Raw genomic sequence first — 44,820 nt, 5'->3', positions numbered from 1 at the left:
CAAGAGCCTTGGCTGGAAGACCCCGGCCGAGGTCTTCGCCGAACAGCTAAGCTCGCTGGAACAGCCCGGTGTTGCAACAACCGATTGAACTCGCCGAGTACACCGCCACCGACTACGCCAAAGCCTGCAAGCGTCTCGGCGTCCCGCAGTCGATGGGTCGGGTCGGCTGCGCCCTGGACAACGCCGCCGCCGAGGCGTTCAACTCCACCATCAAGGTCGAGTACATCCACCGGCAGCGCTTCCGGACCCGAGCCGAGGCCCGCATCAAGATCGCCACCTGGATCGTCGGCTTCTACAACGTCCGCCGACGCCACAGCGCCTGCGACGGCATGTCACCGGTCGACTACGAACACTTCATCGCCGAAGCCCGCCGGGCCCAGGCAGCTTAAACAACCCTCCACACTTCCAGGGGATTGACAGTGTGTGAGCCATCCGTCACAACCGGCAGTGATCGTGCCGTCGTCCACCGAACGAACACAGGCCGAGATGATCGCGACAGGAGTGAACACGACAGCCCTTCATTCCGTTGTGATGGTGAGGGCCCAGCACAGAGTAGACCACCCGATGGGAGATTGCGCGTGCCAGAAGAACGTTTTCAGCAAGTAGAGTCCAGATTTTATCAAGTAGAGGACAGATTTTATCTAGAGGTAACAGACTATCTCAAAAGGATACAACTGATGGGGAGGATGCTTCGAGAAACACCCGAAGTGACTGAAATGCCGAGGTATCAGTTTTGGGTAAGACGTCATAAAGACCTGCAGAGTATCGCCGAGCTCCGCCGGGATGAGCTTGATGCCCATCCATTAAAAGGAGCTAGAATTCTGCGCGACGAAGCCGAAAACAGGCGTGCATATGCGGTGCTGAGCGGTCGAAGGCAACGTTTGGAACAGCAATTGGAAGGCATTTCAGAGGCTAATGACCAGATGGCCGCAGAAGCCTCTGGTCTGGCCGCGAGGCGGGCAGGCCTAGAGAGGGCGGGTGGCGTTATGCAACTACTTCGCCGCGCCGAGGCGAAGAGGCTTGATTCAGAGGAAGCAGATCTTCGCAGCCGGCAGAGCGATCTCTTTAGAGAGCTTCGTCAATGCCGCGACGAGGCAGAGGAATGCACGGGTGATATCCTAATAAATCGAACTGAGGCAGACGAGCTATCGAGGCGACGCCGTGAGTTTGACAGAAGGTTTCTAAGCCTGGGTCTCTGGCCCAGTTATGACATCACTTCAACCTTGATGAAATTCAAGCAGGCGCACTTTGATTTCATGATGCCCAATGGATTTTCCCGCGACTGGAATGACTGCAGGGAAGCCCTCGTGCAACCCTATTACAATAATCACGATACCGTTGGGCGCGACGGCCAATCCACTGTCCGCATACTCGACGAATTGCTTTCGCGAGATGCGCTGCCGAACGGAGTTCCAGCGTATGCCCTCGCGCGGCCCCCGTCGTACGATTCCCTTTCACACACCTCCGGAACTCTCCGAACGACCGGCCAGATGACTACCCTGAGCGGGCAGCCATCGACCTCTCAAATTTCTCCTCCGCAAAGGAATACCCGCCCGGACCTTTCGCTGGCCGCGGCGGTGGCCACCTCTCGCCAACATGGCTCAGCCCAGTCGGGTACTCAAGCCTCCTGGCAACTCGCACCTCCTCCCGCCTATTCGGAACAACAACTACGTTCCCGGCCCCAGCGTCGAGGACAATGAGGTGATCTCAGCAAGGAATGGCGCCTAATTTGGTACGACACGGGCAAATGCCTGCGTATCGGACAGTGAGCCTTTTTCATCCGGAACCGAGGCGACGGGCTCGGCAGTACCTGTCCGGGCTGGTCGCCGGCCTCGATCGCAAGAACGGCTGGACCCTCGCCGAGCAGGCCGGTGACCTGTCACCGGACGGAATGCAGCGGCTGCTGCGGTGGGCCGACTGGGACATTGACGCCGTCCGCGACGAGGTCCGGGATGGCACGGCCTGGCCGATCCTCGCGGCGCGGCCGGTGGCGCGCTTCATCAGGGAGGCGCACGAGTCCGGCCGGGCCGAGGTCTTGGGATCTAGCGGTCCTCGCAACGCCCAGATCTTCTGGGAGTTGCGCGGACCGTGTCCGTTTCCGCTGAGCTCAAGGCAAAGTTCTTCGAGATCTTTGATCGCGATGGCAGTGTCGCCGCTGCTGCTCGCGAAGCCGGTAACAACCAGAACACCGCGTACGGGTGGGCTCGTCGAGCAGGGCGCCGCTCAATACCCACGTCGCGGCGTCATCCCCGCAGGGATGAGGCGCTGGATCAATGTCGCCAGGTCATGTCGGCGATGCTAGACAAACCTCCCGGCTCCGGCCAGCGCTTTCGGCGTGGCGGACGACGCGACGCGGGGCGGGGGCCGACCGGCCCCCGCCCCGCTGGTGCTGCCGCGTGTCAGCGCCGGTTCGGGTCGACCGGCGGGATGACCGTGGTGGCCTCGCTGTCGTCGCTGGCGCGCTGGCCGGGCACCGCGCCACCGGCACCGGTGCCCACCACCTGCGTCGTGTCGGAGTCTCCACCGCCCCGGGTGACGAACTGGGTCGTGTCGGCGTCCCCACCCCCCGGGGCGACGACCTGCGTCGTGTCGGAGTCCCCACGGCCACGGCTGACGAACTGGGTCGTGTCGGCGTCCGGGTTGCTTCCGCTGACGACCTGGGTGGCGTCCGGGTCGCCCGATGCACCCGCCACCGGGGCCGCGTCCAGGTCGGCCGGTCGGGTCACGATCTGGGTGGCCTCCGGATCGGACGGCCGGGTGACGATCTGGGTGGCCTCCGGGTCGGTGGCGGTCGCGGGCGGCCTGGGCAGCCCCGCGTCCGACCCGGTGGTGGCGGCCGACGCGCGGGCCAGGTCAGCCTCGGCCGACGCGCGGGCCAGCTCGGCCTCGGCGTCGCGGCGGCTGGCCCGGTACGCCTGGGCGTGCGCCGCGATCAGCTGCGACTCCTGCTCGGCGCGGGTCAGCCACGCGTCCCAGCGATTCTGCATCGGACGGATCAGGCCACCGCCGACACCGACGACGAGGATGCCGCCGATCGTGGCCAGCACGGCGATCAGCACGGGAGTGGTGACCGCGGTGGCCACGCCGATCTGGTTCAGCGCGGCGATGACGCCGAGGCCGAGGATGAACACCGAGGCGATGTTGGCCAGCACCCGGCCGTACGACAGCCCACCGAGCGCGCCGCCGATGATGTCCTTGACCGCGTTGGCGATGGCGGCGGCCACCACGACGATGACGATGGCGACGAAGGCACGGGGCAGCCACGAGATCACCGCGCCGAGCAGGTCGGAGATCGGATTCGGTCCCCAGATTCCGAAGGCGAGCTGAAGGGTGAACAGCAGCACCGCGTAGTAGACGAGCTTCGCGACGATGTCGCTGGCGTCGTACCGGGATCGGCTCAACGCGCGGCGGACGCCGCCGCGCTCGACGGCGCGGTCGAAGCCGACCCGCTCCAGGACCTTCTCCACGATCTTCAACACGGCCTTGGCGATCAGCCAACCGGCCACCAGGATCGCCACGAAGGCGACGGCCTTGGGCAGGAAGAGCATCACCGAACGGAGGGCGTCACCCACCGCGTCGCTGACGTTGTCACTCATATGGTCATTCCTCTACGGGGCAGCCGAGACGGTCGGGACCGACCTACCCGCACCGGCTCGCGGGGAAACGCCCACCGGCCCGGATCGACCCGCCCGGCGGCGCTCCCCGTGCCATCACCTGACCGCGTCGGCACCGGCCGCGGCCGGACGCCGTCTCGACGTCGCGAACAGGCTCACCGCCACGATGAGGGGCCAGGTCGCCTGTGCGCCCGCCGCGATCCGTTCGGCGAGCCCCACCAGGTTGCCGCTCTGCAACGCGGCCCCGAACCACGCGACGAGGGCGAGTAACGTCAGCCCGGCAATGATCGTGAACGGTCGTCGTACGGTCCACGGCGCGTCCGGGGAGCCGCCCACCGCGAAGAACGGCCAGGCGGCCAACGCGATGAAGGCGACGCCCGCGGACACCCCGTGAGCTGTCGGGTCCGCCGGCAGCGGAAACACGGCGACCATGATGGTCCCGACGCCACCGATGGCGAGCAGCAGTCGTCCGACCCGCGCGACCTCGGTCAGGCCGAATGCCGTGCACAGGTAGGCGAGCCCGGTGCCGACGAGCGCGGTGGTCATCACGCCCCGGTCACGGGCGTCCAGCGCGGCCAGCTGACTGATCGTGTCGTGCAGGGGGTCGAAGCCGGGGGGCTGCAGCGACTCGGCGACGGTCCAGCCGCCGATGAGCAGGATCGGCGCCGCCGCGGCGGAGATGAGCGCAACTGGTCGCAACAGGTGCTCCGAGAGTTCAGACGGACGATCAGTGTGGGCTGACTTTGACAACCGGCTCCCGGCCGTCGACCTGGTCGAACCAGGACGCCGCACGCAGCGTCTCGATGATTCGTTGCTGCCGTTCGGCGTCCTGGCGGTCGAGGAAGAGCACACCGTCGAGGTGGTCGGTCTCATGCTGGATGCACCGCGAGAGCATGCCCGAACCGACGATCTGCACCGGGTCGCCATGGAGGTTGAAGCCGGTGGCAACCACGTTCATCCGCCGCTTCGTGTCGAGGTAGACGCCGGGAATGGAGAGGCAGCCTTCGGGGCCGTCCTGCTCGTCCTCGTCCGGGAAGGTGATCTGCGGGTTGACCAGGTGGTCGAGATCCCCGTCGGAGAGCTTGGGATGGAGGGCGAAGACCCGCAGCCCGACACCGATCTGCGGGGCGGCCAGGCCGGCGCCTCCGCTGTCGCCCAGTGTCTGCTGCAGGTCCTTGACGAGGCGTCGCAGCTCCGCGTCGAACGTCTCGACCGGCGTGGCCGGCTGACGCAGGACGGGATCCCCGACGAGTCTGATCGGAAGAACTGTCACACCCTTTTCATCGCACGATGATCGCGTTCGTTCAACCGAAGGCCGCGATCCTTGCCAACCGCCCGCGCAGGCCGCGACGACGACCTCGTCGCGGATCCGCCGAAGCTGGTCCGGCCGGGCCGACGACGGGGAAAACTCTCCGTGCAGACGCTGTCCAGTTGCGCGCCCTACGCTGCCCGAGTCGGTCCGGTCAGACGATGGGAAGAGATGGTGGTTCGCCCACGACCCGGCGATGACGACGCGCGCATTCGCTTTCAACACCTGGTCTCGACGCAGGGGCCGCCGCTGATGCGATTCGCGCTCACGCTGAGCGGTGGGAACCACTCGCGAGCCGAGGACATCGTCCAGGAGACAATGGTGCGGGCGTGGCGCGGGGTCAGCACTCTTCCGGCCGACGACGTCGACCTGCGCCGCTGGCTGTTCACGGCGGCCCGCCGATCATCGATCGACGAATATCGCCGCCAGCAGGCGCGCCCACTGGCGACCGAGGAACTCGACCCCGACACGGCCGCCACGCACGATGACGTGTCCGCCACGGTTGTCGCGAACGACGCGCTTCGCGACGCCGCACGCCGCCTGAGCGCACATCACCGCGACGTTCTGCACCAGGTGTTCTACCTGCACAGGTCAGTCGACGAGGTGGCCGACGAACTGAGCGTCCCGGTGGGGACCGTCCGCTCCAGGCTGCACTACGCGCTCCGCTCCATCCGGCGCGCCCTCGCCAACTGAGTCGGGCATGGCGGTGACACTAGCGCGCGGGGGAGTCTTGGCAATATTCTCCGGAGTGCGTGCGGCCACTGGAGCTACTTTTCATCCCCCGCCGTCGGCCGCAGGAGGAGATGTGATGCACGTCGACCACTCCGAAGTGGACCGCCGGACACTGCTGCGAGCCGGTCTCGGCGCCGCCACGGTCGCCGTCGTCGGGAGCGAGCTGGCCTTCCCCGCCACGGCACAGGCCGCCCCCGGCACCGACCTGGACTGGATCATCAGCTGCGACGAGTGGGCCGCCCGTCCACCGAAGGACCCGCTGTCGGTCAGCGCCATCCCCACCAACAAGATCATCGTGCACCACATGGCGTTCCCGAACGTCACCGACTACTCCCGTGAGCAGGCGGTCAAGCTGGCCCACGACTGCCAGGACCTGCACATCGACGGCAACGGCTGGTCGGACACCGGCCAGCACTTCACGGTCAGCCGTGGCGGCTACGTGCTGGAGGGCCGCCGGGGCAGCCTGGAACGCCTCGAAGCCGGCGACCGGCAAATGATCTCGGCGCACTGTCCGGGCGAGAACGGTCGGGCCATCGGCATCGAGAACGAGGGCACCTACGTCACCGAGACGCCGCCGAAGGCGCTGACCGACTCGCTGGTCACGCTCTGCGTCGCGATCTGCCGCCAGTACGGGCTGCACGCGCACGACATCTTCGGCCACTGGGACTTCCGTACCACCGACTGCCCGGGCGCCGCCTTCTACCGGGAGTTCCCGGCACTGCGCCGGCGGGTGTACGCCGCCCTCGGCACCAAGCTGGGTGACGTGCCGGCGCGCCGCTGGCCGGACCTGTGGCGCTTCGTCAACTCGCCGTCGGTCCGGGTCGTGCAGCACCTGCTCATCCACCGCGGCTACGCGGTGACGGTCAGTGGCACGTTCGACGCCGCGACCGTCGCGGCCGTGCAGGACTGGCAGGCCCGCAACGGCATCCCGGTGGACGTGGACGCCACGCTCACCACCCCGACCTGGGAGACCCTGGCACCGGAGCTGGACCAGCACGCCACCGGCGCGCCGGTCACCGCGGTGCAGGAGATCCTCGCCACCAAGGGGTACGCGGTCGCCGTCACCGGGGCGTACGACCACGCCACCCGGGCGGCGGTGCAGGACCTCCAGGCCCTGCACGGTCTGCCCCGCGACGGCAAGCTCAGCACGAGCACGTGGTGCGCGATCGTCGGCGGAACGGTCCGCCAGACGTTCAAGCATCGGTGAGTCCGTGGTGGCGGTGCGGGGCGTACCCGCACCGCCACCAGCCAGCTCACCGGTTTGATCCGCCGCATCGGCGGAAAGAGTCCCGGGCATGACATGGGCCCGTCGAGCCGTACCCGCCGTCGCCGCCGCCGTGGCGGCGCTCGCCGCGCGGGACCTCATCCAGCGCGACCACGCGCTGCTGCGCAACTTCCCGGTGCTCGGTCGCGCCCGGTACCTGCTGGAGGCCATCGGGCCGGAACTTCGGCAGTACATCGTGGCCGGCAACAACGAGGAGCGTCCGTTCACCCGCGACCAACGGCGCTGGGTGTACGCGTCGGCGAAGCAGGAGAACAACTACTTCGGCTTCGGCACGGACAACGACATCGAGTACACCGCCGGGTACCCGATCATCAAGCACCGCACCTTCGGCCGGGCCGTGCCGCCGTCGTCACCGACGGCCGGGCACGACGTCCGGCTGCCGTGCGCGAAGGTGCTCGGCGCGGCCCGGGGGCGAGCCCACGCGTTCCGACCGGAGTCGGTGGTCAACGTCTCCGGGATGAGCTTCGGCTCGCTCTCCGGCAACGCCATCACCGCGCTCAACAAGGGGGCGGCGCTCGCCGGCTGCCTGCAGAACACCGGCGAGGGTGGGCTGTCGCCGTACCACCGCAACGGCGGTGAACTGATCTTCCAGCTCGGCACGGCGTACTTCGGCTGCCGCGACGAGCAGGGCCGATTCAGCCTGGACCGACTGAAGGACCTGGTCGCCGACGCCCCCGTGCGGGCGTTGGAGATCAAGCTCAGTCAGGGTGCCAAACCCAGTCTCGGCGGGCTGCTGCCCGGCGCGAAGGTGTCCGCCGAGATCGCCGCGACCCGGGGCATCCCGGCCGGGCAGGACTGCGTCAGCCCGTCGCGGCACGCCGAGTTCTCCGACTGCGACAGCCTGCTCGACTGGGTGGAGTTGCTGGCGGCCGAGACGGGCCTGCCGGTCGGTATCAAGTCGGCGGTCGGCGACCTCGGTTTCTGGCAGGAGCTGGCCACCCTGATGCGCGACACCGGCCGGGGCGTCGACTTCGTGACGGTCGACGGCGGCGAGGGCGGCACCGGCGCCGCACCGCTGATCTTCACCGACTCGGTGTCACTCCCGTTCCAGCAGGGCTTCTCCCGGGTGTACAAGGTCTTCGCCGAGCACGACCTGCACGAGCAGGTGGTCTTCGTCGGCGCCGGCAAGCTGGGCCTGCCGGACAACGCCATCGTGGCGTTCGCGCTCGGCTGCGACATGGTCAACGTTGGTCGGGAGGCGATGCTGTCGATCGGCTGCATCCAAGCACAGAAGTGCCACACCGACACCTGCCCCACCGGGGTCGCGACGCAGAACGCCTGGCTGGCCCGGGGCCTGGACCCGACGCTGAAGTCGGTCCGGGCGGCCAACTACCTGGGCACGCTGCGCCGGGACCTGACGAAGGTCGCCGAGGCGTGCGGCGTCGAACACCCCGGCCTGATCGGCACCGACGCTGTGGAGATCCTGGACGGCCGCACCGGCTCCACCCCACTGCAAGAGGTGTACGGCTACCGGCCGGGATGGGGTCTGCCCTCGCCCGCCGACCAGGCGGAGATCATCCGGCTGATGACCCCGGAGGTGCCCCGGGGCGGCAGCGCGCCACCCTCGGCGACCGCCGTCGGCTGAGGTCACGGCCACGCCGACCACGGGCGCGGCGATGGTGGCGCGGGGTCGTGAGATGCGGGGTCGCGCGTCGGCCGCAGGGGCCGGCGCCGTGAGGTCCGCCATGAGCGTGATGCCTGTGAGGCATATTGATGACTCACAGGCATCAGCCATTCCCGCGCGATGTCCGCTGAACGCCGCCCGCCGGGCACAGCGGCATGCGCGTAAAACCCGTGGAGCCGGCGGCACACCACACCTATGGTGGCGCGGTGCTGATCAGACGCGAGACAACCGCCGACGTCGACGCCGTCCGCGCGGTCCATGCCGCCGCCTTCGCCAAGGCCGACGGCGGTACTGGCGTACCCGTCGAGGCCACCGTCGAGGCCACCGTCGAGGCCGCACTGGTCGACGCGCTGCGCGCCGACGAGGGCTGGCTGCCCGCGTACTCCCTGGTGGCGACCGATACGGACGGCCAGGTGGTGGGGCACGTGGTGGCCACCCGCGGCCGGGTGGCCGGTGAGCCGGTGGCGTTGGGCCTGGGACCGCTCGGCGTGCTGCCCGGATGGCAGCGGCGCGGGGTCGGCACCGCGTTGATGCACGCGGTGCTCGGCGCGGCCGACGCCCGTGACGAGCCGCTCGTCGTGCTGCTCGGGCACCCCGACTACTACCCGCGCTTCGGGTTCCGGCCCGCCGTCGAGCTGGGCGTCACCCCGCCGCAGCCGTGGGGGCCGCAGTACTTCATGGCCCGGCCGCTGACCGCGTGGCGCGAGTCGATCCGGGGCGAGTTCCGCTACGCCGCGCCGTTCGACGATCTGTGATGCCACCGGCATCCGCGATCAACGCGAGGCGGCGGGCGAGACGGGCGGCGGCCTCGCGCAGCTCCGGAGGCTCCAGCACCTCCACCTCGTAACTCAGGCGGGCGACGTGCGCGGCGAGCCATTCCAGGCTGTCGCCGCCCACGACCAGCACACACCACCCGTCGCGGTCGTTCTCGACACGACCCACCTGGGGCGGCACCACCGCCCGCACCTCGTCGGGTTGGGCGCGAACCCGCACCCGGGCGAGATGCCGGTACGGCGCCTCGGTGACCGACCGCTGCACGAAGGCGACGGGATCGGGATGCTCGCGGGTGCGGAAGCGCCAGCTCGTGGCCTCCGCCGCACGCATCCGGTCCAGGCGGAACGTGCGCCAGTCGTCGCGGTCGACGTCCCAGGCCATCAGATACCAGCGACGACCGGTCGTCACCATCCGGACCGGCTCGACCGTCCGCTCGCGCTCCCCGTCACGTCCGGTGTAGCGGAACCGGACCCGGACGGCGTCACGGCAGGCCCAGGCGAGCATCACCAGCAGCTCCGCGTCGATCTCGACCACCGGGCCGATGAGCGTGTCGGTGGAGCCGTGCACGGCCCGCACCTCGGCGCGCAGTCGTGCCGGCATCACCTGGTCGAGCTTGGCGAGGGCCCGCAGGGCGGCCTCCCCCGCCCCGGCGACCGTGCCCCCGGAGGCCAGCCGGAGCGACACCGCCGTGGCGATCGCCTCCTCGTCGTCGAGGAGCAGGGGCGGCAGCCGGGTGCCCGCGCCGAGCTGATAGCCGCCGCCGACGCCGGACACGGCGTGCACGGGGTAGCCGAGCGCCCGCAGTCGCTGCACGTCACGGCGGACGCAGCGGTCGGTGACCCGCAGCTCGGCGGCGAGTTCGACGGCCGTCCACGACGGCCGCCGCTGCAACAGCGCCAACAACCGCAGCACCCGCTCGGTCGTCGCCTCGACAGTCACGCGCCGATCGTTGCACAGATCGAGGAACGCTCCTGTCCGCTATTCGCGAGAGGCTGGGATCATGACCGACCAGATCAGGAAGCAGGGAGCTGCCATGGCCCGCGACGTGCAGATCACCGTCGACTGTGCCGACCCGGCCGGGTTGGCGCCGTTCTGGGCCGAGGCCCTCGGCTATCAGGTGCAGGGCCCGCCCGGGGACTTCGCGTCGTGGGAGCAGGCACTGAACGCGATGGGCGTGCCGCCCGAGCGCCACAATGACGCCTCGGCGGTGGTCGACCCCGAGGGCTCGGGGCCACGGCTGTTCTTCCAGCGCGTGCCGGAGGGCAAGCGGGTCAAGAACCGCGTCCACCTGGACGTGCGGGCCGCTCCCGGGCTCGCCGGCGAGGAGCGGATGGCGGCGCTCGAGGCGGAGGCCGAACGGCTCGTCTCGCACGGCGCCACCCGGCTCAGCCGCCACGAGCCCGCTCCCCCGCTCGGCGCCGGTCACCTCGTCATGGCCGACCCCGAGGGCAACGAGTTCTGCCTCGACTGAGCCGACGCTCGGCCGCGTTCGCCCAGCTCACTGCCGCGACACCCGGATGCCATGCGAACATGTGTACGTGTCGTCCGGGGCCAGCATCCTGCACGCCGACCTGGACGCCTTCTACGCGTCGGTCGAACAGCGCGACGACCCACGTCTGCGGGGGCGGCCGGTGATCGTCGGCGGCGGGGTGGTGCTCGCCGCCAGTTACGAGGCGAAGGCGCGGGGGGTCCGCAGCGCGATGGGCGGCCAGCAGGCACGCCGGCTGTGCCCGGACGCGATCGTGGTGCCGCCCCGGATGTCGGCGTACACGGCGGCGAGCCGCGCGGTGTTCGAGATCTTCCGACGCACCACCCCGCTGGTCGAAGGGCTCTCCATCGACGAGGCGTTCCTGGACGTGGGTGGTCTGCGTCGGCTGGTCGGGCCACCGGCCGCCATCGCCGACCGGCTGCGTCGGGAGGTCCGCGAGCAGGTCCACCTACCGATCACGGTGGGCGTGGCCCGCACGAAGTTCCTGGCGAAGGTCGCCAGCGGTGTGGCGAAGCCGGACGGGCTGCTGGTGGTCGCCCCCGACGGCGAGCTGGCGTTCCTGCATCCGCTGCCGGTCGAGCGGCTGTGGGGCGTCGGCCCGATCACCGCCGCGAAGCTGCGCGAACGCCGCATCCGTACCGTCGGCGATGTGGCCCGGCTCGGCGAGGCGGCGCTGGTTTCGCTGCTCGGCGCGGGCGCCGGCCGGCACCTGCACGCCCTGGCACACAACCGCGACCCACGGCCGGTGCAGGTGGGCCGCCGGCGCGGTTCGATGGGCGCGCAGCACGCGCTGAGCCGTGACCCGCACGACCCGGCGGAGCTGGACGCGATCCTCGCCGGCCTGGTCGACCGGGTCACCCGACGGATGCGGGCCGCCGGCCGGGCCGGACGCACGGTGGTGCTGCGACTGCGCTTCGGTGACTACACCCGGGCCACCCGCTCACACACCGTGGGCAAGGCGACCACCGACACCGCCCCGGTGCTCGCCGCGGCACGGGCACTGCTGCGCACGGCCCAACCGGAGATCGACCGCCGCGGGGTCACCCTCATCGGCGTCTCGGTGGGCAACCTGGACGACAACCCGGTCCAACCGGAACTTCCCTTCCACCCGGATCCGGGGGCCGAACTGGACGCCGCCGTGGACGCGGTCCGCGACCGGTTCGGATCGGCGGCGCTCACCCGGGCGGTGCTGCTCGGCCGCGACCCGGGTGTCGAGATGCCGCTATTGCCGGACTAAACACCCCGCATCCCTGCGACCAGAGACACATCACAGCAGGTCGGCGGTTTAGCCGGTGGCGCACGGGTGACCCTTGAGGGGAACAGCCTGACGAGGGGGGCCCACGATGTCCGACGACACCAGCAACCGACCGAGCCGTAGCGTCGAGCGTCCGCACGACGTGACCGACCCTCTGCTCTGGCAGCTCGCGGTCGACGTGCTGAGCGCCCACGAGCCGGACGACGAGGGTCACTGCCGCAATCTGCAGTGCGCCGGCCAGGGTTGGCCGTGCGCGGCCCGCACCGGTGCCGAGCAGTCGCTGCGGCTGGCCCGCAGCACGCCCACGTCGGTCGAGCTGACCGTCGAGGAGGACAGCGGCCCGGTCGGCACCGGCTGGCCCGGGGAGGCCGTGGTGCCGGCCCCGCGCTGGGGCTGGAACGCCGGCCCGGCGGCGTCGCAGCGAGGACCGAAGGCATCCGCCTCGGCGGCGTGACGGTGACCCGTGCCCGGCCGGCGGGGCCCGACTGATCGGGCGGCCCGCCGGCCGGAGGCGCACGTCATCTACAGGGTGCGGGCCAGCCGATCGGCGAGCGTCCGGGTGAAGCGGGCCGGGTCGGTCAGCTCGCCACCCTCGGCGAGCACCGCCAGGCCGTACAGCAGCTCGGCGGTCTCGGTCAGGGTCTGGCCCGAATCGCCCTGCTCGTGGGCCTTGCGCAGCCCGGCGACCAGCGGGTGCCCGGGGTTGATCTCCAGGATCCGCTTCGTCGACGGGATCTCGTGCCCCATCGCCCGGTACATCTTCTCCAGGGTCGGGGTGAGGTCGTGCGCGTCGCCGACGACGCAGGCCGGTGAGGTGGTCAGCCGCGACGACAGGCGTACCTCGCGGACGCTGTCGGCGAGGGTGGTGCCCAGCCACTGCACCAGCGCGGCGAACTCCTGTCGCTGCTGCTCGCGCTCGGTCTCGGCCTGCTGCTTCTCCTCGTCGGTGTCCAGGTCGACCTCGCCCTTGGCGATCGAGCGCAACGGCCGGCCGTCGTACGTGCCGACCCGCTCGACCCACACCTCGTCGACGGGGTCGGTGAGCAGCAGCACCTCGTGGCCCTTGGCCCGGAACGCCTCCAGGTGCGGGGAGTTCTCGATGGTGGCCCGGGAGTCGCCGGTGGCGTACCAGATGTCGCTCTGGCCGTCCTTCATCCGGGAGACGTAGCCGGCCAGGTCGGTGGGCTCGGCCGGGTCGTTGGTCGACGCCACCGACAGGATCTCCAGCAGGGTGTCCCGGTTGTCCGTGTCGTCGATCAGCCCTTCCTTGACCACGGTGCCGAACTCGGTCCAGAAGGTGCGGTAGCGCTCAGGGTGGTTGGTCTTGAGGTCCTTGACGGTGGCAAGGACCTTCTTGACCAGGCGGCGGCGGACGATCTGGATCTGCCGGTCCTGCTGGAGGATCTCGCGGGAGATGTTCAGCGACAGGTCGTGCGCGTCGACCACGCCCTTGACGAAGCGCAGGTAGGTGGGGACCAGCGCCTCGCAGTCGTCCATGATGAACACGCGCTTGACGTAGAGCTGGACGCCGCGGCGGCCCTGCGGTGCGAACATGTCCAGCGGGGCGTGGCTGGGCAGGAACAGCAGCGCCTCGTACTCGAAGGTGCCCTCGCCCTTCATGTGCACGACCTCGAGCGGGTCGGCCCAGTCGTGGCTGACGTGCTTGTAGAACTCGTTGTACTCGGCGGCGTCGACCTCGTCGCGGGGCCGCGCCCAGAGCGCCTTCATCGAGTTGAGGGTCTGCACCTCGCTGGTGGCGGCCTCGCCGTCGGCCCCGGGGCGCTCGACGCGCATCCGGATGGGCCACGCGATGAAGTCGGAGTAGCGCTTGACGATGTCGCGGACGGTCCACTCGGCGGTGTAGTCGTGCAGGTTGTCCTCGGTGTCGGCCGGCTTGAGGTGCAGGGTCACCGACGTGCCCTGCGGCGCGTCGTCGACGGCCTCGATCGAGTACGTGCCCTCGCCGGTGGACTCCCAGCGGGTGCCGCCGGACTCGCCGGCCTTGCGGGTCAGCAGGGTGACCGTGTCGGCGACCATGAACGCGGCGTAGAAGCCGACGCCGAACTGCCCGATCAGGTCCTGCGAGGCGCGGGCGTCGGACGACTCGCGCAGCTGGCGCAGCAGCTCGGCGGTGCCCGACTTGGCGATGGTGCCGATCAGCCGGACCACCTCGTCGCGGGTCATCCCGATGCCGTTGTCCCGGACGGTGAGCGTGCGGGCGTCCCGGTCGACCTCGATGGTGACGTGCAGGTCGTCGGTGTCGGCGACGAGGTCCTTGTCGACCAGGGTGGCCAGCCGCAGCTTGTCCAGCGCGTCGGACGCGTTCGAGATGAGTTCCCGCAGGAAGACGTCCTTGTTCGAGTAGATCGAGTGGACGACGAGTTGGAGGAGCTGACGCGCCTCGGCCTGGAACTCCAACGTCTCGGCCTGGTTGCTCACACCGTCTCCCTTCTGAGCTCGTGCGGAGGTTCGCGCAAAGGATACGAGTCGTCACCGGTCGGGCGGTGACGGCATCCGGGTCGTATTCCCGATCCGGGCGGGTCGGCGTCGTGACCTAGTTGACTTTGCTCAACAGAAGTCAGCCCGATAACCTGGCCGCATGAAGATCGCTGGAAGCACCGCCCTCGTCACCGGCGCGAACCGTGGCTTCGGCCGACGCCTGGCCGCCGAACTCCTCTCCCGGGGCGCCACCGTCTACGCCGGCGCCCGCAACCCCGACACCGTCGACCTGCCCGGCGTGACGCCGGTGCGCCTCGACATCACCGACCCCGCCTCGGTGGCCGCCGCCGCCGCGCTCGCCGGGGACGTCAACCTCCTGATCAACAACGCCGGCATCGAGACCGGGACCAACCTCCTCGACGGCGACCTGGACCTCGTCCGGCTGGAGCTGGAGACCCACTACTTCGGCAACCTGTCGATGATCCGGTCGTTCGCCCCGATCATCGCGGGCAACGGCGGCGGGACGATCCTCAACGTGCTCTCCGTGCTGTCCTGGGTCAACTTCCCCAACGTCGGGGCGTACGGCGCCGCGAAGTCCGCCGAGTGGGCGATGACCAACGCACTGCGCGTCCAGCTCGCCGAGCAGGGCGTCCGGGTCGCCGGCCTGCACGTCGGCTACATGGACACCGACATGGCCGCCGAGGTCACCGCCCCGAAGTCCGACCCGGCGCAGATCGCCCGGATCGGCGTGGACGGCATCGAGGCCGACGCGTACGAGATCGTCACCGACGACATCAGCCGGCAGGTGCAGGCCGGGCTCGCCGGCGGCGTCACCGCGCTCTACCCGCAGCTCCCCTGAGCGGCGACGCCACGGACGTGATCGGGCCGCCGCCGGCTCCCCGGCGGCGGCCCGTCCCCGGGTACGCGGTCAGCGCCCTGCGCGCATCCTGCTCGGCACCCGTCGCTCAGCAGCCACCACAGGTGTAGAAGAGGATGTCCCAGTGACTGCCCTCCCTGGTGTAGAGATTGCCCGAGGGGGCGCGGTACTGGTAGCCGAAGCCGGAGATGTAGCCGACGTAGGTGTAGTTCGCCGAGATGTAGTTCTGGGCGCAGGTGCTCAACGCGATGTCGAGCTTGTAGCCGTTCCAGTGGCTGTACGTGCCTCCGGCGTGCCCGACCTCGGTGCCGGCGGTGATGGTCACCGCGCAGCCGCTGGCCCGCTTGAAGGTGATGATGCCGTCGATGGTGGCCTGCCGTACCCCGTCGAACGAGGTGCAGGTGGCCACGTTGCGGTCGCTGCAGTTGCCGCTCGAGGTCCAGGAGATGCCGGCGGCGCGCAGCTGCGAGGTGGCGCTGGAGTGGCTGATGGCGAAGGCCGGTGCGGCCAGGCCCAGCGTGGCGCCGACCGTGGCGAGGGTGGCCACGACCAGCGTGAGCAGGCGGCGGCGCAGGGTGGATCGGGTGGGTGACATGGCACTCCCGTTTCGCATGAGGGGTGGGATTTTGCGAATCAGGGGCCGGCCTTGAAGGATTTCTACCAGAGATAGACAGACATGACCAGATGTCGGGCGGAGGGGAGGCCCGCCCCCCTCCGCCCGACCGCGACCGTCAGCTCGCCTGCAACGTCACGTCGTCGATCACGAAGCTGGTCTGCAGTGAGGCGTCCTCGGTGCCGGTGAACGTCAGCGTCACCGTCTGCCCCGCGACGCTGGCCACGTTGAAACTGCGCTGGACGTAGCCGGAGGCGGCGTTCAGATTCGAGTACGTCGCCAGCGTGGTCGAACCCACCTGCACGGTGAGCCGGTCGTACGCCGTCGAGGTGGTGGTCTCGGCAGTGTCGACGTGCAGCCAGAACGACAGCGTGTAGCTGGTGCAGCCGGCCGGCACGGTCACCGACTGGGACAGGGTGTCGGTGTGGGTGCTGCCGTACCCGTCGAGCCACGCCTTGTACGACCCGGTCCGGGCCGGCTGGCTGCTGGAGTTGGTGATCACGCCGGAGGACGCGGTCCACGGCGTGCTGCCGCTCTCGAACCCGCCGTTGCCGATCACCTGGCCGCCGGCACAGCCGCCGGTGCCGGTCACGGTCAGCGTGAGGCTGGCGGTGCGGGTGACCGAGCCGGTGCCGGTGACCGTGACGGTGAAGGTGCCGGTCGCCGCGCTGGCCGAGGCGGTCAGGGTGATCGTGGCCGAGCCGCCGGAGGTCACCGAGGACGGGCTGAACGAGACGCTCACCCCGTTGGGCGCGCCGGAGGCGGTGAGGCTGACCGTCTGCGCCGACCCGGCCGTGGTCGCGGTGCCGACCGTGGCGGTGGTGCTGGCGCCCCGGGCGACGCTGCGCGAGGCGGGGTCGACCGAGATTGAGAAGTCGTTGGTCGGGGTGCCGCCGCCCACGGCGAGCTGCCACAGCGCGTACGCGACACCGTCCGCCGAGCGGTTCAGCACGGTGGCGCTGACGTTGGCGGTGGTGTCGCAGGCCCGGTGGTAGCAGGCGTCGTACGCGGCGTTGGCGGTGCCGCCCCACTTGGCCGCCTGGGCGCTGGTCTTGCGGGCGCTGGCACCCGCGGCGTAACCGGAGGTGGGGATGCCGGCCTGCTGGAAGTAGTAGTCGTCGGAGCGGCCCTGCCCCTCGACGTTCTCCTCCGGCTGCAGGCCCAACGAGTCCCAGTACGCCTTCAGCGGCGCCGCCGTGGTCGAGGTGACCCGGTTGATGAAGTAGCCGCCGTTGGTCGAGCCGACCATGTCGAAGTTGTAGTAGCCCTTGATGTAGCCGCGCTGGGTGGAGCTCAGCGAGTTGACGTAGAACCGGGAGCCGTTGAGCCCCTGCTCCTCGTCGGTCCACCAGGCGAACCGGACCTTCTTCGTCATGGTCGGGTTCTGCGCGGCCAGGACCAGCGCGTTCTCCAGGAGGGTGGCCGAGCCGGTGCCGTTGTCGTTGATGCCCGGGCCGGCCGAGACGCCGTCGAGGTGGGCGCCGAACATGACCACCTGGTCGGCCGGGCCGCCGGGCCACTCCGCGATCAGGTTGTTCGAGGGGTACGTGCAGCTGGAGCAGTACTGCTCGGTGACCGTGTAGCCGGCCGACTGGAGCCTGGTCTTGACGTAGGTGAGGGAGGCGGTGTAGCCGGCCGAGCCGGCCCGTCGGTTGCCGCCGTTGCTGGTGGCGATGGAGTTGAACTGGGTCAGGTGCGCCTGGACGTTGGTGACGGAGATGTCCGGCGCTGCCAACGCGGCGGCGGTCGCGGCGATCGGCCGGGCCACCGTCGTCGTGGTCGTGGGTGACGCGGTCACCGGCTGGGCCGCCAGCGTCACCGTCATCCCGGCGAACACGGCGAGCGCGGTTCCCGCGCTCAGCGTTCTGCCTCTCATGGGGGCTCCTCGGGGGTTGGAGAGATAACCGCGACACTGACAGATGTCGATGTCTGTGACATCGGTCGTTCGTCTGGAACCACCGCCGGTTCGACGGTGGGTACCGGCGTCGGCACAGGTGAGTAGAGATGCCAGGATGGGTAGGTAACACCAGCAGGGGTCGTTAGGCCCGGAACGGGGGCTTGCGATGGGGCCGGGTCGAACGTGACGCGCCCCAGCACGGATCTCTTCACCGACGGCGGTGACACCGGCCGGTTGATGGCGGCCCTGGACTGGACCGGCACGCCGCTCGGCCCGGTCGACGGCTGGCCGCAGAGCCTGCGCGCCGCGGTCCGGGTGGTGCTCTCCTCCCGCTACCCGATGCTGCTGCTCTGGGGTGACCACCTCACCCAGCTCTACAACGACGCGTACTCCGCGTTGATCGGCGACAAACACCCGGCCGCGCTCGGCGGCGACGTCCGCGTGACCCTGGCCGAGGGCTGGGACGTCCTCGCCCCGCTCATCGAGCAGGCCATGGCCACCGGCGTCGCCAGCTGGGTGCCCGCCCTGCGGCTGCTGCTCGAACGGGCCGGCTACCGCGAGGAGGCGTACTTCAGCGTCTCGCACGCCCCGGCCCGCGACGACGAGGGCCGTACGGTGGGTGTGCTGACCGTGTGCAGCGAGGTCACCGAGCAGGTGGTCGGCGAGCGGCGGCTGCGGCTGCTGCGCGACCTGTCCGTCAACGGCGACGGACGCACCGTCGACGTGGACGCCACCTGCGCCCGCCTGATCTCCGCGATCGGCGGCCACCCCCTGGATGTGCCGTTCGCCGCGATCTACCTGCGCGACGGTGGGGTCCTGCGGCGCGCCGCCTGCGTCGGCGGCGAACCGGGTCGCACCAGCGTGCCGCAGGCGCTGCCGGAGGCCGTGGACCTGAGCGACCCGGGTCGGGCCGCCCACGCCTGGGGGCTGCCGCACGCCGCTGAGGGCCGACCGACCGAGGTGACCGGTGTCGCCGAGCGACTGACCCTGTCCGGCGGCGCGTGGGACGACCCGGTCCGCACCGCGCTGGCGCTGCCGCTGCCGTCGGGCGACCAGGAGCAGCCGCTCGGCGTCCTGCTCGCCGGGGTCAGCCCCAGCCGGCGGCTCGACGAGGCGTACCGGTCCTTCCACCACCTGCTGGCCCAGCAGGTGTCCGTGGCGTTGCGCAACGCGCAGGAGTACGAGCAGGAGCGGCGCCGGGCCGAGGCGCTCGCCGAACTGGACCGGGTGAAGACCAGCTTCTTCACCAACGTCAGCCACGAGTTCCGTACCCCGCTGACGCTCATGCTCGGCCCGCTCGGCGACGCGCTCACCGACGCCGCCGCGCCGCTCGCACCCGTGCAGCGGGAGCGGGTGGAGACCGCCTGGCGCAACGCCACTCGCCTGTTGACCCTGGTCAACAGCCTGCTGACCTTCTCGAGTCTGGAGGCCGGGCGGGCCTCCAGCGACGCCCGGGTGATTGATCTCGCGGCCCTCACCGCCGAGCTGGCCGGTGTCTTCCGGGCGGCCGTCGAGCGGGCCGGTCTGGTGCTGGAGGTCGACTGCCCGCCGCTGCCGCGTCCCGTCACGGTCGATCCGGTCAACTGGGAACGGATCGTCACCAACCTGCTCTCCAACGCGCTGAAGTACACGTTCATCGGGCGGATCCGGATCGCTCTGGACGCCGACGACGAGGAGGTCCGTCTCACCGTCGCGGACACCGGCATCGGGATCGCCGAGCAGGACCTGCCGAAACTCTTCGAACGGTTCCACCGGGTGCAGGGCACCCGCTCCCGCAGTCATGAGGGCACCGGGATCGGTCTGGCCCTCGTCAACGAACTGGCGCGCCTGGAGGGTGGGGAGGTCCGGGTGGCCAGCCGGGTCGGCGTCGGCACGACCTTCACGGTGGCGCTGCCCTGGTCGACGTCGCGCCGTGCCGCGGTGACCGGCCCGCCGTCGGGCGGGCGGGGTGACGCGGCCCGTGCCGCCGTCGCGGAGGCGATGGGGTGGCTGACCGAGCCGGCCGGCGGTGGGGAGCAGGCCGCCGCGGCGTCCGGGCCGGCCGCCGACGAGCTGGCCGGGGCGGACATCCTGCTGGCCGACGACAACAGCGACATGCGGGCGTACCTGAGTCGGCTGCTCACCGGGCAGGGCTGGCGGGTGCGGGCCGTCACCGACGGCCGGCAGGCCCTCGACGCGATCCGCCGCGACCCACCGGACGTGGTCCTCACCGACGTGATGATGCCGGTGCTCGACGGCTTCGACCTGATCCGCGAACTGCGCGCCGACCCGTCGACCCGGACCCTGCCGGTGCTGGTGCTCTCGGCGCGCGCCGGCGAGGAGGCCAGCGTCGCGGGCCTGAGCCTGGGCGCCGACGACTACCTGGTGAAACCGTTCGCCGCCGCCGAGCTGATCGCCCGGGTGCGGGCCGCCATCCGCCGGGCCCGCGACGTCGGGTCAACCGCCGGGAGCGCCCCGCCGACGCTCGACCCCCCGGCGGCCCCGCCCACCGCGGTCACCACCACCACGCCGGCGCTGGCCGCCGGCCGACCGGCCGATCCCCGACCGACCGGGCCCGCCGACCAGACCGACCCGCCCGGTACGACCGCCGAACCGGCCGCCACCGCATCCACGGAGAAGGTCGGCCCGGACGGCGACGTACTGGACGTCGGCTGGACGTACCCCTCGGCGCCCACCTCGGCCGCCGCGCTGCGCCGCGACGTACGGCTGGCACTGGGTGACCTGGGCGTCGGTCCGGACCTGCTGGAGGACCTGCTGCTCGCCGCGTCCGAGGCCATGAACAACGCCGTCGAGCACGCGCAGCGGCCCAGCCGGCCGGAGGTGCGGGTGCGGCTCCAGCTCGGCGGCGGCCTGGTCCGGATCTCGGTACGCGACTTCGGCACCTGGCGCGACCGCCGGCCCGCGATGGACCGGGGGCGCGGCGCGCTGCTGATGAACGCCTTCGGCGACGTGCGGCTGGTCTCCACCGCCGAGGGGACGACGGTCACCATCGAACGCCGGCTGGACGACCCGGTCTGAGGCGACCGGCCGTCAGAGTCGGCGGCCGCTGCTGTCGCGGGCGATGATGCCGTCCAGCCGGTCGCCCGGGGTCAGCTCGGTCGGGTCGAACCAGAAGATCACCACCTGCTTGTCGACGCTCCAGAAGGTCAGTCGAGCATCGACCTGCCGGCCACCCACGGTGCCGATGATCCGCTTGGCGGGGCCGACGAAGTAGCCGAAGGTGGGCACCGGCACGGCGGACGACCGCTCGTCGTAGCCGATCTGGTGGAACCCCGGCCTCCGGTCGACCCCCTGGACGTCGTTGACCAGGATGTCCGTGGTCAGCGTGCCGTCCGGGGCGCGCCGACCGGCGGCCAGCCCGATGGACACCCCGGGCTCGCCGGGCACCGACACACCGACGACGTAGTACACCCGCTGGTCGGTGCCGTTGCGCACCCCGCTGTCGATCACCACGCCCATCGGCTTGAGCGCTGGCGTCGGGGGTGGCGTCGGCGGCGGCGTGGGTGTCGCCGACCTCTGCACCGGCGAGGCGGCAGCGGTCCCCGGCGGAGCGACGGCGACCGGCGGCGGACGGTCCACCCGCGGTGGATCGCTGGGCCAGGCGCCGACCGCCACCAGGACGAGGGTGGCGGCCAACCCGGTCGCCATTGTCGCCGCGCCCACTCCGGCGAGCCGGCGACGGGTACGCAACCGCCGTCCCGCACGCATGACGGCGACCAGGTCGAGGGTGGCGCCGCGACGCTCGGTCGCCCGCATGGCGTCGCGGAGCCGATCCAGCTCGCTCATCGGCGCGCCTCCTGGTTGTCGGCCGCCCGCGCCCCGGCGGCACGCAGCTTCTCCAGGGCGCGCGAGCTGGTGCTCTTGACCGTGCCCACGGACACGGCGAGTTCCCGGGCCACCTGCGCCTCCGGAAGGTCGAAGTAGTACCGCAGCACGACGATGGCCCGCTCGCGTGGGCTCAGCGCGCCGAGGATGGCGATCAACCAGCGCCGGGTGGCCACCTCGTCGGCCACGTCGCCGCGCCGCTGCTCCGGCACCTCGTCGGTCGGGTACTCCTGCATCGGCCGCCGCCAGCCGTCGACCAGGTGGTTGACCAGGGTGCGGCGGGCGTACCCGTAGGCGTCGTCGTCGTGGATCCGTGGCCACGACGCGTAGGTGCGGACCAGGGCCGTCTGCGCGGCGTCCTCGGCCTGGTGGTGGTCGCCGGTCAGCAGGTACGCGGCGTGCACCAGTCGCGCGGACGCGGCCCGCGCGAACTCGACGAACTCCGCGTCACCCCGCGCCACCGCGAACCCTCCCCCGTGCCACACCGTCAGAGACGAGCGAGGGTGGCAAAAGGTTGAGCCCTGGATCACAGCAACTTTTTCCTACCGTCACCCGTCTTCTCCTCCGCGCCGCCACCGAGCGACGCGCGAGGGGAGAGACATGTCGACGAAGGTTACCCGCCGTGGCCGCGCCGCCTCAGCGGCGTTACTGCTGGTGGTGGCGCTGCTCACCGGTTGCGGTCTGCCGGCCGGCGGAGGGCCGGCGACCGATCCCTCGGTGGCCGGCCCCACCACGAGCGGGCTGACGCACGGCGAGCAGCCCGCGGCGGGGCAGGGCGCGACCGGGCGACCGGCCGCCGCCGCGAGCGCCGGCACCGCGCCCACCCCGATCGTGATCAGCTATCCCGCCACCGGTGGCAACCGCTGGTCGGTGGCGGCGGCCGAGACGACGGCCGGCGGTGGCAGCGCCGGTCAGCTGCTGCGCTACCGGATCGCGGTCGAGCGGGACATCCGGGGGCTGCCGGTGGCCGACGTCGCGGCGGCGGTGTCCGCGACGCTGAACGACCCGCGCGGATGGACGGCCGGTGGGACGTGGCGGCTGCGCCGGGTGGGCGCCAACGCGGCGGCCGACTTCACCATCTACCTGGCGACCCCTGGCACCCGCGACACGCTCTGCCAGGGTGTGCCGGACGGCTACACGTCGTGCCGCAACGGCGACCGGGTGGTGCTCAACGTGGCCCGCTGGGTCAAGGCCGTGCCCGGGTACGGCGCGAACCTGGCCACCTATCGGCAGTACGTGGTCAACCACGAGGTGGGGCACCGCCTCGGGCTGGGCCACGAGCGGTGCCCGAGGCGCGGCCGACCGGCGCCGGTGATGCAGCAGCAGACGCTGGGCCTGCACGGCTGCACCGCCAACGCCTGGCCGTACCCGCTCGGCACGAGCCGCTACACGGGGCCGGTGGGGGCGTATCTCGACGAGGTCCCGCCGCGCGAGGCCGCTCGGCCCGCGCACTGACCCCTGCTCAGGACCGGCGCCCGCGCTCCTGGTCGAGCCGCTCGTCGAGGCGGCCCAGCTCGTAGATGGCGTTGAGGTTGGTCGGCAGTCGACTGACGTTGTCCGGCACCGGCACCGGCTCGGGAGCGGGCGCGGGCGCCGGTGCGGCGGCAGCCGGCGGGGCCGCCGGCGGTCGGCGCCGCACGAGCAGCAGCAGCGCCAGCACCGCGAGGACACCGGCGAGGACCAGGTAGTACGCGGGCGGCCAGTCGCCGCGAGCGGGGTCGGTGTACGTCGGCGCGGCCGGAGCGGGGGCCTCGCCGTTGCGCACCGGCACCGTGGCGTCGGGGGCACCCGGGCCACCTGCGGGGCGAGCGGGCACGCCGGGCGCCGCCGGTGGCTGGGCTGTTGATCTGGTGGGCGCGACGCTCGCGGGCGGCCCCGCCGGGCTCGACCGTCCGGGGGTCGCCGACGTGCTCGGGGTGGGGGCCACGCTGGGGGCCGGTGTCGGTGAGGTGCTCGGCGCCGCACCACCACCGAGCAGGTCGTCGACGATCTGCCCGACGCCCCCGAGGAGTTCGCCGACCGGCCCCGAGGTGCTCGACGGGGACGGCGCGGGGGCGAGGGCGAGGGTCAGCACGAGGGCGACGACAGCAGGCATGAGTCCACCTCGGAGGTGTCGATGTGCCCCGCACGGTACCGCAGTGCGGTAACGCATGGGTGACACCTCGGCGCGGCCAGAGTGCCGGCGAACAGCGACTTCACCCGCGACGCCTCGGCCGAGCCGGATCACGCGGTGCGGCAGGAGACCGGGTGGCGCGGATCCTCTTCCGCTGTTACGTGCCTGTTACGCCGCAGCGAAGTGGCCGTTCCGAGGCGCGACCACGGTCGAGGTCGAGGGCCACCGGCAACGCCGCCGCGACGTGGCTCCGCACAGTGGACGGAGACACCACCATGAGGATCAGAAGCGCACTGACGGCGCTCGCGGTCGTACTCGCCGGCCTGGTCGCCGGCTCGGGTAGCGGCGCCGCGGCGAGCACCACCACCGCACCGCCGTACTGCGGCATCACCTGGGGCAGCACCGATCGGACGGCCGGCGCACTGAGCGGCGCCCCGCTGGTCGACGTACGGACCGGCCGGCACGACTGCCACGACCGCGTGGTGTTCGAGTTCGCCGGCCCGGTCGACGGCTACTCGGTCGGCTACGGCGAGACGTTCACCGAGGGCGAAGGGTTGGCGCTGTCGCCGTACACCGCCGGAGGCGCCGTGCTGCGGGTCTCCCTGCGGGCACCGGCGTACGACGAAAGCCACCAGGGCACCGTGCCCTACGCGGTCGGCGCGCACGCCGCGAACCTACTGCGCTACCCGACGCTGCGCGACGTCGTCTTCGGCGGCAGCTTCGAGGGCTACAGCACCTTCGCGGTCGGCGTGCGGGCGCGGCTGCCGTTCCGCGTGCTCGTGCTCGCCGGTCCGGGCACGCACAGCCGGATCGTGCTCGACGTGGCCCACCGGTGGCAGGAGTGACCACGGCGGTGTCGGAGATCCGGCCGGACCTCCGACACCGACCGTTCCGCCAGGCGAAGGGCCACGACATCGGGTCTACGCTCGGGTGGTGGAGGGCCGCGTGCTGGTGGTCGAGGACGATGCCTCCATCCGGGAGGTGACCGCCCTCGGTCTGCGCCGCGCCGGCTTCCGGGTCGACACCGCCGTCGACGGGCGGCAGGCGCTGGTGGCCTGGCGCGCCCGCCCGGTCGACGTGATCGTGCTCGACGTCATGCTTCCCGGGCTGGACGGCCTGCAGGTCTGCCGGGAGATCCGGCGCACCAGCCAGGTGCCGATCCTGATGCTCACCGCGCGCACCGACACGCTCGACGTGGTGGTCGGGCTGGAGTGCGGCGCGGACGACTACCTGCGTAAGCCCTTCGACCTGCCCGAGCTGGTGGCGCGGGTCCGCTCGGTGCTGCGCCGGGCCAGCGCGCCGGTCACGTCGAGCACCATCGAGGTCGGCAGCCTGGAGATCGACCCGGGCGGCTTCGTCGTACGACGGCACGGCCACGAAGTGGCGCTGACGGCCACCGAGTTCCGCCTGTTGCTGGAGCTGGCCCGCCGACCCGGCCAGGTCTTCACCCGGGAGCTGCTGCTGGACCTGGTCTGGAACCACGGCTTTCTCGGCGACTCCCGGCTGGTCGACGTGGCGGTCCAGCGGCTCCGCGCGAAGGTCGAGGACGACCGGGCGCACCCACGGTTGGTGCAGACCGTGCGCGGTGCCGGTTACAAGCTGTCCACGGGCTGACGGGAGGGTCGGCGATGGCCGGACGCGCGGTGCCCCCGGGCCGGCTGCGGCGCCGGCTGACCATCGCGTTCGTGCTGGTCGCCGGGGTCTCCGCCGGCCTGCTCGCCGGCGGGACGGTCACCCAGTTCCCGACCGTGCGGCAGGTCCGCTTCGACGGCGGGGCACCCCTCGGCCGCGCCTCGTACACCGATCTGCTGCCGCCGATCGTGGTCACCGGCCCGGTACCCGGCGACCGGGTGTCCGCCCCGCTCACCGTGACCGGCACCGCCGACGTGTTCGAGGCCACCGTCAGCGTCCGGGCGCTCGACGCCGCCGGCCGGGAGGTCGCGTCCGGTTTCGGCACGGCCGGCTGCGGCTCCGGCTGCCGGGGCGGGTACCGGGTGGTGGTGGGCTGGCGCACGACCCGGGAGCAGCGCGGGACCGTCGAGGTGTACGAGGTGTCCGCGCGCGACGGCTCCCGGATCAACACGGTGGCCGTGCCGGTGGTGCTGGCGCCGGGACCCTGACCACCGCGTTCATCTGCCGGACGCCGGGGAGAAACGTAATCGTTTCGTCTACCCGGTGCGACGGAAGTCATAAAAACCTGCACGGACGCTGACCACCGCACTAGGGTCAGTACGACATCGTTTCGCGGGGGTTCGGGGATGCTGGGTGGTCAGCAGGTGGGCGCGGGTGCCGGTGTTCCGGCGGCCCGGGGCGCGCGGTGCTCCGACGGCGACCTGTTCGCCGTGGTCATCGACCTGCTGCGCGAGGTCGGCTTCGACCGGATGACGATCGACGCCGTCGCCGCCCGCGCCCACGTCAGCAAGGCGACCATCTACCGGCGCTGGGACGGCAAGGCCGAGCTGGTCGTCGCCGCCCTGCGCGACCGGCACGTCGGGGTGCACAACCCGCCCGACACCGGTTCCCTGCGCGGCGACCTGATCGAGTTGCTGCGGGCAACCGTCGCGATCTGCGTCGCCGACTGCGACCTGATGCAGGCGTTGACCTTCGCCATGCGGACCAATCCCGAGCTGGAGCGCCTGGTCCGTCACCAGGTGCTGCCCGCCGGGCGGGTGGCCAGCACCGCCATCCTGGTCCGCGCCGCCGCCCGGGGGGAGATCCCCCCCGAGGCCGGCGAACGGGAGATGTTCCACGATCTGGCGCCCGCGCTCACCATGTCCCGCATCGTCGCGCACGGCCTGCCCGCCGATGACGCGTTCCTCACCCAGGTCGTCGACCAGGTGCTGATACCGGTGCTCCGCTACCCCGCCGACCGCCCGTCCCAGGCCTGATCCATCTACGCACGCAACACGGAAGGCTTCACCATGCCCGGAACCACCTCGACCGCTCCCGGCGCACCCGGCGCCGGGACGTCGACAGGCGCGCCGCACCCGCGGCGCTGGATCGCGCTGGGGGTCATCGCGATCTCCCAGCTCATGGTGGTCCTGGACGCCACCATCGTGAACATCGCACTGCCGCAGGCCCAGGCCGATCTGGGGATCACCGACGCGAACCGGCAGTGGGTGATCACCGCCTACACGCTGGCCTTCGGTGGCTTGCTGCTGCTCGGCGGCCGGATCGCCGACTACTGGGGTCGCAAGCGCACCTTCCTGGTCGGCATGACCGGCTTCGCGCTGGCCTCCGCGCTCGGCGGTCTGGCCACCAGCGGCCAGATGCTCTTCGCCGCCCGCGCGTTGCAGGGCGCCTTCGGCGCGCTGCTCGCCCCGGCCGCGCTCGCGCTGCTCACCGTCCTGTTCACCGAGGCGGCCGAGCGGGCCAAGGCGTTCGCCGTGTACGGCGCCATCGCCGGCGGCGGGTCGGCGGTCGGCCTGCTGCTCGGCGGGGTGCTCACCGAGTACGCCGACTGGCGCTGGTGCCTGCTGGTCAACATCCCCGTCGCCGCCATCGCCATCGCCTTCGCGATCCCGCTGGTGCCGGAGAGCCGGGCGCACGGCAACACCCGCTACGACGTGCCCGGCGCGATCGTGGTCACCGCCGGCCTGGTCTCCCTGGTGTACGGCTTCACCAAGGCCGCCGAGGACGGCTGGGACGCCACCGCGACCCTCGGTTTCATCGCCGCCGGTGTGCTGCTGCTCGCCGCCTTCGTGGTGATCGAGCTGCGCTCCAACCACCCGCTGCTGCCGCTGCGGATCATCCTGGACCGCAACCGGGGTGGGGCGTACCTCGCGTCGACGCTCATCGGAGCCGGCCTGTTCGGCGCGTTCCTCTTCCTGACCTTCTACTTCCAGGTGGTGTTGCAGTACAAGCCGCTGGAGGCCGGGCTCGCGTCGCTGCCGGTCACCGCCGGCGTGCTGATCGCGGCGGGCGGCGCCAGCCAGCTGATGCCGCGGGTGGGCGCCAAGCCGCTGATGGTCGGCGGTGCCGTGCTCGCCGCCGGGGCCATGCTGGTGCTGACCCAGATCGACGTGGACACCTCGTTCCTCACCCTGCTGCTGCCCGCCCAGGTCGTCCTCGGCATGGGTCTGGGCTTCACCTTCGTGCCGCTGTCCAGCCTCGCGCTGGTGGGGGTGCCGGAGCACGACGCCGGCGCGGCCAGCGCGACGCTCAACGCCACCCAGCAGATCGGCGGCTCGTTGGGCACCGCGCTGCTGAACACCTTCTACACCAGCGCGGTCGCCGCGTACCTGGTCGGTCGGGTGCCGAACCCGGTCAACCAGGTCGAGGCGCTGGTGCACGGGTACCGCGTGGCGTTCGCCTGGGGTGCGGCCCTGATCGTGCTCGCCGGGTTGGCCACGCTGGTCCTGGTCAAGGTCCGCAAGGAGGACATCCCGACCGGCAACACCGTGCACATGGGCTGAGCCGACCGACGCGGCCGCCGGCCGGACCGCCCCGAGCGTGGGGTGGACCGGTCGGCGGCCGCGTCGGGTAGCGTCCCGACCATCGTCGAAAGTCCGTTTGAGGAGACCTATGTCCACCCCTGCCGACCAGATCATCACCGCTCTGCGCGCGGGCCACGAGGAGCTCGCCGCGCTCGTGCGGGACCTCAAGGAAGACGACCTGCTCCGCCCCTCGGGGGCCAGCGAGTGGCAGGTGTCCCAGGTGCTCAGCCACCTGGGCAGCGGCGCGGAGATCAACCTCGCGGCGCTGACCGCGGCCCGCACCGGCGCGCCCGGCCCGGACGGCGACTTCAACCGCGGCGTCTGGCAGCGCTGGGACGCGATGCCCCCGGCCGAGCACGCCGCCGGGTTCCTCGCCGCTAACGAGCGGCTCGTCGAGGCGTACGAGGCGTTGGACGCCGACACCCGGGCGTCGCTGCGGATCGACCTCGGGTTCCTCCCCGAGCCCGTGGACGTCGCCACCGCCGGCCGGTTCCGGCTCAGCGAGTTCGCCCTGCACCAGTGGGACGTGGAGGTCGCCGTCAACCCGTTCGCGGCGGTGACGCCGCTGGCCGTGTCGCTGCTGCTGGACCAGATCGGCGGCATGCTGGGCTGGACCAGCCGGCCGCAGGAGCTGGCCGGCCGGCAGGCCACGCTGCTGCTGCGCCTGAGCGAGCCGGAGCGGACGTACGGGCTGCGGCTGGGCGAGACGATCGAGCTGGTCGACGCGCCCGAGCAGCCCGACGGTGAGCTGACCGCGCCGGCCGAGGCGTGGCTGCGCCTCGCGGTGGGCCGGCTCGGTCCGGCGTACACCCCGGACGGGGTGCGGGTGACCGGGCCGGTGACCCTGGACGACCTGCGCCGGGTCTTCGTCGGCTTCTGAACATCGCCGTACCGCCGTGCGGGCCGGTGACCCGGCCCGCACGGTGGTTCAGCCCTTCACGCAGACCACCTGCTTGAGGTGCGCCACCACCTCCACCAGGTCCTCCTGCTGGGCCATCACCTCGGTGATGTCCTTGTACGCGCCGGGGATCTCGTCGACCACCCCGGCGTCCTTGCGGCACTCCACTCCGGCGGTCTGCGCGGCCAGATCGTCCGTGCTGAACGTCCGCTTGGCCTGCGCCCGCGACATCCGCCGCCCCGCCCCGTGCGATGCCGAGCAGTACGCGTCCGGGTTACCCCGACCCCGCACGATGTACGACCCGGTGCCCATCGACCCGGGGATGATGCCCAGGTCACCCCGGCCGGCCCGGATCGCGCCCTTGCGGGTGACCAGCACGTCCACCCCGTCGTAGCTCTCCTCGGAGACGTAGTTGTGGTGGCAGGAGATCGGCTCGTCGTAGCCGACCTGCGGGAAGTGCTCGCGCACCACACCGCACAGCAGGGCCAGCATGACCGCCCGGTTGCGCCGCGCGTACTCCTGCGCCCACCACAGGTCCCGCCGGTAGGCGTCCATCTCCGGCGTGCCGGTGAGGAACACCGCCAGGTCCCGGTCGGGCAGGTCGGCGTTGTGCGGCAGCCTGCGGGCCACCCCGATGTGCCGCTCGGCCAGTTCCTTGCCGATGTTGCGCGACCCCGAGTGCAGCATCAGCCACACCCGGCCCTCGTCGGCGCTGCCCTCCTCCAGGCAGACCTCGATGAAGTGGTTGCCCCCGCCGAGGGTGCCGAGCTGCCGGCGCGCCCGCGTCTCCAGCTGCGCCACCCGCCGGTCCAGGCCGGCGAACCGGCTCCAGAAGTCGTCCCAGCCGGCCTGCTCCAGGCCACGGATCCGACGCGTGTCGACCGAGTCCTGCCGCTGGGCGAACCCGACCGGGATGGTGGCCTCGATCGCGGACCGCAGCGCGGCCAGGTCGTCGGGCAGGTCGGCGGCGGTCAGCGAGGTGCGTACCGCCGACATTCCGCAGCCGATGTCGACGCCGACCGCGGCCGGCGAGACGGCCTGACGCATGGCGATGACCGAGCCGACCGTGGCGCCCTTGCCGAAGTGCACGTCCGGCATGACGGCGACGCCCTGCACCCAGGGCAGCGCGCCGATGTTGCGCAGCTGCCGGGCGGCCTGCGGCTCGATGGCGTACGGGTCGGTCCAGACCCGCACCGGCGCCCGGGTGCCGGCGAGAGGGGTGAATCCCATCGTGGTCTCCTGATGTCGTGCCGATGTCACCGTCGAACGGTGACCGATAAAGATCATGCGTTGCCGAGCGGTGGCGCGGCGGGAGAAGGGGTGGATACGAAGAAGCCGCCCGATCCCCGGTGGGGTGGGCGGCGCGCGGACGCGTGAGCGTCGGCGTCAGTCGCGCCACCCCGGCAACAGCCCCTGCTCTGGGCAGTGCCGGTATCGGGTGCCGGTGAGCAGCGGGGCACCGGCACACGGCAGACACCGTGTGGCGTTGGTGCGGACGCGCTGCGACACGGCGTACTCCCCCGGGGGTGCTTGTGGTTGACCTTGCACCGACGAGAGTAGGAGGACGGTGGCGCGTCCGCAATGGATATCGGCGACCGCCCGCTACCGGGCGCTCCCGCCGCCCGTCGGCGGGATCAGGCCCGCCGTCGCGCCGGCGGCGGCGCGAGCCTGCCGTTCGGCATGTGCACGACCCGGAGGAACGCGGGCAGCCGCCACGGCCGCGGCCCGCCGACGACGACGTCGCGTCGCAGCACCGCCTGCGCGGTGCTGATCCGGCCGAACATCATCAGGTTGAACCGGGCGGGGCGGAACGTCACGCGTGCGTCGAACGGACCGTCGGGCGGCGCGATCCACACCCGTCGGTCGCCCAGCGTCAGTGTGGTGGTCGGCGTGTACCGCGATCGGAACTGCACCGACACGGGGTGACGGGGCATCGGCAGTTCGGTGTTGAGCAACACCCCGTACGAGTCGCGCAGCATGTCGTACATGAACAGGTCCCAGTAGAGCGCGGCGTGCGCGTCCGGCATCGGCCACGGTCGGCGCAGCGCCCGCGCGATGTCCCAGCCGTGCACGAGCAACTCGTTGGTCAGGTGGGCGAACAGACCGCCGACGGTCACCCGCGAGTTGCCCAGCCAACTCACCGTGGACCGCGGATCCGCGGTCGTGGCCAGGAGGGTGTCGACCGCGGTGTTCAGCTGCGACAGCAGGACCCCCGGGTCGCGTTCGGTGAAGTGGGCGAGCACGTGGCTGTTGACGTCGGCCACCGTGTCGACGTTCGTGACGGCCAGCATGTCCTCCAGGCCCGGCACGCGGATGACGACCTCGGTGCCCTGCAGTCTCGACACGTACAGCACCGCGATCGACACCACGTGCGCGACGGTGTCGGCCACGGTCCAGTCGGCGGTCGCCATGACATTCGGCGACGGCGCGGCGGCCACCAGATCGCCGAAGCGATCGGCGGCCGTCCGCAGTGCCGTGTTGGCCAGGCCCCAACGATTCGGATCCCCCGCGTCAGTCATATCGACAAGCATCGGGGATTCGCCGTACCCGGGTCATCTTTGAACGTGCACTCTTCACGGGCGCCGGTGGCCGTCAGTGGTTGTAGAACATGGTGGGGAACCAGCCGAAGCCGAAGATGGCGGGCACCCGGACATCCCAGTAGACGACGGTGAAGACACCCAGACCGATGAGCAGTGCGCCGCTGAGCACCATGCTGCGTCGCACGTCGGCGGCGAGCCAGCTGATGAACCGGCCGCGCGTCACCACGACCAGGAGCGCGAACAGCGCGGTGACCACGACGATGTTGCCGAGCGACTGCAACACGAACGCGGCCGAGCCGTACAGCGGGTTGCCGCTGTCGACCGCCCAGTGGAACAGCTTGTTGAACAGCGGGTACGGCCGGCCGATGAGGAACCCGCCGATGAGCGCGCCGAGGGTCACCACCCGCGCGACCGGCCGGTCGGCGAACACGTCCGGCACCGTCCGGATCGCGGCCAGCCCGAGGTAGATGAGGGCCAGCCCGATGATGCCGAACACCACCGACGACTGGATGATGCGCACCGGCACTCCGCCGGCCGTGTCGGTCGACAACTGCGGCAGCCGGTCGCCCAGCAGGACCCCGATGAACCCGTACACCGCGGCGACGGAGACCATTCCCAGGGTGAGGTAGCCGACCGGCCGCAGCAGCAGCCGGAGCCGGTCGCCGCTGCCGCTGCCGGCCGCGCCGAGCGGCCCGATGGACGCGAGCATCGCGATGTTGCACGCGGTGAACGTGCCGGCGAGGCCGGACACGAACGCGAACAGCAGGCCCGCGGCGGTACCGGAGATCGCCGTCGCCTTCGCGTCGTGACCGAGGATCCCGCTCGCGACGGTGTCACCGATGACCGAGTCGACGAACTCGAAGGACCACAGCACCGACAGCAGGACCCCGGCCGCCACGCTGGCCGCGATGATGACGCCGTTGCGGTGCGGTCGCCCGTCCACCAGGACGCGCGACGGGTTTCGGGTGGCGGTGACTGGCGTTTGCGTCATCGATCTCTCCCCGGGTCGATTGACGTGTTGATTACTGCGCGCGGCGATAATGTCACTGTGTGCGCTCGGGCTGCATCTCGAAACGTGCGCACCCGTCGCACGACTGCGGGCAGCCGCTCCGAGCCGACCGGATCCGATCCCGGGTTGCTCGACCCACCTGAGCTGCGCGCCGCGCTGAGCGATGTCGCCGCCCGGTTCGGTCGCGCGGCTCAGGTGTCGTAGCAGCCGTCTCAGGGCGGGTCGAAGCCCCGATCGTCGGGGACGAATTCGGCGTCTATGGCTGCGCCACCAGCCGGAAGGACTGGGCGGCGGTGCCGTTGCAGGCGTACTGGATGAGCTGGACGCTGTCGGCCGTGGACGCGCCGGGCACGTCGAGGCACTTGCCGCTGTTGCGGTTGACCAGCCGGTAGTAGCCGCCGCCTTCGGATTCTGCCCGCCACTGCTGGTTGTTGCCGCCGCTGTAGGACCAGAGCTGGATGGGTGCCTCGTCGGCGGTCGACCGGTCGGTCACGTCGAGCACCTGGGCGCTGTTGGTGCGGATGTCGACCCGCAGGTAGCCGCCGCTGGTCGGGACGAGTTGGTACTGCTGGGCGGCGCTGCTGTTGCAGGTGTACTGCTGGATGGCGGTGCCGTTCGCGCTGCCGGCGGCCCGCGCGTCCACGCACTTGCCGCTGCCCTTGTTGACCACGGTGTGCCAGGCGGTCGGCGAGATCGGGCCGTCGCTCGGCGGGGGCGTCGTCGGGGGGACGGTGCTGGCACCGGCGAGCCAGTGCAGCCCGTCGATGAGCAGGCGGTTCTGCTGCTCACTGTCGAACGTGGACGACAGCCCGGTGTTGGTGCTGTAGTTCATCGCGTTGTGGCCGAAGTTGGCGTACAGCATCTTGTACTGCCGGTTGCTCCAGACCAGCGGGTAGTAGCCGCCGTACCAGGACTGGCTGGGGTCGGTGCCGACCGGGAAGCTGGACGCGTCGACCGAGGCCAGGATGTCGATGTTGGGGTTCTGCCGCAGGTCGTTGCTCCAGGAGTACCACTCGCTGATCGACGACGGGAACGTCGCCGGGAGGTTCCGGGTGGCGGCGTGGGTGCGGTTGTCGGCGCGCATCGTGACCCGGGTCGGCGACCAGGTGTTGGTCTGGAACGAGCCGCTGCCGAGGAAGGTGTTGTAGTACCAGCTCCAGCTCGACGGGTTGTCGGTCCACGCGCTGACGTGGAAGCCGAACCATCCCCCGCCGTTCTGCATGTACTGCTGGAACGCGGCGCGCTGCGCGGTGGGCGGCGCGTCGTCGAGGAACATGATGACCTTGTACTGGGCCAGGTTGGCGGTGTTCAGCAGGCTCCAGTTGGTGGTGGCCTCCCAGGAGAAGCCGTACTGGGCGGCGGCCTGCGGGAACCAGGCGCGGGCGTCGCGGACGAAGTCGATGTGCGCGGGATCCCAGGTGCCGTTGTAGAAGGCCAGGACCTTGAACGTCGGCGCGGCCTGCGCCGGTCGCGAGGCGTTGACGGCGACGCCGACGCTCAGCGCGACGACGAGGGCGACGAACAGCGACAGGATCCTTCTGGTACGGGAGGAGAGTTCTGCGATCACCTGATCGTCCCTTCGGTGGGACGCGCGCCGCCGCGTCGATGAGCATCTGTTTACAAGGTTTACAGATAGATGAAAGGTTATGCTTTGTCGTCGGGTGGCGTCAATCGTGGGTCGCCGGATCGGGTGGGATTCCTGCGGTGACGGGTACCCCGCCCGGATGACCAGCCCGGACGCCGTCGACGTCGACCAGCCGCTCGCCGTGGACGTGCCCGCCGCACCGCACGACGCCAGCGGCGAGCGGGTGCCGATCCGCGACCTGGCCGGGCTCGCGCCCGCAACCCGGCCGGCGCGCCGCTGGACTCCGGGCCGGGTGGTGATCACGCCGGCCGCGCTGGAGCACCCCCACGGTCGGCGGATCATCGACCGCGTGCAGGCGCAGGGCATCGAGGTGGAACACCTACGGTCCAACCGGCTCACCGGGGTACGCGGGCAGACCGACCGGGAGACGTACGCCCGGGCCAAGGCGACCATGGCGATCGTGGTGAGCCCACCCTCGCGGCGCGCCCTGCAACCCATCGCGCCCAGCGCAGACTGGCGGGTCGACCTGGCCGAGGGCTGCCCGGCGCACTGCCAGTACTGCTATCTCGCCGGTTCGCTCTCCGGCCCGCCGGTGACCCGGGTGTACGCGGACCTCGACGACATCCTCGCCGGGCTCGCCGCGTACGCCGGACGCGGGACGGTGACCAGCCGCAACGCGCGACGCGCCGACGAGGGCACCACGTTCGAGGCGTCCTGCTACACCGACCCCCTCGCGTTGGAGCACCTGACCGGCAGTTGGCGGCGCGCGGTGCAGCACTTCGCCGCCTGGGACGCGCCCGTGCAGTTGCGCTGGACCACCAAGTACGCCGACGTGGACAGCTTCGTCGGGCTGCCGCACGCCGGCCGGACCCGGGTCCGGCTCAGCGTCAACTGCGCACCGGTCAGCGAACGGTTCGAGGGCGGCACCGCCCGCGTACCGGACCGGCTGGCCGCGCTGCGCCGACTCGCACTCGACGGCTATCCGGTCGGGCTGACCATCGCACCGATCATCGCCCTGCCCGACTGGCGGGAACGCTACGGCGAGCTGCTCGACCAGGTCGCCGCGGCCGTCGACGGGGTGCCGGAACTGGACCTGACCGCCGAGCTGATCACCCACCGGTTCACGCCGGGCAGCAAGGAGGTGCTGCTCGGCTGGTCCCGCGCACCCGGCTGGAGATGGACGAGGAGTCGCGCAGCCGCAAGCACGGCAGGTTCGGCGCGGTGAAGTACGTCTACCCCCGCGACACGATGGCCGAGCTGCGCGGCTGGTTCCAGACCGAGCTGGCCGCGCGGGTGCCGGCGTGCCGCATCCTCTACTGGACCTGATGCTCAGCTCTACTGGACCTGATGCTCAGCCGACCGACGAGCGGGCCACCGGCGCGGCGAAGAACGTGTCCGGGTACGGCTCGTCGCGGAGGCTGTAGTGCCACCACTCGCGGTCGTAGTTGACGAACCCGGCGTCGGTCATCAGCCGCAGCAGCAACCGCCGGTTGTCCCGTGGCGTACCGGTGACGCGGGGGTCGGCGGTGTGCGCGCGGGAGTCGAAACAGTCGAAGCCGGTGCCCATGTCGATGCTGTTGTCGGCGAAACGCTGCCCGCGCGGCCTGGTGCAGGCGACCAGCGGCTGCCCCGGGCGGTACGGCGGCTGGCCGGCGGCCGGCTCGTCGACCAGGGTCAGATCCATGGTGCTGCCCCGGCTGTGCGCCGTCGGCGCCCCGATGTAGCCGTCGGCGAAGAGCCGGTCCTTCGCCACGTCCGGGTAGAACTCGGCCTTGGTCTGCTGCTCGCCGGGTCGTTTGGACCAGGCGACGAAGTCGTCCACGGCCGGCTGCGGGCGATAACAGTCGTACACCTTGAGGCTGTGCCCACCGGCCAGCGCGGCGCCCTGCACGCGGCGCAGCGCCTCGGCCGCCTGCCGGGTGAGCAGGCACAGCGGCTCCGGGTAGCCGGTGATCGGGCGGCCGACGAAGTTGTGCGGGGTGGCGTAGCGGATGTCGGCGTGGATACGCGGGTCGACGTCGGTCAGCACCACGAACCCGGGTAGCCGCTCGGCGGGCGTCGACGCGGGCGTGGGGCTCACCGGGGTCGGTGGTGGCACGGCCGGCGCGGGACGGGGCTCGGGTCGCGAGCAACCGCCGAGCAGCGCGCCGAGCACGAGCACGACGCCGATGCGGGAACGCACCAGTCCTGTCTATCAGCCCTGGCCGGGCCGCACGCCGGATCAGCCGTCGAGGAGGTGCTCCCGCAGGAAGAGCAGCGCCGCCTCGTCGTCGTCGATCCCGCCGGCCTCGTGACCGTTGTACCGCCACACCGACAACTCGGTCGGTCCCGCGTGGGCGTTGACGGCCGCGTACACCGTCGACGGCGGCACGATGTCGTCCATCAACGCCACCGAGAACCGGGTCGGCCGGCGGCAACGCCGCGCGAAGTTGACCCCGTCGACATACGCCAGGGTGGTCAGCACCCGCTCCTCGGCGTGGCGGTGGACCGCCAGGTAGTCGCGGATCTCCCGGTACGGGCGGGCGTCGGTGGTCACCACCGCGCGCGGAATGTCGCAGAGGAACGGCACGAACGCGACCACCGCCCGCAGGCCGGGTGCCAGAGCACCGGCCGCGAGCGCCAGCCCGCCGCCCTGGCTGTGCCCGAGCACCGCCACCCGGGTCGGGTCGACCATCGGCAGGGACCGGACGGCGTCCACGGCCCGCACGCCGTCGGTGATCAGCCGGCGGTAGTAGTACGTGCGCGGGTCGGCGATGCCCCGGGTGGCCACCCCGGGCGCCTCGGGGCCGGCCGCGCCGGGGTCCGGGGTGTCGCCCCGGCTCCAGCCCGACCCTTGACCCCGGGTGTCCATCTGCAGGTGCGCGAACCCGGCCGACGCCCAGAGCAGGTTCTCCAGCGGGTGCCCGCGCCCGCCGCCGTAGCCGGCGTACTGGACGACGGTCGGCAACGCCGCGCTGGCCCCGCGCGGCAGGCGCAGCCAGGCCCGCACCGGCTGGCCGGCGAAGCCCGCGAAGGTCACGTCGAGGACGTCGATGCCGGCCAGCCCGGTCGCCACCGGCTCGGTCCGCACCGGCCAGCCGGCGTCGCGCGCCTCGGTCAGCGTCGCGGCCCAGAACTGGTCGAAGTCCCCGGGATCGCGCACCGCGCTGCGATACCCGCGCAACTGCTCCTCGGCAAGGTCGGTGTACACGTGACGTCCTTTCGACGCTGCGTCGGACAGCCGACCGGCGGGCCGGTGCGGCGAAACGGGGCCGAAATATGTCCGGAAACCTTCCGCAACTTCGGCGAACGCTAGAACCGACCTGGCATGTCGTCAACCCCTGCCGGTGAGGCAAGATGGCGCGAGGAACGGTGCACGCCGTTCCGGGACACACGGTGGCGACGGCTTGCGGTCGCTTCCGGACCGGTGAAGGAGACGCGGGTGGGCGCGGACGACGGACGCAGGGTGACCATCACCGCGATCGCACGGGAGGCGGGCGTGTCGGTGCCGACCGTCTCGCGCGTGCTCAATGGACGCTCCGATGTGGCCCCGGACACCCGGGAACGGGTCGAGGAACTGCTGCGCCACCACGGCTACCGGCGGCGCAGCAGCCGCAGCGTCCGCCGCGCCGGCCTCGTCGACCTGGTCTTCAACGACCTGGACAGCCCCTGGGCCGTGGAGATCATCCGGGGCGTCGAGGACGTCGGGCACGGCGCCGGCGTCGGCACCGTGGTCTCCGCGATCCACCGGCAGCCGACCGCCGCTCGGCAGTGGTTGCAGAACCTGCGCACCCGCGCCACCGACGGCGTCATCTTCGTGACCTCACACCTGAGCCCGCCGCTGCACGCGCAACTGCGCCGCCTCAACGTGCCGGTCGTGGTCGTCGACCCGGCCGGCGTACCCGCCATGGACGTGCCCACGATCGGTGCCACCAACTGGTCCGGCGGGCTCGCCGCGACCGAGCACCTGCTCTCGATCGGGCACCGGCGCATCGGGTTCGTGGCCGGGCCGACGCACCTGCTGTGCAGCCGCGCCCGCCTCGACGGGTACCGGGCCGGGCTGGAGGCGGCGGGCATCCCCATCGACGACAAGCTGGTCTACCCGGGCGACTTCTACCACGCCTCCGGGTTCTCCGGCGGCACGGCGCTGCTCGATCTCGACGACCCACCGACCGGCATCTTCGCGGCCAGCGACCAGATGGCCTTCGGCGTCTACGAGGCCATCCGGCGGCGCGGCCTGCGGGTTCCGGACGACGTCAGCGTGGTGGGCTTCGACGACCTGCCGGAGGCACGCTGGGCGTCGCCGCCGCTGACCACCGTGCGCCAGCCATTGGTCGAGATGGGCCGACTGGCCGCCCGGACCGTGCTGCGGCTGGCCCAGGGCGAGGGCATCGACTCGCCCCGGGTGGAACTGGCCACCGAGTTGGTCGTCCGGGACAGCACCGCCGCGCCGCCGACCGGGTCACCCGCCTCGTCGTGACGGGTGGAACCGCCTCGGACGCCGGTCACGCCGTTCCGGATCGGCTCCCGAAAGTTCCACCGGCAGCCGGTCGGCGTGGTGAGCGGCCCCGGGCCGCCCACCGCGCGCCGAACGGTCAGCGGTGGTGCGAACGGACCGCCCGCCGGATCTCCACCGGCAACGCCGGTGCCCCGTCGACCGGGGCCGGGTCCTCGGCCGTCGGCGCCACTCCCCCGGCCGCGATCCGGTCCAGGGTGGCCAGCCCGGCCGCGTCGACCTCGCCGAAGATCGTGTAGTTCGGGCGCAGCGCCGAGTTGGCGTACACCAGGAAGAACTGGCTGCCGTTGGTGTCCGGCCCGGCGTTGGCCATGGCCAGCACGCCCCGGGCGTAGACCCGGCGCTCTCCGGTCGGGTCGGTGGGCGCGGGCGGCAGGTCGGTCGGCAGCTCGTCGCGGTACCGGTAGCCCGGGCCACCCTCGCCGGTGCCGGACGGGTCACCGCACTGCAGCACGCTCAGCGTCGGGTACGCGGTGAGCCGGTGGCACGGGGTCCGGTCGTAGAAGCGCTTGGCGACCAGGTGCAGGAAGCTCTGCACGGTGCACGGCGCGGCCTCCCGGTCCAGGGTCAACCCGATCGGCCCGTGGTTGGTCGACAGGGTCACCCGGACGTTGCCGCGGGCCGGGGTACGCCGCGGGTCGGGCGGCAGCGGCAGCGGCCGGGCCGCCGGCTCGTCGGGCGTCTCGGTGTACGCGCACGGGCCGTGGGTGGTGCGCGGCGGGCGGGTGGCGGCGTCGGCGGACGCAGCGGGCGCGGCAGCCGGTGCGGGCGCGGCAGCAGGCGCGGCGGCGGCGATGCCGGCGACCAGCGCGCCGGCGAGCAGCGTCACTCCCGCGAGGCGGGTCAGGGCGCGTACCGGTCGGCGGGGTGCCGCCGTCCCGGGGCGCGGTGGGAGTTCACTCGGCACAGGGATCCTCCTGGACTCGTGGTGCCAGAAAGACCGGAGTCTATGGACGCCGGGGCCGGTTGTCGATGCGTCAGGGCAGCCGGCGGCGCCGCCGCCACAGCAGCCCGCCCAGCAGCACCAGCACTCCGGCGCCGCTGATCGCCGTCACCGACCAGAGCCACCCCGAGCCGGAATGCCCGGGCCCGCTGGCCGCCGCCGGTCGAGCCACCCCGGGTGCCGCCAGCGCCGACGGCGCGGCCGACGGGGTGGCGTTCACCTCCCCCGGCTCAACGAGACGACCGACAGCGGCGTCGCGGGGCAGCGTGAACCCCCAGTCCAGCAGCGCCGCACCCTGCTCCCAGCCGCGCTTGGGCGCCGACTCCGCGCCCAGCAGGGTCACCACCAGCCGCCGTCCGCCGCGTTCGGCCGCGCCGACGTAGGTGTGCCGGGCCAGATCGGTGAAGCCGGTCTTGCCGCCGAGCGCACCCGGGTACCGGTAGATGAGCTGGTTCTCGTTCTGGATCTGGAACCCCTTGGTCCGCTGCGCCGGCTGGACCGGGATCCGCGCCTCCTCGGTGAGCGCGTACCGACGGAAGGCCGGCTGCGCGAAGCAGGCCCGCGCGATCAACGCCAGGTCGTACGCGCTGGTGAACTGCCCCTTGCCGTCGAGCCCGGACGGGGTCACCGCATGCGTCTGGAGCGCGCCGAGCCGGTGGGCCTGCTCGTTCATCGCGCGTACGCCGGCGGCGGCGCTGTCCGTCCCGCTGCCCAGTCGCGCCAGCGCGTTGGCGGCCTCGTTGCCGGAGTTGAGCAGCAACCCGAGCCAGATGGTCTCGATGGTGTACCGGCCACCCGCGACGAGACCGACGGCGGAGGAGCCGGGCTCGATGTTCATGTCCTCGTCGGTGACGGTGACCGTCTGCTTCGGGTCCAGCCGGGGCATCATCGTGGCCGCCAACAGGAGCTTCTGCACGCTGGCCGGGGTGCCGTACTCGTGCGGGCCGCAACCGCCGAGCACCTGGCCGCTGTCCAGGTCGGCAACCAGCCACGAGGTGGCGCTGACCGCCGGTGGCGCACCGGCGCCGGCCGGCACGACCAGCCCCTCGGTGGCCAGTCCGGCGCCGCCGACCATCCGCTGCGCGGGCACCGCGGGCGGCGGCGAGGGGCGGGCGGGCCGGGACGTCGCGGGCACCCGCGGGCACCGCACGGTCGCGGTGGCGCCCGGGGTCGCGGCGACCGGCGCGGGAGCGAGCAGGACGGCGGACGTCGTGGCCGCCAGCAGCGCAGCTCTCATGAGCCCGACCCTAGTCAACAAGATCGCCCGGCGGGACCGGATGGGCTCGCTCGTGCAGGTAGTCGTGCAGCGCGGCGCTTCCCCGCAGCCGGCGCAGGCTGCGCGCGTGCAGGTCCTGCTCACGGCGGGCAAGCTCGGCGCGGACCCGCTGGGCGCTGCCGGTGGTCCGCAACTCGCCCAGCACCGCCTCGATGATCTCGAACGGGTACGCGCCCCGGCGCAGCAGCGCGACGACCTGCGCGGCGCGCAACTCGGCCTCGTCGTACACCCGGTAGTTGGTGCCCGGCGCGCGGGTCGGGCGCAGCAGCTCGCGCGCCTCCCACAGCCGCAGCTGTGAGGTCCGGACCCCGACCAGTGCGGCGACCTCGCCGATGCGGGCGCCCCGGCGCGGCGCGGGCCGGGCCGCCGGGGCGGCGGCCAGCACGGTCTCGAAGGCGCCGAGCACCCGGCGGATGTCGGCGCGCTCCCGGTCCAGTTCGGCATGGCCGCCGTCGAGCGCCGCGAGCGCCGCCGGCAGGTCGCCCCGGTGCACCGCCGCCATGATCTCCCGGGTACGACCCCAGCCGTGCCCCTCGGCGAGCCGGCGCGCCACGGTGAGCGCCCGGGAGTGCTCGGTCGTGAAGATCCGGTAGCCGCTCGCGGTGCGCCGCACCGGTGGCAGCACGCCCTGCTCGACGTAGTTACGCACCTGCTGCACGGAGATCCCGACGGTGGCGGCCAGGTCCACGGCGCGCAGGCGGTTGTTGGTCCCGACGTCCACGCCGGCAACCGTACCGGTTGACATGTGATTTGAGACTTCGCCGTTCATTTCAACGCAGCATGCGCGGATTCTTTGGCAAAAGGCTCTACATGAGGATGAATGAGACAATGGAATCCGCCCGGCGGGAGGAAGCTCCCGCCACGATCTCGTGAAGGGTTCGCATGTCGCAGCCAGCAGGGTCCGCCGCCGACAGCCACGACATGATCGAGGTACGCGGAGCGCGGGAGAACAACCTCGCCAGCGTCTCGGTCGACATCCCCAAACGCCGGTTGACCGTCTTCACCGGCGTCTCCGGCTCCGGCAAGTCGTCGCTGGTCTTCGGCACCATCGCCGCCGAGTCACAGCGCATGATCAACGAGACCTACAGCGCCTTCCTCCAGTCGTTCATGCCGAACCTCAACCGGCCGGACGTCGACTCGCTGCGCAACCTCAGCGCCGCCATCGTCGTCGACCAGGAACGGATGGGCGTCAACTCCCGCTCCACCGTCGGCACCGCCACCGACGCGTCCGCCATGCTGCGGATCCTCTTCAGCCGGCTCGGCCAACCGTCGATCGGCGGCGCCGGGGCGTTCAGCTTCAACCTGCCCGAGGGCATGTGCCCGACCTGCGAAGGGCTGGGCCGGGTCTCCGACCTCGACGTCAACGAACTGGTCGACGTCGAACGCTCCCTCAACGACGGCGCGATCACCGTGCCCAACTTCGCGGTCGACTCCTGGTACTGGCAGACCATCGTCGGCTCCGGCCTGTTCGACCCCGACGTCAAACTCCAGGACTACACGCCCACGCAGTGGGAGGACTTCCTCCACAAGCCGGCCACGAAGATCAAAATGGGTAGCAACAACTGGACGTACGAAGGCTTGGCCGTCAAGGTCAAGCGGCTCTACCTCACCAAGGACCGCGAGTCGATGCAGGCACACATCCGCGCCTTCGTCGACCGGGCGGTCACGTTCACCACCTGCCCGGACTGCGACGGCACCCGCCTCAACGCGGCAGCCCGGTCCTCCCGCATCGCCGGACGAAACATCGCGGACTGCTCGGCGATGCAGATCAGCGACCTGGCCACGTTCGTCCAAGCCGTCGACGACCCGGCGGTGGCACCCCTGATCGCCAACCTGCGGGACCTGCTCGACTCCCTCGTCGAGATCGGGCTGGGCTACCTCAGCCTGGACCGCGAGTCGGCCACCCTGTCCGGCGGCGAGGCGCAGCGGGTCAAGATGGTCCGGCACCTCGGCTCCAGCCTCTCCGACGTCACGTACGTCTTCGACGAACCGACCGTCGGCCTGCACCCGCACGACATCGCCCGGATGAACGACCTGCTGCTGCGGCTGCGCGACAAGGGCAACACCGTGCTGGTGGTCGAACACAAGCCGGAAACCATCGCCATCGCCGACCACGTCGTCGACCTCGGCCCCGGCGCCGGCACCGACGGCGGCCGGATCTGCTTCACCGGCGACGTCCCCGACCTGCGCCGCTCCGACACGCTCACCGGCCGGCACCTCGACCACCGGGTGACCCTGCGCGACCACGTACGCCCACCCACCGGCCACCTCGCCATCCGCCAGGCCGACCTACACAACCTGCGCGACGTCGACGTCGACATCCCGCTCGGCATCCTCACCGTGGTCACCGGCGTCGCCGGCTCCGGCAAGAGTTCGCTGATCCACGGGTCACTGCGTCGCCGCTCCGGAGTGGTGATCGTGGACCAGTCCCCCATCCGCGGATCACGGCGCAGCAACCCGGCCACCTACAGCGGGCTGCTCGACCCGATCCGCACCGCCTTCGCCAAGGCCAATGGGGTCAAGGCGGCCCTGTTCAGCGCCAACTCCGAGGGCGCCTGCCCAGCCTGCAAGGGCATCGGCCTCATCTACACGGACCTGGCGATGATGGCCGGCGTGGCCAGCGTCTGCGAACGCTGCGAAGGACGACGCTTCACCGACGAGGTGCTCACCTACACGCTGCGCGGCAAGAACATCAGCGAGGTGCTGGCCATGTCGGTCACCGACGCGTACGCCTTCTTCCCCAGCGGGTCGGCGCACCTCATCCTCGGCCGGCTGGTCGACGTCGGGTTGGGCTACCTCAGCCTCGGTCAGCCGCTGACCACCCTGTCCGGCGGGGAGCGGCAACGACTCAAGCTCGCCATCCACCTTGCCGAGAAGACCAGCACGTACGTGCTGGACGAGCCCACCACCGGCCTGCACCTGGCCGACGTGGACCAACTTCTGGCCCTGCTCGACCGGATGGTCGACGCCGGCAACACGGTCATCGTCATCGAGCACCACCAGGCGGTAATGGCCCACGCGGACTGGCTCATCGACCTCGGCCCCGGTGCCGGACACGACGGCGGCCGGATCGTCTTCACCGGCACGCCAGCCGACCTGGTCGCCCACGGCGACACCCTCACCGCCACCCACCTGCGCGAGTACGTCAACCAGCCGGCATCGACGCCCCAGGGATAACGGCCGGAACGGGCGGCCGGGCGGCGCAGTTCTCCCCCGGCGCTCGGCGCGAGGTGGTCAGGCGACGCGGCGGAGCCAGCGTCGCTGCCAGGGGGTTTCCACCGCCTTCGGGTGGTAGCCCGCTCGCACCCACGGCACCGCCCGTTCGGCCGGCAGGCCGTCGAGGATCGCCAGCGCGGCCAGGGCGGTGCCGGTGCGCCCCACCCCACCTCGGCAGGCCACCTCGACGCGCTCACCGTCGTGCGCGCGCCGCAGCGCCTCCCGCAGGGCGTCGAGCGCATCGGCCCGATCGAGCGGCACCCAGAAGTCGGGCCACCGGATCCGCCGATGCGCCCAGGTCGGCTCCGGGCCGGGAGCCAACAGCAGGGCGAAGTCGGCGGGCGAGGCGGTCGCAGCGACGCGGCGTCCGCGCACGCTCGCGCCACTCGGCAGTACGAGGACATCGGGCTGTTCGGACCAGGGCTGAGTCACCCGAGCATTGTGCCGCCACCGCCCTGACCGGCAGGTACGGACAGCGCCGCCCCCGGCCGGTGGGGTCGGGGGCGGCGCTGGTGTCGGTGTGCAGGTCGCCTCTCGGCGAGTGGCGCGACGCGGCTCCAGCCAAACGGAAATCCG

At 71.6% G+C, this 44,820-nt stretch carries 42 protein-coding genes and 1 pseudogene; 23 read left to right on the top strand and 20 right to left on the bottom strand.

Annotated elements, in window-relative coordinates:
- Positions 1-68 precede the first annotated feature (68 nt).
- The 3 genes and pseudogenes from AB0H52_RS25285 to AB0H52_RS25275 form a co-directional block, all read left to right on the top strand.
- A complete protein-coding gene (locus AB0H52_RS25285; RefSeq protein ID WP_357950489.1) occupies positions 69-389 on the top strand; it encodes an integrase core domain-containing protein in 321 nt (106 codons plus the stop codon).
- Positions 390-578: 189 nt separating this feature from the next.
- Positions 579-1,700 (top strand): hypothetical protein, encoded by a 1,122-nt coding sequence (locus AB0H52_RS25280; RefSeq protein WP_357950486.1) that lies wholly within the window; start codon positions 579-581, stop codon positions 1,698-1,700.
- 47 nt (positions 1,701-1,747) lie between these two features.
- A pseudogene (locus AB0H52_RS25275) lies at positions 1,748-1,954 on the top strand (hypothetical protein); the annotation flags it as partial.
- A gap of 445 nt (positions 1,955-2,399) precedes the next feature.
- On the opposite strand, the gene AB0H52_RS25270 reads toward AB0H52_RS25275, so the two are convergent.
- From AB0H52_RS25270 to def, 3 genes are all read right to left on the bottom strand, one after another.
- Complete coding sequence (locus AB0H52_RS25270; RefSeq protein ID WP_151491116.1) at positions 2,400-3,596, bottom strand: hypothetical protein; 1,197 nt, start codon at positions 3,594-3,596, stop codon at positions 2,400-2,402.
- Positions 3,597-3,710: 114 nt separating this feature from the next.
- Complete coding sequence (locus tag AB0H52_RS25265) at positions 3,711-4,313, bottom strand: DUF998 domain-containing protein (RefSeq protein WP_192580360.1); 603 nt, start codon at positions 4,311-4,313, stop codon at positions 3,711-3,713.
- Between the two features lie 28 nt (positions 4,314-4,341).
- Positions 4,342-4,887, bottom strand: coding sequence for a peptide deformylase (def, locus tag AB0H52_RS25260; protein WP_151491118.1), 546 nt, complete (start codon positions 4,885-4,887; stop codon positions 4,342-4,344).
- A 141-nt stretch (positions 4,888-5,028) separates the two neighbouring features.
- Here def and AB0H52_RS25255 point away from each other — a divergent pair, with 141 nt between their 5' ends.
- From AB0H52_RS25255 to AB0H52_RS25240, 4 genes are all read left to right on the top strand, one after another.
- Complete coding sequence (locus tag AB0H52_RS25255) at positions 5,029-5,616, top strand: sigma-70 family RNA polymerase sigma factor (RefSeq protein WP_151491119.1); 588 nt, start codon at positions 5,029-5,031, stop codon at positions 5,614-5,616.
- Between the two features lie 115 nt (positions 5,617-5,731).
- Positions 5,732-6,862 carry an N-acetylmuramoyl-L-alanine amidase gene (locus tag AB0H52_RS25250; RefSeq protein ID WP_151491120.1) on the top strand — a complete coding sequence of 377 codons (1,131 nt, stop codon included), beginning with the start codon at positions 5,732-5,734 and terminating at the stop codon, positions 6,860-6,862.
- An 88-nt stretch (positions 6,863-6,950) separates the two neighbouring features.
- Positions 6,951-8,525 (top strand): FMN-binding glutamate synthase family protein, encoded by a 1,575-nt coding sequence (locus tag AB0H52_RS25245; RefSeq protein ID WP_151491121.1) that lies wholly within the window; start codon positions 6,951-6,953, stop codon positions 8,523-8,525.
- A gap of 245 nt (positions 8,526-8,770) precedes the next feature.
- A complete protein-coding gene (locus AB0H52_RS25240; protein WP_357950480.1) occupies positions 8,771-9,319 on the top strand; it encodes an N-acetyltransferase in 549 nt (182 codons plus the stop codon).
- Here the strand turns inward: AB0H52_RS25240 and AB0H52_RS25235 are convergent.
- Positions 9,240-10,277 (bottom strand): WYL domain-containing protein, encoded by a 1,038-nt coding sequence (locus AB0H52_RS25235; protein ID WP_151491123.1) that lies wholly within the window; start codon positions 10,275-10,277, stop codon positions 9,240-9,242. The genes AB0H52_RS25240 and AB0H52_RS25235 overlap by 80 nt on opposite strands.
- A gap of 94 nt (positions 10,278-10,371) precedes the next feature.
- Here AB0H52_RS25235 and AB0H52_RS25230 point away from each other — a divergent pair, with 94 nt between their 5' ends.
- From AB0H52_RS25230 to AB0H52_RS25220, 3 genes are all read left to right on the top strand, one after another.
- Positions 10,372-10,809: a VOC family protein gene (locus AB0H52_RS25230; RefSeq protein WP_278126945.1), complete on the top strand. Its 438-nt coding sequence runs from the start codon at positions 10,372-10,374 to the stop codon at positions 10,807-10,809.
- A gap of 67 nt (positions 10,810-10,876) precedes the next feature.
- A complete protein-coding gene (dinB, locus tag AB0H52_RS25225) occupies positions 10,877-12,064 on the top strand; it encodes a DNA polymerase IV (protein ID WP_151491124.1) in 1,188 nt (395 codons plus the stop codon).
- Positions 12,065-12,170: 106 nt separating this feature from the next.
- Positions 12,171-12,536: a hypothetical protein gene (locus AB0H52_RS25220; RefSeq protein ID WP_151491125.1), complete on the top strand. Its 366-nt coding sequence runs from the start codon at positions 12,171-12,173 to the stop codon at positions 12,534-12,536.
- A gap of 68 nt (positions 12,537-12,604) precedes the next feature.
- Here the strand turns inward: AB0H52_RS25220 and htpG are convergent, their stop codons facing one another.
- On the bottom strand, positions 12,605-14,521 hold the full coding sequence (htpG, locus tag AB0H52_RS25215) for a molecular chaperone HtpG (protein WP_357950476.1): 1,917 nt from the start codon (positions 14,519-14,521) through the stop codon (positions 12,605-12,607).
- A gap of 160 nt (positions 14,522-14,681) precedes the next feature.
- Here htpG and AB0H52_RS25210 point away from each other — a divergent pair, with 160 nt between their 5' ends.
- On the top strand, positions 14,682-15,380 hold the full coding sequence (locus AB0H52_RS25210) for an SDR family oxidoreductase (protein ID WP_151491127.1): 699 nt from the start codon (positions 14,682-14,684) through the stop codon (positions 15,378-15,380).
- 106 nt (positions 15,381-15,486) lie between these two features.
- Here AB0H52_RS25210 and AB0H52_RS25205 read toward each other — a convergent pair whose 3' ends face one another.
- Positions 15,487-15,993, bottom strand: a complete 507-nt coding sequence (locus AB0H52_RS25205) for a hypothetical protein (RefSeq protein ID WP_151491128.1) — start codon at positions 15,991-15,993, stop codon at positions 15,487-15,489.
- Positions 15,994-16,129: 136 nt separating this feature from the next.
- Positions 16,130-17,887 (bottom strand): M28 family peptidase, encoded by a 1,758-nt coding sequence (locus AB0H52_RS25200; RefSeq protein ID WP_357950472.1) that lies wholly within the window; start codon positions 17,885-17,887, stop codon positions 16,130-16,132.
- Between the two features lie 204 nt (positions 17,888-18,091).
- Here AB0H52_RS25200 and AB0H52_RS25195 point away from each other — a divergent pair, with 204 nt between their 5' ends.
- Positions 18,092-20,926: an ATP-binding protein gene (locus AB0H52_RS25195; RefSeq protein ID WP_357950469.1), complete on the top strand. Its 2,835-nt coding sequence runs from the start codon at positions 18,092-18,094 to the stop codon at positions 20,924-20,926.
- 12 nt (positions 20,927-20,938) lie between these two features.
- Here AB0H52_RS25195 and AB0H52_RS25190 read toward each other — a convergent pair whose 3' ends face one another.
- Both AB0H52_RS25190 and AB0H52_RS25185 read right to left on the bottom strand, forming a co-directional pair.
- The gene (locus AB0H52_RS25190; RefSeq protein WP_151493298.1) at positions 20,939-21,694 is read right to left on the bottom strand and encodes a hypothetical protein; all 756 of its coding nucleotides are present in this window, start codon (positions 21,692-21,694) and stop codon (positions 20,939-20,941) included.
- Positions 21,691-22,194 (bottom strand): SigE family RNA polymerase sigma factor, encoded by a 504-nt coding sequence (locus AB0H52_RS25185; RefSeq protein ID WP_151493297.1) that lies wholly within the window; start codon positions 22,192-22,194, stop codon positions 21,691-21,693. Before AB0H52_RS25185 ends, AB0H52_RS25190 begins: the two co-directional genes overlap by 4 nt.
- A 139-nt stretch (positions 22,195-22,333) precedes the next feature.
- On the opposite strand from AB0H52_RS25185, the gene AB0H52_RS25180 reads away from it, so the two are divergent.
- Positions 22,334-23,188 (top strand): DUF3152 domain-containing protein, encoded by an 855-nt coding sequence (locus tag AB0H52_RS25180; protein ID WP_151493296.1) that lies wholly within the window; start codon positions 22,334-22,336, stop codon positions 23,186-23,188.
- Positions 23,189-23,195: 7 nt separating this feature from the next.
- Here the strand turns inward: AB0H52_RS25180 and AB0H52_RS25175 are convergent, their stop codons facing one another.
- Positions 23,196-23,828: a hypothetical protein gene (locus AB0H52_RS25175; protein ID WP_357950465.1), complete on the bottom strand. Its 633-nt coding sequence runs from the start codon at positions 23,826-23,828 to the stop codon at positions 23,196-23,198.
- 293 nt (positions 23,829-24,121) lie between these two features.
- Here AB0H52_RS25175 and AB0H52_RS25170 point away from each other — a divergent pair, with 293 nt between their 5' ends.
- From AB0H52_RS25170 to AB0H52_RS25145, 6 genes are all read left to right on the top strand, one after another.
- A complete protein-coding gene (locus tag AB0H52_RS25170) occupies positions 24,122-24,691 on the top strand; it encodes a hypothetical protein (protein WP_151491186.1) in 570 nt (189 codons plus the stop codon).
- A gap of 88 nt (positions 24,692-24,779) precedes the next feature.
- Positions 24,780-25,460, top strand: a complete 681-nt coding sequence (locus AB0H52_RS25165) for a response regulator transcription factor (RefSeq protein WP_357950461.1) — start codon at positions 24,780-24,782, stop codon at positions 25,458-25,460.
- 14 nt (positions 25,461-25,474) lie between these two features.
- Positions 25,475-25,966 carry a Gmad2 immunoglobulin-like domain-containing protein gene (locus AB0H52_RS25160; RefSeq protein ID WP_151491188.1) on the top strand — a complete coding sequence of 164 codons (492 nt, stop codon included), beginning with the start codon at positions 25,475-25,477 and terminating at the stop codon, positions 25,964-25,966.
- Positions 25,967-26,104: 138 nt separating this feature from the next.
- Entirely contained in the window at positions 26,105-26,734 is a 630-nt protein-coding gene (locus tag AB0H52_RS25155; protein WP_151491189.1) for a TetR/AcrR family transcriptional regulator, read from the top strand.
- Between the two features lie 33 nt (positions 26,735-26,767).
- Complete coding sequence (locus AB0H52_RS25150; RefSeq protein ID WP_151491190.1) at positions 26,768-28,261, top strand: MFS transporter; 1,494 nt, start codon at positions 26,768-26,770, stop codon at positions 28,259-28,261.
- A 109-nt stretch (positions 28,262-28,370) separates the two neighbouring features.
- A complete protein-coding gene (locus AB0H52_RS25145; protein ID WP_151491191.1) occupies positions 28,371-29,162 on the top strand; it encodes a maleylpyruvate isomerase family mycothiol-dependent enzyme in 792 nt (263 codons plus the stop codon).
- Between the two features lie 48 nt (positions 29,163-29,210).
- Here AB0H52_RS25145 and AB0H52_RS25140 read toward each other — a convergent pair whose 3' ends face one another.
- The 4 genes from AB0H52_RS25140 to AB0H52_RS25125 form a co-directional block, all read right to left on the bottom strand.
- A complete protein-coding gene (locus tag AB0H52_RS25140; RefSeq protein ID WP_151491192.1) occupies positions 29,211-30,410 on the bottom strand; it encodes an RtcB family protein in 1,200 nt (399 codons plus the stop codon).
- Positions 30,411-30,814: 404 nt separating this feature from the next.
- Entirely contained in the window at positions 30,815-31,699 is an 885-nt protein-coding gene (locus AB0H52_RS25135; protein ID WP_151491193.1) for a maleylpyruvate isomerase N-terminal domain-containing protein, read from the bottom strand.
- 73 nt (positions 31,700-31,772) lie between these two features.
- Positions 31,773-32,711, bottom strand: a complete 939-nt coding sequence (locus AB0H52_RS25130; RefSeq protein WP_151491194.1) for a hypothetical protein — start codon at positions 32,709-32,711, stop codon at positions 31,773-31,775.
- Between the two features lie 274 nt (positions 32,712-32,985).
- Positions 32,986-34,296, bottom strand: a complete 1,311-nt coding sequence (locus AB0H52_RS25125) for an RICIN domain-containing protein (protein ID WP_357950455.1) — start codon at positions 34,294-34,296, stop codon at positions 32,986-32,988.
- Between the two features lie 157 nt (positions 34,297-34,453).
- On the opposite strand from AB0H52_RS25125, the gene AB0H52_RS25120 reads away from it, so the two are divergent.
- Both AB0H52_RS25120 and AB0H52_RS25115 read left to right on the top strand, forming a co-directional pair.
- Positions 34,454-35,539 (top strand): spore photoproduct lyase family protein, encoded by a 1,086-nt coding sequence (locus AB0H52_RS25120; protein WP_357950452.1) that lies wholly within the window; start codon positions 34,454-34,456, stop codon positions 35,537-35,539.
- On the top strand, positions 35,491-35,640 hold the full coding sequence (locus AB0H52_RS25115) for a spore photoproduct lyase family protein (protein ID WP_357950449.1): 150 nt from the start codon (positions 35,491-35,493) through the stop codon (positions 35,638-35,640). Before AB0H52_RS25120 ends, AB0H52_RS25115 begins: the two co-directional genes overlap by 49 nt.
- Positions 35,641-35,665: 25 nt before the next feature.
- Here the strand turns inward: AB0H52_RS25115 and AB0H52_RS25110 are convergent, their stop codons facing one another.
- Positions 35,666-36,496: a M15 family metallopeptidase gene (locus AB0H52_RS25110; protein ID WP_225854628.1), complete on the bottom strand. Its 831-nt coding sequence runs from the start codon at positions 36,494-36,496 to the stop codon at positions 35,666-35,668.
- A gap of 39 nt (positions 36,497-36,535) precedes the next feature.
- Complete coding sequence (locus AB0H52_RS25105) at positions 36,536-37,504, bottom strand: acetylxylan esterase (RefSeq protein WP_151491195.1); 969 nt, start codon at positions 37,502-37,504, stop codon at positions 36,536-36,538.
- 231 nt (positions 37,505-37,735) lie between these two features.
- Here AB0H52_RS25105 and AB0H52_RS25100 point away from each other — a divergent pair, with 231 nt between their 5' ends.
- Positions 37,736-38,773: a LacI family DNA-binding transcriptional regulator gene (locus AB0H52_RS25100; protein WP_151491196.1), complete on the top strand. Its 1,038-nt coding sequence runs from the start codon at positions 37,736-37,738 to the stop codon at positions 38,771-38,773.
- Between the two features lie 115 nt (positions 38,774-38,888).
- Here AB0H52_RS25100 and AB0H52_RS25095 read toward each other — a convergent pair whose 3' ends face one another.
- The 3 genes from AB0H52_RS25095 to AB0H52_RS25085 form a co-directional block, all read right to left on the bottom strand.
- Positions 38,889-39,716, bottom strand: a complete 828-nt coding sequence (locus AB0H52_RS25095) for a peptidylprolyl isomerase (RefSeq protein WP_225854629.1) — start codon at positions 39,714-39,716, stop codon at positions 38,889-38,891.
- Positions 39,717-39,786: 70 nt separating this feature from the next.
- Positions 39,787-40,989: a D-alanyl-D-alanine carboxypeptidase gene (locus tag AB0H52_RS25090; protein ID WP_357950445.1), complete on the bottom strand. Its 1,203-nt coding sequence runs from the start codon at positions 40,987-40,989 to the stop codon at positions 39,787-39,789.
- A 10-nt stretch (positions 40,990-40,999) separates the two neighbouring features.
- On the bottom strand, positions 41,000-41,749 hold the full coding sequence (locus tag AB0H52_RS25085; RefSeq protein WP_357950442.1) for a MerR family transcriptional regulator: 750 nt from the start codon (positions 41,747-41,749) through the stop codon (positions 41,000-41,002).
- Between the two features lie 161 nt (positions 41,750-41,910).
- Here AB0H52_RS25085 and AB0H52_RS25080 point away from each other — a divergent pair, with 161 nt between their 5' ends.
- Positions 41,911-44,205: an excinuclease ABC subunit UvrA gene (locus AB0H52_RS25080; RefSeq protein ID WP_357950439.1), complete on the top strand. Its 2,295-nt coding sequence runs from the start codon at positions 41,911-41,913 to the stop codon at positions 44,203-44,205.
- A 57-nt stretch (positions 44,206-44,262) separates the two neighbouring features.
- Here AB0H52_RS25080 and AB0H52_RS25075 read toward each other — a convergent pair whose 3' ends face one another.
- A complete protein-coding gene (locus AB0H52_RS25075) occupies positions 44,263-44,676 on the bottom strand; it encodes a protein-tyrosine phosphatase family protein (RefSeq protein ID WP_151491199.1) in 414 nt (137 codons plus the stop codon).
- Positions 44,677-44,820: the final 144 nt, after the last annotated feature.

It is taken from the genome of Micromonospora sp. NPDC050695 (assembly GCF_040654415.1).
In the GTDB taxonomy this organism is placed as follows: Bacteria; Actinomycetota; Actinomycetes; order Mycobacteriales; family Micromonosporaceae; genus Micromonospora.
The sequence above is the reverse complement of the archived record's forward strand: the minus strand, read 5'-3'. Positions and strand labels throughout refer to the sequence as shown.

Bases quoted from the DNA above. Each gene is read 5' to 3' on its own strand.
- AB0H52_RS25270 (WP_151491116.1), bottom strand. From the start codon at position 3,596: ATGAGTGACAACGTCAGCGACGCGGTGGGTGACGCCCTCCGTTCGGTG.
- AB0H52_RS25250 (WP_151491120.1), top strand. From the start codon at position 5,732: ATGCACGTCGACCACTCCGAAGTGGACCGCCGGACACTGCTGCGAGCC.
- AB0H52_RS25245 (WP_151491121.1), top strand. From the start codon at position 6,951: ATGACATGGGCCCGTCGAGCCGTACCCGCCGTCGCCGCCGCCGTGGCG.
- AB0H52_RS25230 (WP_278126945.1), top strand. From the start codon at position 10,372: ATGGCCCGCGACGTGCAGATCACCGTCGACTGTGCCGACCCGGCCGGG.
- AB0H52_RS25220 (WP_151491125.1), top strand. From the start codon at position 12,171: ATGTCCGACGACACCAGCAACCGACCGAGCCGTAGCGTCGAGCGTCCG.
- AB0H52_RS25210 (WP_151491127.1), top strand. From the start codon at position 14,682: ATGAAGATCGCTGGAAGCACCGCCCTCGTCACCGGCGCGAACCGTGGC.
- AB0H52_RS25205 (WP_151491128.1), bottom strand. From the start codon at position 15,993: ATGTCACCCACCCGATCCACCCTGCGCCGCCGCCTGCTCACGCTGGTC.
- AB0H52_RS25200 (WP_357950472.1), bottom strand. From the start codon at position 17,887: ATGAGAGGCAGAACGCTGAGCGCGGGAACCGCGCTCGCCGTGTTCGCC.
- AB0H52_RS25190 (WP_151493298.1), bottom strand. From the start codon at position 21,694: ATGAGCGAGCTGGATCGGCTCCGCGACGCCATGCGGGCGACCGAGCGT.
- AB0H52_RS25180 (WP_151493296.1), top strand. From the start codon at position 22,334: ATGTCGACGAAGGTTACCCGCCGTGGCCGCGCCGCCTCAGCGGCGTTA.
- AB0H52_RS25175 (WP_357950465.1), bottom strand. From the start codon at position 23,828: ATGCCTGCTGTCGTCGCCCTCGTGCTGACCCTCGCCCTCGCCCCCGCG.
- AB0H52_RS25170 (WP_151491186.1), top strand. From the start codon at position 24,122: ATGAGGATCAGAAGCGCACTGACGGCGCTCGCGGTCGTACTCGCCGGC.
- AB0H52_RS25160 (WP_151491188.1), top strand. From the start codon at position 25,475: ATGGCCGGACGCGCGGTGCCCCCGGGCCGGCTGCGGCGCCGGCTGACC.
- AB0H52_RS25155 (WP_151491189.1), top strand. From the start codon at position 26,105: ATGCTGGGTGGTCAGCAGGTGGGCGCGGGTGCCGGTGTTCCGGCGGCC.
- AB0H52_RS25150 (WP_151491190.1), top strand. From the start codon at position 26,768: ATGCCCGGAACCACCTCGACCGCTCCCGGCGCACCCGGCGCCGGGACG.
- AB0H52_RS25145 (WP_151491191.1), top strand. From the start codon at position 28,371: ATGTCCACCCCTGCCGACCAGATCATCACCGCTCTGCGCGCGGGCCAC.
- AB0H52_RS25140 (WP_151491192.1), bottom strand. From the start codon at position 30,410: ATGGGATTCACCCCTCTCGCCGGCACCCGGGCGCCGGTGCGGGTCTGG.
- AB0H52_RS25135 (WP_151491193.1), bottom strand. From the start codon at position 31,699: ATGACTGACGCGGGGGATCCGAATCGTTGGGGCCTGGCCAACACGGCA.
- AB0H52_RS25130 (WP_151491194.1), bottom strand. From the start codon at position 32,711: ATGACGCAAACGCCAGTCACCGCCACCCGAAACCCGTCGCGCGTCCTG.
- AB0H52_RS25120 (WP_357950452.1), top strand. From the start codon at position 34,454: ATGACCAGCCCGGACGCCGTCGACGTCGACCAGCCGCTCGCCGTGGAC.
- AB0H52_RS25115 (WP_357950449.1), top strand. From the start codon at position 35,491: ATGGACGAGGAGTCGCGCAGCCGCAAGCACGGCAGGTTCGGCGCGGTG.
- AB0H52_RS25090 (WP_357950445.1), bottom strand. From the start codon at position 40,989: ATGAGAGCTGCGCTGCTGGCGGCCACGACGTCCGCCGTCCTGCTCGCT.
- AB0H52_RS25080 (WP_357950439.1), top strand. From the start codon at position 41,911: ATGTCGCAGCCAGCAGGGTCCGCCGCCGACAGCCACGACATGATCGAG.